Raw genomic sequence first — 56,391 nt, forward strand, 5'->3', positions numbered from 1 at the left:
TCCGATCATCCAGAGGTCCTTTCAGAATCGATTTCCGCACACCACACAAGAGTCCCTTTGTACTCATGTGCGATTCCCCTGCCCTCAAGGGGGGAGATTAGGCGCTCAGCTTGCCAGACGGCTCGCCATCTCGTGTTGGGCATAGGCGCGGCCGAAGCGGTTGGCGAGGAAGGCGTCGAGCGCGATGTCTTCCTGCTTGACGAAGCCGGTCGCCGGCAGGCTGCCGTCAGCCAGCATGTCGAGCACGGCGCAGATGCCGGACGCGGTGGTGATCTGGATGGCGCTGCGCACCACCTGGCCAACCCGCTGGGAGTAGATCTTGTTGGCGTAGGTCTCTTGCAGCAGGCGGCCGTTCTTGCGACCGGAGACGGTGACGAAGACGATGACCACGTCCTGCAGCGTCGCCGGCAGGGCGCTTTCGAAAATGTCCTTCAGCACATCGCGGCGGTGGCGCAGGCCAAGGTCGTTGAGCAGCGCCTTCATGATCGCGGCATGGCCGGGGTAGCGGATGGTGCGGTAGTTCAGCGTGCGCACCTTGCCCTTCAGCGTCTCGGCCAGCGTGCCCAGCCCACCGGAGGTGTTGAAGGCCTCGTAGGTGACGCCGTCGAGAGAGAATTCCTCGCGCTCCTCCAGCGGCGGCACTTCGACCAGCTCGCCCTCGACGATCGCCTCGCAAGGCTCGCAATATTCGTTGATGACGCCGTCGGTGCTCCAGGTCAGATTGTAGTTCAGCGCGTTGGACGGGTATTGCGGCAGGGCGCCGACGCGCATGCGCACGCTTTCCAGCGTGTCGAAGCGGCTGGCGAGATCGTTGGCGACGATCGAGATGAAGCCCGGCGCCAGGCCGCATTGCGGGATGAAGGCGCTCTTGCCCGAGCGCGCCAGTTCCTTGACCCGGCGGGTCGAGACGACGTCCTCTGTAAGATCGAGATAGTGCACGCCGGCACTGGCCGCCGCCTCGGCGATGCGCGTGGTCAGATGGAAGGGGGCGGCGCTCAGCACCGCGAACTTGCCGGCGAGGGCCGCTTCCAGCGTGCCGGATGCCTCGATATCAAGCTCCAGCGTCGCAATCGTGGCCGGCAGTTCGGCGGCAGCGAGCTGCGCCGCCGAGCGGTCGACGAGCGTGACCTGATAATCCCCGGTGGCGGCGAGCATCTCGGCAATGGTCGAGCCTATCTTGCCGGCGCCGACAACAACTACTTTCTTCATAACCGATCCCTCACATCTCTTTTGTCTAATGTCCTTGTCCCAAAACCGCTGCGCACTTTTGGGCGACATGGATGAGGATCGCAGCTTGCCCGTCGAAAGGAAGCGTGGAATTGTTCGAAGCGAAACCATGATTGCGCGATCTGCCGACAGGAATCGTCGAAATGCTCAGTGACGCCGAACAGGCCCTGCTTTCGCTGTTGCGCGAGAACGCGCGCGCCTCGACCGTCGAGCTCGCGCGGCGGCTTGGCGTGTCACGCACGACCGTGCAGAGCCGGCTCGAACGGCTGGAGCAGCGCGGCATCATCACAGGCTATGGTGTGCGGCTGGCGCCGGACTATGAGCAGGGGCTGGTGCGAGCGCATGTGCTGCTCACCGTGACGCCCAAACTCGCCGACAAGGTGGTGCGCGGCCTGCGCGCGCTGGCACCGGTCAGGACGCTGCATTCGGTCAGCGGCAATTTCGACATGATCGTCATCGTCGACGCGCCGTCGATCCGCGATCTCGATCTGCTGCTCGACCAGATCGGCGCCATGGACGGGGTCGAGCGAACCTTGTCTTCGATCATCCTGTCGACGCGGATTGATCGGTGAAGCTGCTGATCTCCCCCCTTGCGGGGGAGATGGCCGGCAGGCCAGAGGGGGTCGGTTCGACCGGATGCGACCTCCTCTCGACAGATGGGGGTTAGCGCTTCACGTGAGGCGACCCCCTCAGTCGCCTACGGCGACATCTCCCCCCTTGAGGTCCCTCAAGGGGGGAGATCGGCCTCTAATCCGTCGCCACGGGAAAACTCACCGCCACCTCAAGCCCGGGCCGGCAATCGCCCAGCGTGATGGATGCGCCATGCAGATCGGCGATGGCCCTGACAAGGCTCAAACCCAGTCCGCTGCCCGGCGTCGAGCGGCTGTGGTCCATCCGGTAGAGCCGCTGGAAGACCTTGTCGCGCTCGTCGGCGGGAATGCCGGGACCGCTGTCGGCGACGCTGGCGACAACGCGGTCGCCCCGGCGCGTCACCGACAGTTTGATGGACGTGCCTGATGGACAATGGCGCAGCGCATTCTCGACCAGATTGGCGAACATCTGCGTCAACAGCTCGCGATCGCCGTGGATCCGGTCCGTCGTTTCCTGCCGTTGCGCCAACGACAGCGATTTTCCGTCGTCCTCGGCCACGTCGGCATAGATCTCGGCGATGGTTTGCAGCACCTCGCCCAGATCGACATCGCTGAACCGCGCCCGGCGCGCGCCGGCCTCGATCTGGGCGATGCGCAGCAGCGCGTCGAAGGTCTCGTTGATCTGCAGGCTCTCGGCATGCGCCTCGGCCAGCTCACCGGCGATTTTTTGACCTGACAGGTTCTTTTCGGACGCGCTGTCGAGGATCATCTGCAGCCGGTTGAGCGGCGTCTTCAGATCGTGCGCGATGTTGGCGCTGACCTGTTTCATGCCTTCTACCAGCGCCGACAGTCGATCGAGCGCGGCGTTGACCTGGGTTGAGACGATGTCGATATCGTCGCCCTTGCCGGTCAGCGGAATGCGGGTGTCCAGCCGTCCGTGCGAGACGTCCACCATCGTGGCGGCGATGCCGTCGAGACGGCGCTGGACACGTGAGGCAAGCAGGGCGCCGCCGGCGACCGCCAGCCCGGTGATGATGAGCGTCCCCCAGCCGAAGCTCATCAGCACGATCGTCTCCAACTCCTCCGTCTCGGAAACGCTGAAGGCGACGGTCAAGATGTTGCCGCCGACCGGGCCGGAATAGGCGCGGTACTCGGCGCCGGGCGGCACGCCGGGCATCTCGGCATCGAACATCGAGAAGCCGTCGGGAAGCCCCGCTGCGGTGAAATTGCCGGCCAGGCGGTTGCCGGCCGCGTCGGTCAGCGAAAATAGCTGCTCCTTCTTGAGGCTGCGCATGGAGTGGCTGCCGACGGTCTCCACCAGCGCCTTGAGATCATTGTCGCCATAGGTCGCGGCGACGACCGCGTAAGTCTCCTTGATGGTGTCGTCGAGCCGCTCGGCAAGATCGGCGCTCATCATCTGGTAGACGATGGCGCCCGATAGCACGAAGGCCAGCACGAACAGGAAGGCGAAGGTCAAGGCAAGCCGGAACGGCGTGCTGCGCAGCAGGCGGGACCATGTTCCGGTCATGACGGCGCGTGCAGGCTGTAGCCGGTGTTGCGGACCGTATGGATGAGCTGGGTTCCGAACGGTTTGTCGACCTTGGCCCGTAGCCGGCTGATATGGGTTTCAACGACGCTGGTCCTGGGATCGAAATGAAAATCCCAGACACGCTCCAGAAGCATGGTGCGGGTGATGACGCGGCCCTCGCCGCGCATCAACACTTCCAGCAGGCTGAACTCCCTCGGCTGCAGGTCGATCGGCTGGCCCCGCCTGATAACGCGGCGCATGATCAGGTCCATCTCCAGATCGGCAACCCGCAGAACGGTCTTCTGCTCCTGCGCCGCCGGCCGGCGGCCAAGCGCATTGATGCGGGCGAGAAGCTCGGAAAAGGCGAAGGGCTTGACCAAATAATCGTCACCGCCCGCCTCGAGCCCTTCGACGCGGTCGTCGACGCCGCCGACGGAGGTGAGAAAGATCGCCGGCGTCCCCACGCCGGCTGCGCGAACCGACTTGATCATCGACAGGCCGTCGAGACCGGGGATCATGCGATCGGCGATAATCACGTCATAGTTGCCGCTGGTCGCCGCGAAAAGCCCTTCATGGCCGTTGCGAAGCAGGTCGCAGACATGGCCGGCCTCGGTCAGCCCCCTGACGATGTAGTCAGCCGTCCTGTGGTCGTCCTCGACGAGAAGCAGTCGCATGAAAGGTCCGGTCCGTTGCCGAGATTGGCAAGCTACCACCGGCATGGGGCCGTTCCTAGGATGTCACGAGCGCGCAGGGGTTCGGAGCGCTGCCAAGGCATACGGTCGGTCAACGCAAGCACATCCGCGCCCTGAGTCAGTCCGATTCCAGCAGGATTTTGTCGGCTTCGTCGCCCATCAGGGTCATGTGGAGGACGACGGCAATGATGCCGCCGAGGAAGAGCAGGCTGGTGAAGGTGGTGCCGAAGCCCAGGCCGCCATGCCCGGTCGACCGCGACAGCAGGTCGCCGAAGGAGGCGCCAAGCGGCCGCGTCAGGATGTAGGCGAGCCAGAAGGCCAGGATGCTGTCCAGATCGAGCAGCCAGTAGGCGAGCGTGATGAGCGCGATGACGCCGCCGAACAGCAGCCCCGTGGTGAGGTAGCCCATGTCGAAGCTTTCGGCGACGAGATCGCCGGCGGCGGTGCCGAGCGAGAAGGTCAAGAGGATCGCCAGCCAGTAGAAGATCTCGCGCCTGGTGGTGAAGATGGTGTGGATCGACAGCGTCCTTTCGCTGGCGTACCAGACCGCGAATGTCGCGGCGAGCGCCACCGAGAAGGCAATTGTCGTCGTCTCAAGGCGTACGCCGAAAGTGTCGACGAGGTTGTCCGTCACCAGCGTGCCGACGACGCTGACCAGTACCACCGCCAGCCAGTATGCCCATGGGACGTAGCGTTTCTGCGCGAACTGGGCGACAAGCGCGGCTACCAGGACGCCGCTCATGACCAGCAATGTGACGGTCAACCCAAGCCCGAGGTTGACGGCGAGATAGTCGGCTGCGGTCTCGCCTGTGGTGACCGCCATCAGTTTGACAAGCCAGAAGTCGAGCGTGACGTCGGGAACCCTGTTCTGGGTCGGCGCGGCGGGTTGTTGTCTGTTGGGCGAGAGCATGGCGGATATCCCGAAATCTTCGATCGCGGCTCAGCAGAGCCGAGCCGGCATGCCGCACCGTAGGCAGCAGAGTTCACCTCAGCCTGTCCTGCGGCATACAAATTCGTAAGAATGGGCATGGGCTGCGCAAAAGACCTTTACGAATGCCTCGCGATGCGCTGATGAAATGCGAGGGCCTTGCATCCGCCATCAGTGTGGTGATCAGTGCTCCGAAACTTGGCCAATGCCCGCTTTGGGAGCCCAAGGAAAACAAGAATGACCTACGCTTCCCTCAAGCCGGTTTCACGGGCCTTCGACCAGCGCAAGCGGTTGATCTTCGTGCGGGTCGCGGCGGTGCTGGCGGTGCTGCTCCTGTTTCTCACCAAACCTGGGTTGACGGAGGGCTCGGACGGGCACGAAGCGCTCGAGCTTCTCGGCTTGTGCCTGGTGCTCGTCTGCGTCGTCGGACGGCTCTGGAGCATCCTCTATGTCGGCGGCAAAAAGAACCAGGAACTGGTCTCGACGGGACCGTTCTCGACAATGCAGAACCCGCTCTACTTCTTCTCGACGATCGGCGCGATCGGCATCGGATTGGTGTACGGCTCGATGTTTGCGGCGCTGGCGTTGGGCCTTGCGAGTTTTTTCATCTTTCGCGCCACGGCGCGCAAGGAAGCCGAATTTCTGCTGGGCAAATTCGGCCCGGTCTATCTTGCCTATATCAAGATCACGCCCCGGTTCTGGCCAAATCCCTTTCTGTACCACGACCATGACGAGCTGCAGTTCTCGACGCGGGCGCTCAAGCGGACATTTTTGGACGGCCTCTATTTCCTCGCCATCTTCCCGGCCGTCGAACTGGTCGAGCATTTCAGGGCGACCGGCCTGTTGTTCCCAGCCTTCGTCACGCTCTACTGATCAGCGCCGCCGCACCGCTGCCCGCCGCGCGCTGTGCGCCAGAATAGCCAGGCAGCCGATCGGCAGCAGGATGCCGCCGAGCCGTGGCGGCAGCGCCAGCAGCTTCACCGCTGCCGTGACCGCCGCTATCAGGATCAGCGCCAGCAGCGCCAGGCTGCCGTCGTCCATGAACATGCCGATAAGCTCCTTGAGAGCGATGCGTACGACGCTCATCGAAGGTGTTCTCCGGTTGGAGCGCGATGGGTGTCGCGCAACCAGTGGACGATGGCAAAGGATGCGAGCGCCATGACCGCGAAGATCGCCAGCAATGTGAGATCGGCACCGGGCCAGTCGGCGCCAATACCTTCACCGGTCCAGAAAATGCCAAAGCTGGTCAGCATCACGCCGACGACGAACTTCAGCGCGTTTTCAGGAACGCGTGCCAATGGACGATGGACGGCGAGGCCGATGATCATCACCAGGACGAACGCTGCCAGCGCCCCAAGGCCGGCGTTGAGTGTTTGTCCATGTGCGCCGCCAACCGCGATGACGATGAACACCACCTCGACACCTTCCAGCAGCACCGCCTTGAATGCCGCCAGCCCGGCCAGGTAGTCCGCGCGGCGGTCGCCGGCCTGTTGGCGAAGTGCTGCGGTTTCCTTCGAGAACGCCGCCTCCTCGTCATGCAGCGGGACGATCCCGACGCTGCGCAGAATGGCCTTGCGCAGCCACCGCATGCCGAACAGGATGAGCAGGACGCCGACCGTGAATTGCAGCGCGGTGATGGGAACAAGCGCCAGCAACGGCCCGAAAGCCAGCACGAGCGCCGCCAGGAGTGCCAGCGCCAATGCAGCGCCGGTCAATGCCGGCCGCCAGCCTCGGGTCAAGCCGACCGCGAGCACGATTGTGAAGGCTTCGACCACCTCAACGAACGAGCCGAGAAAGGCCGCGCTTACGGTGGAAACCAACGGTGCGAAATCAGTCATGGCTGCTGTCCCCGCAGGAATGCAGGCTTTTCTACCATAGACATTGCCGCGGCGCCCAACAGCATTCTTACAAATCCGTATGCAGCAGGGCGGCCGAGGCCTGACCCACGGCAGGCATAGTTAACCGGCTAATGGTGGCGACCTCGCCGTCGCGGTCGCGGCTCGCCAGCTATTTGTTTTTGCTCAGTTCCCCATGGAAACCGCTAAAAACTTTCCCGGAATTGCCTAGCCGCCGAGCGGATGCGGCATGTAGCCGACAAAACCCGCGATCTTCCAGCTGCCGCCGACCTTGGTGCAGAAATACAGCGTCTGCCACTTCAGCCTGTCGACGCTGCCGTCGGCCTTGGCGATCGAGCCGTCGAATTTCTTGTGCAGCACGGCGCGGTCGCCGTCGACATCGATGTCGCGCATGTTGGTGACGCGAAACAGCGCCTCGCGCAGCGGCTCGGCGAATTTTGTCGCCGCGGTCTCCTTGGCCTGGCGCAGCCACTCGTCGCGATAGACTTCCAGCCGCGGAAACTGCAGCCGCCAGGCGTCGGCATTGCTGAGGAAATGCGCGTGCATGCCGAAGAAGCTTTCGGTCACGAAATCGTTCTCGACCATCGCCCAGTCCTGGCCGATGAAGGCGTCGATGTCGCGCCGCACCAGCATTTCCCACAGCGCGTGGCGATCGGCATCGCCTGCCGGAAACGGGTTCTTGTCGTAGGTCATTGCTGTTGTCTCCGGTCTGCCAAACGCGTCTTCCGCTGCGGCCTACAAGGCTGCCCGTTTGGGCGCACGATGCAAGCGCTTCTGTAATAAAGCAACATGAATCCCCTGGAATGTTGCTTTCCAACAAAGTTCTATGAGGATCGCCCCGATCGGGGTAAATGTCGACGCAAGCGGGTGCATCCCGTCCCTGTACCAGAGGAGGTTATCCCTTGCCCAAGCAGACTTTCGGAACATCCCATGTGCCGTTGTCGCCAGCCGTGCGGGCCGGCGATCTCGTCTACATCTCCGGCCAAGTGCCCATCGGCAGCGATGGCATCGTGGTCAAGGGCGGCATTTCGGAACAAACCGAACAGGTGCTCGCCAATGTGAAGGCGGCACTGGCGCTCGCCGGCTGCACCCTGGACGATGTGGTCAAGACCACGGTCTGGCTGGAAGATGCGCGCGATTTCGGCGCCTTCAACGCGGTCTATGCCAGGCACTTTCCGAAGAACCCGCCGGCCCGCACCACGGTCGAATCGCGGCTGATGATCGATATCAAGATCGAACTCGAGGCGGTCGCCTACCGGCCTCTGTAAGCGAACGGCGAACCGGGGTGGCCCCAATGCAATTCGACCTCCTGCTTAAGGGTGGGCGGCTGATCAATCCGGCGGCCGGCATCGACGCGCCGCGCGATGTCGCCATTGCCAATGGCCGGGTCGCCGCGATCGACGCCGATATCCCGGTGACCAGCGCCGCGCAGGTCGTCGATGCCACCGGCTGCATCGTCACATCAGGCCTCGTCGACCTGCACAGCCACGTTTATTGGGGTGGCACTTCGCTCGGCGTCGATGCCGATCGGCTGGCCGCCAAGAGCGGCACCACCACCTTCATCGATGCGGGCAGCGCGGGAGCCGGCAATTTCCTTGGCTTCCGCCGCCACGTCATGGAGCGCTCGAAGGTCCGCATCCTGGCCTATGTCAACATTTCCTTTGCCGGCATTTTTGGCTTCTCGCAGACGGTGTCGGTCGGCGAGTGCAGCGATCTCAGGCTGTGCGATCCGCGCGAGGTGGTCGCGGCAGTGCGCGAACATCGCGACGTCGTGGTCGGCGTAAAGGTCCGCTCCGGCAAGCATGCCGGCGGCACCAGCGGCATCGTGCCGGTCGACCTCGCGCTGGAGGCCGCCGACCAGGCCGACCTGCCGCTGATGGCGCATATCGACGAGCCGCCTCCAGGCCGCTCGGAAGTGCTGCCGCGCCTGCGCAAGGGTGATATCCTCACTCATTGCTTCCGGCCTTTCCCCAATGCGCCGGTGTTCGTCTCCGGCGCTGTGCGACCGGACATGCGGCTGGCGCGCGAGCGCGGCGTCATCTTCGATCTTGGCCATGGCATGGGCTCGTTCGATTTCGCGGTCGCGCGGGCGATGATCGAGGAAGGGTTGGCGCCCGACGTGATCAGCAGCGACGTGCATCTCTACTGCGTCGACGGGCCGGCCTTCGACATCCTGGTCTGCATGTCGAAGCTGCTGGCGCTCGGCATGCCGCTGGTCGAGGTTTTGCGCGCCGCGACGCAAACGCCAGCGCGGGCGATCGCGCGGCCCGATCTCGGCACTCTGGCGGTCGGCACCGTCGGCGATGTCGCCGTGCTGCGGCAGCGCCCGGGCCGCTTCACCTTCGTCGACGCGGTCGGCGCCTCGCTGGTCGCCGACCAGCGGCTGGTCTGCGAAGGCATCGCCATCGGCGGCACGTGGTGGCCAAACGAGGCGGTGAACGACGTCAGCGAGACCGAGCGTTTCGAGCCGCATGGGTCGCATACGCATATCGAGGTGGCGGCCCAGCATTTCCGGCACCGGCATGATTAGCTGATCTCCCCCCTTGAGGGGGAGATGGCCGGCAGGCCAGAGGGGGTCGGTTCGACTGGATGCGACCTGCTTGTGGCAATGGAGGTTGGAGCTTTACGTGAAGCGACCCCCTCTGTCGCCTTCGGCGACATCTCCCCCTCGAGGGGGGAGATCAGCAGCGTCAGCTCACCGCTCCATAAACCGGCGTCTCAATCCCCTCCATCCGTGCTTTGATCTGCAGCGCTACATACTTCGAATAGAAGCGCGACAGCGCGAGGTTGCCGCCGTGGAACCACAGCGCTTCCTGCGCGGTCGGTTTCCACATGTTGCGCAGCTCGCCCTGCCATGGTCCGGGATCGCCCTTGACGCCCGAGCCAAGACCCCAGCAGGGGCCGACCTTGTCGGCGACCTCGCGCGAGACGATTTGCGCCACCGTCTCGTTCATCGACTGATAGCCGGTGCAGGCGATGATCGCGTCGGCGGCGAGTTCGGTGCCGTCCTCGAACAGGATGCCGTCCTGCGTCAGCGATCTGATGGCGACGCCGCTGCGGATGCCGATCTTGCCGTCGATGATCAGGTCGGACGCGCCGACATCGATGTAGTAGCCGGAGCCGGTGCGGTAGGCCTTCATCAGAAGGCCGGTCTCGTCGTCGCCGAAATCGATGGCGAAGCCGGCGGCTCGCAGGCGGGCGTAGAAGGCCGCGTCGCGCGCCTTGATCACCTCGTAGAGAGCCCGCTGGCCCTTGGGTACGAGCGCGAACGGCATCGAGGCGACGATCATGTCGGCTTTCTCGGTGGTGATGCCGCGCGCCAATGCCTTCTCCGAGAAGATCTCGAAACCGACCTCCATCAGCGTGTCCGACTTGACCACGGTGGTCGGCGAGCGCTGGATCATGGTGACGTCGGCGCCGCTTTCCCAGAGATCGACACAGACATCATGACCGGAGCTTGCCGCACCGATGACCGCGACGCGTCTGCCGTGGAACTTCTCGCCGCTGTCATATTGGCTGGAATGCAGCAGCTCGCCTTTGAATCGATCGGCGCCCGGCAGGTCGATCCGGCGCGGTGGACCATAGGCGCCGGTGGCGAAGACGATGTGCTTCGGCTTCAGCGTGATGTGCCGGCCGGCGCGATCGACCATCACGGTCCAGACTTTCTCCGCCTCGTCATAGCTGGCGCTGAGGCAGTTCGTGGCGGGCCAATAGTTGAGCTCCATCACGCGCGTGTACATTTCCAACCAGTCGCCCATCTTGTCCTTGGGCGTGAAAACCGGCCAGTTTTCCGGGAAGGGAATGTAGGGCAGATGGTCGTACCAGACCGGGTCATGCAGCACGAGCGTACGGTAGCGGTTGCGCCAGGAATCGCCGGGCCTTGAATTTTTCTCGATGACGATGGTGGGCACGCCGAGCTGGCGCAGCCGCGCGCCCAGCATGATGCCGCCCTGGCCGCCGCCGATGACCAGGCAATAGGGTTGCTCTTCGGCGCCAAGCTTGCGTGTCTCGCGCGCCCGCGCCTCCGACCAGGTCTCACGCTCGGGATCGGCCTTGTGGCGGACGCCGAGCGGACGCTTTGCCCCCTTGCGCTCCTCGAACCCTTTGAGCTCGGTCATCGCGGTAAACAATGTCCGGCAGCGGCCATCGCGCAGCCGCATGATGCCCTCTCCTGACGCCACAGCTGTCTCGAAGCTGAGCCAGGCCTCGATGGTACCCTCGTCCGAAGTCGCCTCGCCGGTCAGCTGCCATGCCGTCGGCCTGGTCGTCGCCAGCGTTGCCTCGAGCATGCCGGCGATCGCGTCGCGGCCTTCCATGGTCGTGATGTTCCAGGTGAAGGTCAGGAGATCGCGCCAGTAGCAGTCGTCGACGAACAGGTTGCTCGCTGCCGCCCCATCGCCCGCTTCGAGCGCGTGCGCAAAAGAAGCGAGCCATGCCGCTGCCTGTTTCGATGGTGCCATGTCCAGCATTACTTCCCACTTTCGTTTTGGCGTTGGCCTCGCCCGTTCTTTCCTTCTCCACTTGTGGGAGAAGGCAGAAGCGCAGCCTCAATCCCCGAGCGGCTCCATCTCCTTGCCGGAATCCTTGATCAGCCAAGTGATGTCGAGGATGCGCATGGCAGGATCGCGCCCTCCATATCGTGGCCCGGATCAGGTCCTTCCTGGCTGCCAGCTTCGGTCATGATCCTTTCCCGGGTTGCGAGGCAGACTTCTTAGCATGTTTGCAGGCCATGGCTCCACGTGGGCCATTCTGGATGATGACCACTGGCGCAGTATGACACCCGGAAGTAAGCCGACCACAGAGCGCCCCAAGGGCCTTCGCTATCCAATCACCTCCAGCCGCCTCGGCAGGCGGTTCATGGCGACAGGTCCATCCGGCGTGATCAGGAACTGGTCCTCGAGATTGAAGCTGGCGAGGCCATCGATGTAGAGCGGGATCTCGAAAGCCAGTACCATGCCGGCTTCGATCGCGACATCGCTGTCGGCCGCAATGAACGGCCATTGTTCGGAAAAGACCGATTGTCCGACGCCATGGCCGAAATGACCGCGGCGATAGGAGCGCAGCCCTTGCCGTGACAGGCTCTCGGTGGCGACGCGATGCACGTGGGCGAGCGTGGTCCCCGGAACAAGGGATGCCAGCCCGTCCTCGAAGGCCTGTTCGGCGATCGCATGCAGCTCGGCCCGCTCAGCGGATGGCGGCCCGAAGGTGAAGTTTCGCGACATGTCGGAGGCGTAGCCGCCGACGGTGCAGACCATGTCGCACTTCAGCGGGTCGCCGGGCACGGCTTTCGCATCGGCAGCCTTGGCCTTCGCGCCCAGCGTCACATATTCGGCCGTCGCCACGAGATGGGACAGGCCCGCCGCGGCGCCGGCGACGCCTTCCCGGTAGAGGGCAATGAGATCGGCCTGGCGCATACCGGCCATCGCATCCACCTGCAGCCGCTCCAACCCGGCCTCCGACAGGGTGATGCCTTGCTGCAAAAGGTCGATCTCGCGTTGCGACTTGATGGCCCGCAGCCTGTCGAGCGCGGCCGAGCCATCAACCATGATGCAGGCCGGCAGCAACGACTGCATGGCCAAGAAATCTGCGGCGGCGATGAAATCGAGATCGACGCCGATCGTTGCGCGGTCGAGACCGAAGCCGGTAAGGATTTCCTTCAACGCGCGGACGGAATTGGTCAGGTCGAAAGTCGCCGGCCGCGAGAAATCAGGCGCCCGGCCGGACGATGTCAGGCCAGCCTCGATGCGTTGCACCAGCGCCAGGCCGGACGTCGAGGCGTCAAGCGCAGCGGTTTCGATCCAGACCGGGTGGCTGCGAATGACAGCATCGGGCAATGCCGCCTGCAGCTGCGCCGCATTGAAGTCCGCGACCACCACGCCGATCGGCAGGTCCTGGCCAGCGGGGATGACGACGAAGCCGGCACCGGCACGCCGGAACAGTCCCGCCGGACCGATCGAGGCGCCGGTCGCATAGTGGAAGGCCTCGGGCGCGCACAGCACCAGCGCCTCGATGCCGGCGCGATCCATCAGTTGAGCCGCGCGCTGGCGGTCGACAAAGCCTGTCATGGGTTTCTCCGAATGTCCGAAGCGGCAACGGAGCATTCCGGACAGCGACGATCAAGTGGCAGATGGGGCAGGCGTTGTGCCGCGGGACACAACCCGGCGGTTTCGACCACTGCCCTTTCCGGGCGCGGGTCTGAAGCGATCGCCCCTGCGATGACGCAGGGAGCAACGGACGGAAACCGCTATCTGATCGATTCCAGCTTGGCGACGGCTGCGTTGGGCTTCGGCTGGGCCGGCCTGGTGGGCGGGCTAAGCCGCGGCGCGCCTGTCGTGCCGCCCTTCCCTGATTTCCTCGGCGAGCTTGTCGCAGAACGCGTCGAGATCGCCCGGGTTGCGGCTGGTGACAAGTCCCTGGTCGGTGACCACCGCGCTGTCTTCCCAGACACCACCGGCATTGATCACGTCGGTCTTGATCGATTTGTAGGACGTGACCCGGCGGCCCTTCACAATGCCGGTCTCGACGAGCAGCCAGGGCGCATGGCAGATCGCGCCGACGACCTTGTTGGCCGACCAGAACGATTTGATGAAATTGAGGACTTTCGGCTCGATCCGCAGCAGATCGGGGTTGATAACGCCGCCGGGCAGCACGATCGCGTCGTAGTCATCCGCGCGCGTCTCGTCCAAAATCTTGTCGACGGGCACCTCGCGGCCCCAATCTTTGTGGTCCCAGCCCTTGATCTTGCCGCTTGCGAGCGACACGACATCGACCTCGGCGCCCGCTTCGCGCAATTTCTTGAGCGGCACCTCAAGTTCGGCTTGTTCAAAGCCATTTGTCGCAAGGATAGCGACGCGCTTGCCGGAAATGTCCTGCATGGTTTTCTCCATCATTGGGTTGATGGAAGAGCTAACGAGGTCCAGCGGGAAGCGTTCCTTGCTGTAACTTTATGTGACTTCTGGAGGATGATTGAAGGGATTTCGGTCAGGTACCCCCACCGGCCCGGTCAATGTTGTCGACCCAAAAGCCGGTTGAAACCAGGTTCGGCCGCGCAGCCCCGCCGGGTCGCGGCGAGCGCTACATATGGCCAACGAGCTGTCGGCGATATTTCTTATACTGCCACTCGATGCGCTTGTACCAAAGCGGCCGTTGACTGTCGGGATTTATGGACGTCAAGAAGGCCCCATTGTGCGTGCCCTGCTCAACAAAGGGTCTCTCGAACCAAAGCACCTCCACCCCGAGCGCCGCGTCCGCACCGTCGATCTCGTGGCCGATCGGCGCGGACATCTTGCGTGCATCAAACCAGGCGCACCTCTCGGCTGCCACGGAGCGGGTGATGATATAGGAATCGGTGGATCTGCCGTGAGGGGCTGGATAGAGATGTTGTCCGCGCTTCAACTTGAACTCCGAAATGTAGTACGTACCGGCATTGCCGATATAGATGACGGCCTTGCGGTTTGGATCGCCGAGCTCCGCCAGAGCTGCGTTAAACTTTGTATTGAAATTGGCCGCCAGGAAAACGTCGTCCTCAAAGACCAGACAATAGGGCTTGTCGGTCTGCAGAAACTCACGCCAGATCCCGATGTGTTTCAAGGAGCAGGACAGTTCCGCCAGTTTGAGAGCGCCTGGCACGGTAAGCCTTTCGACCTCTTCGTCAGTAATATCTGAAACATCCCAGTGAAGATACCAGGTGGCCGGGATACCATGACGGGCGACCTGCCTTGCAATGTGCTGTTCGCGGTCCTCATAGCCCTGCTTGACGTGGCAAACACGCACATAGACCTGGTCGGCGGGAAACGTAGGCATTTGCCGTGTATAGCCATCGGCTTTTTGCGAGTCTACGCCTTGAACGGTCACGGGACACAGCTTCTTATTCGCCATGCCGAAGCTCTTTGATTTAGAGGCGGATTCAAATTTCAGATCGAATCGACCTGAAACCATCCGGTTCTAGCCGCTTGTCCAAGGCATCTCGATCACCCCGTACGATACGGCGATCCCGAGGGCAATTAGCGCAATGCCCAAAGCAGCTTCGAAGCGTCGGCCACGCTGCATCAGCTTCTCGACGAAGACGATCAGTGTCAAAAGCAGCATCCAGGCGAGGCTCATGACGCCGGCTGCGACCAGTATGGCGAACAGCGCCCAGCAGCAACCGAAGCAATACAGCCCGTGGCGCAGCCCCATCTCAAGCGCGCCAACCCGCCCGTCGCGCCAGTGCTGGGCAACGAAAGCGAGCGGCGAGCGGCAATGGCTGAGGCAAATGTGCTTGAGGGTCGTGAACTGGTAGAGGCCGGCGACGCCAAGCGTGGCACCCAGCGCGAGCGGCGCCCATTTCGACCGCTGGGGCGGATCGAGGCTTGTCGCGAACTCGCTGCCGAACTGGACCAGGACATACACGAGAAGGCCCGCTGCCGCCCAGACGAGAAGGTAGCCCGCGACGAAAATCCAGGTCGGAATGGCCACCTGCCATCCGCGCCTGGCTTGCGCCGCCGCGAACATAAAGATCATGGGCGCCGCGGCCGGCAGCATCATAGCCGCCATCATCACGGTCCATACTGCGAGAAAGGCGGCGACGCCGGCGAGTGACCAGCCGTCGGCCGCAATTCCGGCCATCGCCATGCCGGCCATGCCTTCCATACCCTCTATCCCGCCGCGCACCGCAATGCCCATGGGCATGTCCATGCTGAAGGTCTGGTAGAGGGTGAGCGCCCATGCCGCCGCCGTCAGTACGACGAGCGACGCGAGAAGGCCGAGCGGAATGCCACGCAAATTCCCGAGCCGCCACGTTTTCCTGGGGAACGCGCCGGGCATCGGCACGCCCTAGTTCGGGCCGGACCAGTCGAACGGAATGTGCTTGCTCGAGCGGGCCGTGCCCGTCCAGTCCAGCCCGAAGCCTTTGGTGCTTACCTCGACAGAACGCCCCCAGGTGGCAACCTGGCCTGGGCCGACCTCCGAGCCCGGCGGGTTGATTGTCTGCACCCGCTTGCCGGGCGGTGTCGTAGGACCGGAAAGCGCTTCCGCGCGACCGACGACGAGGCCAGGAATTTCGACTCGCCAGCTGGCGAGGTCGCCTGCCACCTCGAAAGTGATTGGCACAAACTCCATGCCACGCATCTCGCCGACATTGGCGGCAAAGCCCGCCGGCCAGCCGCCGGCGTGGCCGCCGAAGATTACCTGCAGGGCTTCGCGCTGCGACTCATTCGCCTTCTCGTCGAGGTACATGCCCATCACGGCTTTTGCCTCGCCGGCCCATAGATTGCCTTCGAACTCGCCGAGCGCCACCAGCGTCAGGCCGTCGAGCTTCACGTCGCCATACTGACCCTCGCGCACATGCCAGGCGAGCACGCCCTGGCAGTGATTGCCGGTTGGTCGCTGGGCGAACTCGCACGGGCAAGGGATGTCGCAGCTGCAGATGTCGAACCAATCGCCCGCGAGGCGCCATTGAGGCACTGCGTCCATGGCTCTTTCCTCCCGAAATTGAGCGGCAATCATACGTCGAACGTTGGGCGCACGCCAGCAGTTCGTGCGTCGCTCCGTGATTTGCCGCTCAATCCGGAAGCCCGGCTCTTGCGATTGTCTGGCGGTCCTTGCGTCCACGATCGAGACACGCCAGGCGTAAAGACGCCGTTCCAGATCGACACCGGCGCGGCGGAATTCAGCCACTCAGCAGAAGCGGAGCGCGGGCATCCCAGCCGGCGCGGCCCTCGATTCGATGCCTGGAAGTGGGGAAATCCACGGTTCATCCAGCGGCGCGAAATGTATAGAGGCTCTAAGGAGTCCTCATGCTTGCCTTCGGATAGGCTGGTCGCCGGCGATCGGGATCGCAATTGCAAGCCGAATGGGACACGCCCACGCCTGCTCCCCCGGACCCAGACAGCAAAAAGGCCCGGTTACCCGGGCCCTTGATGCTTTTCAAATCTAAAGAAGATTTGGAGCGGGTGAAGCGATTCGAACGCTCGACCCCAACCTTGGCAAGGTTGTGCTCTACCCCTGAGCTACACCCGCTCACACGGCGTCTTGGCCGCAAGCCGGGCCTATATGGCTGAAGAGCGCGGCGATTGCAACAGGGAAATCGCAGGCTTTTTTGTGACACGGCGGGCGACGTCGGCAAAGCCGCCGGCACTGCGCGGCGGGCGTGCGCGTGGCGGGCGGCGGGGGCGCCGCCGCGAGGGGCGGTGCCGCTCACCGTGATGTCGCATGACGGTCTTGTGTCAGCCGCCCCATTGGCCGTAAACGGCATGGGCTGACCAACGGGACGTAGACAAACCGATGCCGAAGACCGAAGCCGACCTGATGGCCTTTCTTGCCGAACTCGGGATCATCACGTCGACGAAACGCCATCCGCCTCTCTACACGGTCGCCGATTCGCAGGCGCTGCGCGGCGAAATCGTCGGCGGGCACACGAAAAATCTGTTCTTGAAGGACAAGAAGGACAATTTCTTCCTGGTCACCGTCGGCGAGGATGCGGTTGTCGACCTGAAGCAGATCCACCAGGTGATCGGCGCCGCCAGCCGCGTCTCCTTCGGCAGGCCGGAGATGCTTATGGATCTGCTTGGCGTCACGCCGGGCGCCGTCACGGTGTTTGGCATCGTCAACGATACCGCAAACAGGGTCAAGCTCGTGCTCGACAAGGATTTGATGGAGCATGCGGTCATCAACGCGCATCCGCTGACCAATGAGGCGACGACGTCGATCGCCGCAGGGGACCTCATCAGATTCGTCGAGGCAACCGGGCACGATGCTGCTATCTTGAAAGTCTCCGCGTGATCGCCACATGGATGGCTTGAAACCGATGGTCTGAAGGATATGGCGCCGGCTGCCAGCCGGCCCGCTACGGAAGGGTTAAAGAGATGAGCGACAACAATCCGTTTGGCGGCCCCTTCGGCGGCAATGGCGGCCAGTACACCACATCGGTGCAGTATGGCGGAACCGCGCCGGCGCCGGCGAAGGTCGCGCTTGGCGACGCGCCCACTGCCCCTGCCAATGTCATCAAGGACACGACGACCGCCGCCTTTGCCGCCGACGTCATCCAGGAATCGCGCCGCCAGCCGGTGCTGGTCGATTTCTGGGCACCCTGGTGCGGGCCCTGCAAGCAACTTACGCCGCAGCTGGAAAAGGCTGTCAAGGCCGCCGGTGGCAAGGTCAAGCTGGTCAAGATGAACATCGACGATCATCCGTCGATCGCCGGCCAGCTCGGCATCCAGTCGATTCCTGCGGTCATCGCCTTCAAGGACGGCCAGCCGGTCGACGGCTTCATGGGCGCCATCCCCGAGAGCCAGATCGCCGAATTCATCACCAAGGTCGGCGGCAAGGGCGATGGCGCGCCGCCGGTGGCCGAGGCGCTGGCCGCGGCTGCGGAAGCGCGCGACGCCGGCGACATGCAGACCGCGGCCGACATCTATGATGCCATCCTGGCGCAGGCGCCGGAGACCGTCGAGGCGATCGGCGGCCTGGGCGAGCTGCTGTTCGAGGCTGGCGACGTGCAAGGCGCCGAGGCACTTTTGGCAACAGCGCCGGAAGCCAAGAAGGATGCGCCGCCGCTGGCCGCCCTGCGTGCCAAGATGGCGGTTGCCGCGCAAGCGGCGGCGCTTGGCAATCCGGCCGAGTTCGAGCGCCGCCTGGCGGAGAATCCCGCGGATCATCAGGCGCGTTTCGATCTGGCCATGATTCAGAACGCCAACGGCGACCGCACCGCGGCGGCCGACAATCTGCTGGCCATCATCAAGGCCGACCGGACCTGGAACGAGGACGGCGCCAGGACGCAATTGCTGCAACTGTTCGAGGCCTGGGGCATGACCGACGAGGCGACGCTGGCGGCGCGGCGCAAATTGTCGGCGCTGCTGTTTTCCTGATCTTGGTGTTGTTTTGCCGCACGGGCTTGGCGTCGGCGATCACCGCGCCAGATTAATGCATGCGCTTCGTGAAGAAGCGATCGGAGGAATGAGGTGCAAGCGGGAAACGCGCATTACCGGCTCGCCAAGCATTTGCCGTCGACGATCCCGATCTTTCCGCTCGAGGGTGCGCTTTTGCTGCCGGGAGGCCGCATGCCGCTTAATATTTTCGAGCCGCGCTACCTGCAGATGGTGGACGAGGCCATCAGCGGCTCGCGGCTCATCGGCGTCATCCAGCCCAGTCTCGATGGTGCGCTGCGTGCCGACGGTGAGCCGGAGCTCTGCAATGTCGGCTGCGCCGGGCGCATCATTGCCTTTTCCGAGACCGGTGACGGCCGCTATCTGGTTTCGCTGCAGGGCGTGTGCCGGTTCCGCATTGCAAGCGAATTGACGGTCAAGACGCCGTTTCGCCAGGCCAAGCTGGCGCCCTTCCTGGCCGATCTCGATGAGGATCAGGCGGCCGACGAGATCGACCGGCCATCGCTGCTCAAGGCATTTCGCGCCTATCTGCAGGCCAACGACCTGGAAGCCGATTGGGAAAGCGTCAGCCGGGCCGAAAACGCCATGCTGGTCAACGCGCTGTCGATGATGGCGCCCTACGGGCCGGCGGAGAAACAGGCGCTGCTCGAAGCAGCCGACCTGAAGACCCGGGCCGAGACGCTGATCGCCATCACCGAAATGGCGCTGGCGCGCGAGAATGAGGACTTTGGCTCGAGCCTGCAGTAGGATGTGCCGATATTCAGGTGAGGCCGGCCTGCAAACGGAGGCTTCCTGCACTTCCGGTGCTCACGTACCCAAAGTACGCTCCGCTCCGGTTCTCGGTATCAGCCGTTTTCGGCTTGCCTGACCTGACTCAACACATCTTAGGCCCGCAACTGGCTGGAAAGAGAATCTTATGGCGGCGGTTGGACGTGACGGGAAGAAGGTCAATGTCGACCCCAAGCTGCTGGAGCTGCTGGCCTGCCCGCTGACCAAGGGGCCGCTGACCTGGGATCCGGAGCGTGGTGAGCTGGTCTCGCGGGTCGCCAAGCTCGCTTATCCGGTGCGTGACGGCATTCCGATCATGCTGCCCTCGGAGGCGCGGACGCTCTCCGTGGAGGATGTGCTCGCCCCGCCGCCGCCGCGCCTGGGTGGGCCGGGCTGAATTCTACCTTCTTGTACCCGCCAATTTGCCGAAGGCTGGCGGGAGAGCGCCCCCTCTGTCCTGCCGGACATCTCCCCCACAAGGAGGGAGATTGGCTGTCGTCCCCGCTTTCGCCAATCTCCAACGTTGAAAGAGAGTCCGGACGGCGAAGCTGCCGATCTCCCCCCTCGTGGGGGAGATGCCCGGCAGGGCAGAGGGGGGCGCGAAGGATCGCCAACGCTTCTTCTGATGACGAAAGCGCGCGGTCGCAGCCCTACTGAAAATTCCGCCCCTTAGGCATGACCTTTTCGGCCTCTTCCGACAGCATCGCGATGTCCTGCCGCATCGGCGCGTTTTGTATCGCGGGTCGACCGTTGCGATCCGGATCCTTCCAGGCGGGGCGTGCCGGTCCAACTTCGCTGACTTTCTCCAGAAGCACGGTTAGCCAAGGCGTCAGGTCCTCGACCTTTTCTGCGACGATGTGGACCACACCCGATTCCGACTGCAATTTCCCGGTGACCCGAATGAACCGCGCGCCCATCACAATCGGCCGGTAGCGGTCGAAGGTTCTTTGCCAGAAAATGATGTTGGCGACGGCCTTGTCGTCTTCGAGCGTCAGGAAGATCGCATTGCCCTTGCCGGGGCGCTGCCGCACCAGCACGAGGCCGGCAACGGAGACACGCCGGCCGTCGCGTACGGAAGGCAGGTTCGCATTGGGCGTGACGCCGGCGCGGTCGAGGCGTTCGCGCAGGAAGGCGACCGGATGCGCCTTCAGCGACAGGCCGAGCGAGCGGTAGTCGTGGATGACATGCTCGCCGAGCGGCATTCTCGGCAGCGTCGTCTCGGGCTCCAGGTCGCGCAGGCGGAGTGCCGGCTGATCGAACAGCGGCAGCCTTTCGGCGGCGCTCTTGCCGTCGAGCGCCCGCACCGCCCACAAGGCTTCACGACGATCGAGGCCAAGCGAACGGAAGGCGTCGGCCTGCGCCAGCTTCTCGATCTCGCCGACATCCAAGCCGGAGCGCAGCCAGACGTCCCTGACGGACACGTAACTGTCGCCGCGCCGGTCGACGAACAGCTCCATGCGCTCCTTGGAAAGGCCTTTGATCTGGCGGAATCCGAGCCGCAGCGCATGATCCGTCTCGATGACGCCGCGCATCTCGGCATGGCGCGCGAGAATGCGGGCCGGATCGAAAGGCGCTTTCTCCAGCGTGCAGTCCCAGACCGAGAAATTGACGTCGACGTCGCGGATGTCGACGCCATGGTCGCGGGCGTCGCGCACCAGCTGGGCCGGCTGGTAAAATCCCATCGGCTGCGAATTCAGGATCGCGGCGCAGAACACGTCGGGATAGAAGGTCTTGAACCAGCAGGAGGCATAGACCAGCAGCGCGAAGGAGGCGGCGTGGCTTTCGGGAAAGCCGTATTCGCCAAAGCCCTCGATCTGCTTGAAGCAGCGCTCGGCGAAGTCCTTGGTGTATCCCTTGTCAACCATGCCGTCGATCATGCGCCGGCGATAATTGCCGATCGTGCCGGTGCGTTTGAAGGTGGCCATGGCGCGGCGCAGTTCATCGGCCTCGCCCGGCCGGAAACCGCCGGCGACTATGGCGATTTTCATCGCCTGTTCCTGGAACAGCGGTACGCCCAGCGTCTTGCCGAGAATCTCCTTCAATTCCGCCTTCTGATACTCGGCCTTCTCCTTGCCCTGTCGGCGGCGCAAATAGGGGTGGACCATGTCGCCCTGGATCGGCCCGGGCCGCACGATCGCCACCTCGATGACGAGATCATAGAATTCGCGCGGTCTGAGGCGCGGCAGCATCGACATCTGGGCACGGGATTCAATCTGGAAGACGCCGAGCGTGTCGGCGCGGCAGATCATGTCGTAGACATTCCTGTCCTCGGGCGGCAGCGTGGCCAGCACATAGGGCCGGCCATATTTATCCCGTGCATTGGGATAGTGCTCCTCCAGCAAGGTGAAGGCGCGCTTCAGGCAGGTCAGCATGCCGAGCGCCAGCACGTCCACTTTCAGGATCTTCACCGCGTCGAGATCGTCCTTGTCCCATTCGACCATCTTGCGCTCGTCCATCGCCGTCTTGACGATGGGCACGATCTCGTCGAGCCGGTCCCTGGTGATGACGAAGCCGCCGACATGCTGCGACAAATGGCGGGGAAATCCCATGATCTCGTTGGCGCGTTCCAACACATGCCGCGACACCGGATCGGCGCGATCGAGCCCGCCGGCGCGGGCTTCCTTTTCGCCGAGTTCCGAGGTCGACCAGCCCCAGATCGAGCCGGACAGGGACGCCCTGACATCCTCCGACAGGCCCATCGCCTTGGACACTTCGCGCAGCGCCGAACGGCCGCGGTAGCTGATGACGGCGGCGGCCAATGCCGTGCGCTTGGTGCTATACTTCGTATAGATGTACTGCATGACCTCTTCGCGTCGCTCATGCTCGAAATCGACGTCGATATCCGGCGGCTCGTTCCTCTCCTCGGAGATGAAGCGCTCGAAAAGCGTGTCGATCCTGTCCGGCCCGACTTCTGTGATGCCGATGCAGAAGCAGACGATCGAATTGGCGGCCGAGCCGCGTCCCTGGCAGAGAATGTCCTGGCTGCGGGCAAACTTGACGATGTCGTAGACGGTCAGGAAATAGCGGGCGTAGTTGAGGCGCTCGATCAGAGCGAGTTCTTCCGCGATGCGCTTGGTCACCGAAGCGGGCACACCTGCAGGATAACGCTCGGCAGCCCCCTCCCGCGCCAGCCGTTCCAGCTCGGCCTGCGGCCCGAGACCCGATTCCGTCGGTTCGTCGGGGTAGTTGTACTGGAGATCGCTCAGCGAAAAAGTCAGCTCCTGCGCAAAGCGCAAGGTTTCGGCCAGTGCCTGCGGATGCCTGCGGAACAGGCGCGCCATCTCCATTGGCGGCTTCAGGTGGCGTTCGGCATTGGCGGCCAGTTGCAGCCCGACCTCGGAGACGGGTGTGTTGAGGCGGATCGCGGTCAGCACGTCCTGCAGCGGGCGCCGTTCGGCCGTGTGGTAGAGAACGTCGTTGGTCGCCATCAGCGGGATGCCGGCGCTCTCGGCAAACGCCGCTGCCTGCTCGATCCGGAAACGGTCATTGCCGGCATAGTCGGGCGAAACGCCAAGCCGCAGGTTCCGGCCGAAACGATGCTTGAGATCACGAAGCAAGGCGAGACGGTCTTGCGCCCCCGCCGTCAGATCGGGCAGGACCGCCAGCGACATCAGATCGCCCCATTCGAGCAGGTCGCTGCGCTGGAGAAGGGTGGCGCCCTTTTCGTTTTCATCGCGCAGGTTGGCTTGGGTGAGCATGCGGCAGAGATGACCCCAGCCCTTGCGGTCCCTGGGATAGGCGAGAATATCCGGCGTGCCGTCGCCAAAAACCAGCCGGCAGCCGGGGTGGTAGGAAAGCTTTTCCACTTTGGCCTGCTGCCAGGCGCGCACCACGCCAGCCACCGTGTTGCGGTCGGCAAGCCCGATCGCGGAAAAGCCCAAAAGCTTGGCGGCGACCACCAGTTCCTCCGGCTTGGAAGCGCCGCGCAGGAAGGAGAAATTCGACTGGATGCCGAACTCGGCATAGGGAATGACGGTCAGCGCGTTCATGCGAAGACACCATGCAGGAACCAGCGCGGCGGGACCTGCGAAGCGCCGCCGTAAAGGCCTTGCCGGTAGAGCCAGTAGCGGCGGCCGTCGGCATCCTCGATGCGGAAATAGTCGCGTGTCGATGCCGCTTCGTCGCCTGGCGTCTCGCGCCACCATTCCGCGGCGATGCGCTCCGGCCCCTCGGCCCGCGTCACCCGGTAGAGCGCGCGCCGCCAGCGGAAGTTCAGCGGCGGTCCCTCCGGCATTTCGGTGGCCGGCACATCGATGGGTTCGGGCGAGCGGAACAGCCGGATCGGCCGTTCCGGCGGGAAGATGGTTTTCGGCGCCTGCAGCCTGTCCGGCCTCTTCGGCGGCGTGGTCCGGCGCGGCGCTTCGGTGAAGGGGATCGTGGCGACGGCGCGCTCCGGCAGATGGCTTTCGACGGCAACCGGCTGCAGGACCGCGCCATCGCCGAGCCGGGCGCGGATGCGGTCGGCAAACAGCGCGATATCGGCGCCGTCGTCGATCACCTCGCCGGCAAGGTCGGCCTGCTGCATGTCGAAAGCGGCTGATGTCAGCACCGAAAGCCGCACCAGATCGAAGCCATAGCCGGCATCGATATCCTGTTCGAGCGCCGCCAGCCGCTCGTGGAACAATTTCTGGATCAGCCGGGGCTCGCGCATCGGCCGCGAGGTGCCGATGGCGATGCGGCTGACGGCGCCGTCGACGCGAAAGAGCAGCAGCGCCAGCGCCCTGGCGCCCTCGCCGCGGCGCTCGAGGTCGGTCTTCAAGGTCGTCGCCAGCATGCCCACCAGACGTTCGATGTCCTCGGTCAGGGTGACGGGCTCGGCGAGATGGCGTTCGACCGAAAGCGGCGCGACGGGAAGGCGCGGCGACACCGCCTCGTCGAGACGGCCAAGCGCCTGGTCGAGGCGCAAAAGCAGCAAGGCGCCGAAGCGGCGGGCGAGCGGCGCGCGCGGTGCCGCCATGACGGCGCCCGCCGTGCGCAGGCCAACGCTTTCCAGGCTGGCGCGGGTCGCCGGCTCGATGCGCAGCGCGGCCAGCGGCAGGGGTGCGAGCAGCGCTTCCTCCTCGCCGCCATCGACGATGCGGTCACCGGCAAACCGTGCCGCCGCCCAGGCCGCCCCCGGTGTCGCGGCAAGCCCGGCGCGAACGTCAAACCCCTGATGGAAGAAGCGCGACAGGATGTCGTCCAGCATGGCGCGTTCGCCGCCGAACAGATGGGTGCAGCCGGTGACGTCGAGAAACAGGCCGTCCGCCCCGTCCAGCGCCACCAGCGGGGTGTAGCGGTCGCACCAGTCGGCAAGGCCTTCGAGCAGGCGGCGGTCGGCCTCCGGATCGGCCTCGACGATGTCGATCGACGGATGCATGGCGCGCGCATCGGCAATGCCCATGTCGCGCTTCAGGTGCAGCGCCTCAGCCCGCTCGTCGAGGGCCGAGATGCGTTGCGCGTTGCGGTCGCGATGGCTGATCACGAGCGGTGGGCGAGATGGCGGCAGGTGATCCGACGGCCGGGAACGCCAGGACCGCCCCAGACGCTGACGCAGGATCCGTTCCACTGCCAGATAGGGAAACCAGAGGGACAGGATTCTTTGCCCGGCCTCTCTCTTCGCCCCTTCTATCGTCGCCCGCTCTTTCGTCGCCCGCTTTTTCGTCGAATGCGCGTTCATCGGGGTTCCACTCCAGTGTGAATTGTCCAGGCAGGGCCGTGCGGCTCTTGCCGATGGTGAGGGTGAAGGCCGGGTGGCCGATCGAGCCGGCGAGCGGCCCGGCAATGGTGTCACGCGGCGTTGCCGGCGCCGCCGCGACGATGAGGCGGATGGGGGCCGCCGTCGGTTCGGGCTCTGCCGCCTGCCGCAGCAGGAACACCGGCCGGCCGGCACCTTGCGCCCGCGCATGCAGCCGGCGCGTCGCGGTCAGGTCCAGCCGCTGCGGATTGCCGCGAATTTCGAGGATGACGGCGGCGAGCGCCGTCATCCGGGCCGCCTCCTCGGCGACCCACAGCGCATCGACGAGTTTTGGCGCCTCGGAAAACAGCAATTGTTCCGGCTCGATGCCGAACGAGGCGTGAAGCCCCCTGGCATAGGGAAAGCCCGCCTCGCGGAAAATTTCCGATGTGCCGATCCACAGCACCGGCAGCCCTTGCGCCTGCTTGAGGATCAGGCTGGTGAGCGACAGGGCGAAGCCGGCGACGGCCCCGGCATCGCGGGTTTGCGTGCCATGGATTTCGCTCAGGGCTGCCTTCGGCAGGCCGCCACTCAGGGCAGCATCGAGACGCTCGACACCGGTGGGCAGGTACGCATCGGGCAAAGCCGCGGCAATGCCGCGCCGGACGATTGTGAGGTCGGTATTGGATGCGACATCCGTGTTGACGTCAGCATCAAGGGTCGCTGCGGCCGGCGCCTGCAGGCGCTCGGGCAGCGTTCCCTCGATTTTCGCGATCTGGCGGCGCAGGGCAAAAACAGTTTCCCGCGCCACGGCGGTCATCGCCATGACGGTCAGCTTCCACTCACAATTGTTCCTGTTATGTTCCCTATAGATTCCAGAGGGTGCCGGAAGAGTCAAGCGGAGTCATGGGGAATTTATTCCTCTCCACCTGATGGTGCAGGCGCATCAGCCCGTTCATTTGCCGATTCCGGTGCGAAAGCCTATATGCCCGGATCAAAGGACAAAGCATGGCCCGCATCTACAAGACCCGCACCTGGCACGACGAACTCTCGCCCTCCATGGACGAAATGGAGTTCCTCGCGCTGGAGGCCTATGCCCATCTGCCGGAGGATTTTCGCAAGCTGACCGGCGAGATCGTCATCCAGATCGCCGAGTTCCCGACCGACGAGATCATGGACGATCTGTCGCTGGAAACGCCCTTCGACCTGCTCGGCCTGTTCGAAGGACGCGGCATCGCCGAGCGCTGGAATCCGCAGACCGGCGAAGGCCCGAACCGCATCACGCTCTACCGCCGCGCCATCCTCGACTACTGGTCCGAGAACGAAGAGACGCTGGGCGACATCGTCACCCACGTGCTGATTCACGAGATCGGCCATCATTTTGGACTGTCCGATGACGACATGGAGAAGATCGAAGAGGCGGCCGAGTAACTGGTTCCTAGCCGCGTGAAATGTCCACTCCACTCAAGTCGATCCAGAACTCAGCGGCGGCAAAGGCTTCTAAGATTTCGCTTCAGAGAGGTTGGTCATCCGGCTGATGAAAAGATGCAGCGCCTTCCGCAGGGCGAGCGATGGCGGCTCGGACGGATGCCACTGCGAAAAATGACCATCAACCACCATTCGTGCCAAGCCATAGACAAATGCACGAGCGGCAAGAACCAGATGATCGAAGTCTGCGTTCGCAGCCAGCTTACCCTGTTGTTGTGCTTGGGTCAGCAGGTCGATCATCTTCCGGCGAATGGCCTCATTCTGTCCGCGAAGACTGTCCGACCCGTCGAAATCAATCAGCGTTCGGGAACTGATGACCTGGAAATGCGTGGGATTGGCGATCGCCCATTCCAGATAGCCTTGTCCGATTGCTTCGAAGGCCACGATGGGATCTGCGCTGTCGACTTCTGAAAGTGCATCGGCCACGGCCTCTGTCAGCCGGCTCATGGCCAGTTCGGCTACCGCGGTCAGCAGCGCTGTTTTCGATTGAAAATGCCGGAAGGGCGCGCCGGGGGAAACGCCGGCCCGCTTTGCGGCTTCGCGCACGCTCACATTGTCGGGGCCGCCTTCCTCGACAAGTTGAATTGCAGCATCGATCAGCGCGTCCCGCAAATTGCCATGGTGGTAGCTGGTGCGGCGAGGCGTCTTGGCTTTTGCCATCTCTTTTCCTTCGTTCCGTAGAGCTACTTCACGCGTCGTAGCACGATCCGCGATTAATGTAATCGGCGTTTACAACGCAGGCAAGAGCATGTAATCAGTGATTACAAATGGGATCGGAACAGGCCTGCGGTCTTCGCGGCTGCCGTTTTCCCTGAGGAGACGAACATGCTCGCCAGAACCGCCGAACCTCGCCGTCCGCAATCGCTCATTGCGCTTCAGAGGCCAGCCGAAGAACCCGAGCACGAGGAGAATTCCGCGACTGTCCAGTCGAGGGCGGCTGCGCCCAGCGCCAAGCTTTATCGGCTTGCCTCCGTCGCCGGGGTGGGAAGCGCGCTTATTCTTCTGGTCAACGCGGCCAAACGCAGCGCGCTCATCGCGACCACCGATCTGACGCAACTTCTCGCGCCAGTCGCCGAGATATTGGCGCTTGGTCTTGTCGTAGGCCTGTTTCTTGCGTTTGGCCGGCGCGCGGGCCTGTTCGGTACCATCGCGTTCGTTATCAACTTCGTTGCATTGGCAAGTTTGGTAGGTGTGGAAGTGGTGATCAATCTCGTATTTTCGAAACTTTCTCTGGCGACCATCATCGAGCTGCGCGCCGGTCCTCTCGGACTGGCTCTGGTCGTCAGTTCAGTTCTTTTTCTGCTCGGGACGCTCGCGTTTGTAACCTCTCTTGTCGTTGCAAGAGGCGTGCCGCGCATTCCACTCGCCCTCTATATCATTGGCGCGGTGCCTATCGCGCTCCGGGCGTTGGTGCCGGAGTTGGCGCTTGACCTGGGCTTGATGACGCTTGCGGCAGCGATCGCCTGGCTGGCCGGGTGGCTGTGGATGCGAGCGCCGATTACCAGTCGCTGAGCTTGGTGTCCGGCCCGTATTCCTGCCCGTCGATATCCTTGACCACTGCCTGGCCGCAGCACATCGTCTTGGCTTTCTTGTCGTAGGCATAGGTCGGCGAGCCGAACAGGTGCCAGCCCTTGTTCAGGGCGGCCGTCACCTTGTGGCAGAAGCTGGCATCGTCCGGGCCAGTCAGAAAGCGGTAGAGCTTCATTTTTCAGTCCTGTCGTGAGTACCACGGCCCGCAAGCCCGATATCATGCGCCGGTGGCGGCCGCCTTTGCCAGCAGTTTTTCGGCCTGCGCCAGGTGCAGCCGCTCGACCATCTTGCCGTTCAGCGCAATCACGCTTTTGCCGGCATTCTCGGCAAGGGCGAAGGTATCTTTGATCAGGCGCGCCTCCGCCACCGCTTCCTTGGACGGCGCGAAGGCGCGGTTCGCGGCTTCGATCTGGGCCGGATGGATGATGCTCTTGCCGTCGAATCCCATGGCCGCCGACTCCGTGCACTCACGGGCAAAAGCGTCGAGATCGCGAAAATCGTTGGAAACGCCGTCGATCATGTCGATGCCGCCGGCCCGCGCGGCCAGCACCATATGCATCAGCCATGGCACGAGGTAGCGCCGGTCCGGCGTCGCCAGCACGCCGGTGTCCTTGACCAGATCGTTCGTTCCGGCAACGAAACAAGCCAGCCGAGCGGCGGGATCGCGGCCAAGTTCGGCAATGGTGCCGATGTTGAGCATGGCCTTGGGCGTTTCGATCATGGCCCATAGTTTCACGCTGTCGGGGGCGAAGTTGTCATCGAGCACATCGCCGGCCTCGAGCAGGTCGCGCGGCGTATCGACCTTGGGCAGCAGAATGCCGTCGGGCTCGCAGCTTGCGGCGGCCAGCAGGTCGTCGGCGCCCCACTCGCTGGCCACCGCATTGATGCGCACGATCATCTCGCAACGCCTGTCGGCATGGCCGGCGAAAATCGCGGCCAATTTCCCGCGAGCGGCGATCTTGTCGGCTGGAGCGACTGCGTCCTCCAGGTCGATGATGATGGCGTCGCAGGACAGCTGCGCGATCTTGGCCAGCGCCCTGTCGTTGGAGGCCGGGATATAAAGCACCGAGCGGCGCGGGCGGTAGGTTTCCATGGGGGTCCGAGCTCCAGCGGCATCGCCGGTAGGTCTGCTTTCAGGAAGCCGCGAGCCGGTCTGGCCGAGATTGTGGCGCAAAGCTGTGCCTAAGGCGAGTGGAAAGGGCAGTCTGGAATATTGGGAGGGAAATCTCCAGAGACCGAAACCCAAGGCGGACACGACCTGGTTGTTGCCAGCTCTCGGTGATATCGATAACATATCGAAGTCGATCCGATTCTGAGAGGTGGTGATGAACGCGGCCGGACGCCAGACAAACCCCGTGACTGAGTGTCTGGCGCTTACCTCTGTCAGGCCGGCGTGGCCGGCCGGTAGAGAGCGCTGATGGCCAAGGCAGCCTCATCGAAACCGAGCGAGAGCTACGCTCCGACGATGGTCGACGTGGCGCTGCGGGCGGGTGTGTCGACCATGACGGTTTCGCGGGCCCTGAAGGAAGGCGGTCGCGTTTCCAAGGCGACGCGGGAAAAGATCATGGTCGCGGTCAACGACCTCGGCTATGTGCTTGACCAGTCGGCCGGCAGCCTTTCCTCGCGCAAGACTGGATTTGTTGCCGCGATGGTTCCGTCACTCAACAACTCCAACTTCGCCGACACGGCGCGCGGCATTACGGATGAACTGGAGAGCACGGGGCTCCAGCTTCTGCTCGGCTACACCGACTATACGGTCGAGAAGGAGGAAAAGCTGATCGAAGCGATGCTCCGCCGACGGCCGGAAGGCATCATCCTGACCGGCGGCGCTCACACGGATCGCGCCCGCCGCCTTTTGAAAAGCGCCGGCATTCCAGTAGTCGAAACCTGGGAGTTGCCGGTAAAGCCGATCGATCAAGTGGTTGGTTTCTCCAACGAGGAGGCGATGGGGCTTCTCGTCAAGACGCTCGCCAGGAAGGGTTACCGAAAATTCGGTTACATCGGTGGCACGACCTCGCGCGACACGCGCGGCAGCCAGCGGCGCGAAGGCTTTGTCAGAGCCATTGAGGAGCTCGGCCTGCCGACCGGGCGCCTCGTTTCCTTTGGCGTGCCGCCGATATCCATCGAGCAGGGCGGCCAGGCCGTCGTCAGCATGCTGGAGCGTTGGCCGGACACGCAAGCCGTACTCTGCGTTTCGGACCTTTCGGCCTTCGGCGCACTGATGGAATGCAAGCGCCGGGGCATGCGGATCCCGCAGGACATCGCCATTGCCGGCTTCGGCGACTACGAGGTAGCCGCCTTTTGCCATCCCGGCATCACCACCGTGAATGTCGACTGCTACGGGATCGGGCAACAGGCCGCTCGCAGATTGATCCAGGTGATCCGAGGCGACGAGAAACGACACGGCCAAGAAATCGTGCTCACCGGCTATCGCGTCGTCGAGCGCGAAAGCACCTGAGTTCCTGCATGGATTCAAACGCAGCGAAGGGCAGCCCAATAGCGATGTTTCGCGAGACCATCACCCTCACGCATGACGGTGCTTTGAAAGCCGTTGCAGCCGGAGCAGCGCGCGCCGTCACGATGGGCGTGCCGCAATGTCTCGTGGTTGTCGATGCGAGCGGCGAAGTCCTCGCCAGCCTGCGCATGGATGGCGCGCGGTTCCTCAGCATGCGTACGGCGCAGGCGAAGGCGCGCACCGCAGCGTCAATAAACGCCGCTACTGGCGGCATGGCGTTCGAAGCGGCGCTCTCAGCCGGTATCGCTTCGCAGGGCGGCGTGACCAATTTGCCTGGGGGCTTGCCGATCCGCTTCGGCGGACGCCTTGCGGGCGGCATCGGCGTCGGTTCGGGAACCGGCGAGCAGGATTTCGATGTGGCACACGCTGCGCTGGCGGCGGTTGGCGCCGACGTGATTTAAGGCGATGTGCCTCCAGCGCAACCGAAGGATCTTCAGAACGCGATCTGAACCTTCATGGATTTGTTTCGGTCACCGGCGATGTCGAAAGCCGCGACCGCCTCGTCGAGAGGATAGATGCCCGTCAGTAGCGGTTTGACGTCCACCCGGCGGCGATTGATCAGGTCGACGGCGAGCGCAAACTCCTCGTGGAAACGGAAAGTGCCCCGCATCTCGATCTCTTTCGCGACGATGAGGTTCTGCGGGATCGACAGATCGCCGCCGAGCCCGAGCTGCACGAGCACGCCGCGCGGCTTCAGGACATCAAGCCCAGCACGCACCGCGCGTTCATTGCCGGAGGCCTCGAACATCATGTCGAAACTACCCTTGTCGACATTGTAGGCGGCGAGCTTTTCGCTGTTTGTCGCGACGTTGATGGTGCGATCGGCGCCGATCTCCAGGGCCTTCGCCAGCACGCCCTCCATGACATCAGTGGCGACGATTTCGCGCGCACCGTGGGCTCGTGCGGCGAGGATGCAAAGCGCGCCGATCGGCCCGCAGCCGGTGACCAGAACCCGCTTGCCGAGCATCGAGCCGGCGCGGTTCATGGCATGCAGGGTAACCGCGAAGGGCTCCGCAAACGCGGCTTCGTTGACGGAGATGTGGTCGGCTATTCTGTGGCACTGCCACGCCTCGGCGACCAGGCGCTGGCGGAAGGCGCCCTGGATGTGCGGCATCGGCATGGCGCTGCCATAGAAGCGCATGTCGAGGCATTGGTTCTGCATGCCTTGCAGGCAGTAGCGACAGGCATTGCAGGGTCGGCTAGGCGAGATCGCGACGCGGTCGCCGATGGCCAGCGCGGAAACGCCACCGCCGATGGCCCTCACCGTGCCGGCGACCTCGTGGCCGAGGATCATCGGTTCGCGCAGGCGGATCGCGCCAAAACCGCCGTGATTGTAGTAATGCAGGTCCGAGCCGCAGATGCCGCCAGCTTCGATCGCAATCTCGACCTGGCCGGCGCCAGGGGAGCCCGGATCGGTCTCCTCGATCCGCAGGTCTTTTGCGGCGTGGATGACGATCGACTTCATGATGTGATCCTTTCTCAGACGACCGGTGTCAGCAAGGTCTGTCCGCCGAAATGGGCCGCGAGATTATCGCGAACGAGCTGACCCATGGCCTTGCGGGTCTCCACCGTGCCGCTGGCGTGGTGCGGTTGCAGCACGACGTTGGTAAGCTTCAGGAAGCGCTCGTCGATGGTTGGCTCGTTCCAGAACACGTCGAGCCCGGCACCCTTTATGGCACTGGATTCCAGGGCCGCGAGCAACGCGGTCTCGTCGATCGTGCTGCCGCGCGAAATGTTTATGACGATACCGTCTGCTCCGAGCGCTGCCAGGATCGACGCATTAATCATGTGTTTCGTGCTTTCGCCGCCGGCGAGCGTTACGATTAGAAATTCGCTATCGCTCGCCAGTTCGAGCAGATCGCCGACGAACGTATAGGGAAGATCGTCGCGCTTGCGGTTGTCGAAATAAGAAATCGTGCAGTCGAATGCAGCGGCGCGCTTCGCCACCGCCGCACCGACGCGGCCCATGCCGACAATGCCCAGCCTTTTTCCACAGACACGCGTGACCAGCCCCATATTGCCCTTGCGCCAGCTTCCATCGCGTACGTAGGCGTCGGCCTGCGGGATTTTTCGCGCCACGGCGAGCAGCAGCCCGATGCCGATATCGGCTACGTCCTCGGTTAGAACATCAGGTGTATTGGTGACACGAATGCCGTTCGCCCGGGCATAGGCAAGGTCGATGGCGTCGGTGCCCACGCCGTAGCAGGAAACGATTTCAAGCTGCGGCAGCTTCGCCATCAGCGCAGCACTTGCGCCAAGCTCGCCACGCGTAGCTATGGCGCGGATCGCGCCGGCGTGGCTTGAGAGCAGCGCGTCCTTGTCCTCGGACTGCCAAAGCTTGTGGACGCGATATTTCGCTTCAAGATCTCCCATGTCCCAATCCGGATAGGGACCTGTCATCAAAATGTCGGTCACGGCGTCATCTCCTGTGCATTTTTCCAATTGACTATGTTATCGATAACATTCATGTCAATAGGGACTGGCGGCAGGTAGGTTGGAAATCGCGGCCGCTTCAGGAAACATTGCTCAGGAGGAGCGTTTGGGCAGTTCGTTGTTTGATTTGACCGGCATGCGGGCGCTGGTCACAGGCTCGGGACAGGGGATCGGCCTGGCGCTGGCCGAGGGGTTGGCGCAGCACGGCGCCGAAATCGTGCTCAACGGGCGCAGCGCCGAAAAAATAAAAACGGCCGCGGATGCACTGACAGCGAAGGGACACAAGGTCCATAGCGCCGTCTTCGACGTCACCGATCATGCAGCGGTGGCGAACGGCGTCGCGGAGATCGAGGCGACGATCGGCGCCATCGATATCCTTATCAACAATGCCGGCATGCAGTTCCGAATGCCGCTCGAGGATTTCCCCGCTGACAAATGGGAGGAACTCTTGCGCACCAACATCTCCAGCGTGTTCTTCGTGGGACAAGCGGTGGCGCGGAACATGATCCCGCGGCGGCGCGGCAAGATCATCAACATCGCGTCGGTGCAAAGCGAACTGGCACGGACGAACATCGCGCCCTATACGGCCACGAAAGGCGCGGTGCGCAACCTGACGCGCGGCATGTGTGCCGATTGGGCGAAGCATGGCTTGCAGATCAATTCCATCGCGCCGGGTTACTTCAAGACGCCGCTCAACCAGGCGCTTGTCGACAATCCCGAATTTTCGGCGTGGCTGACTAACCGCACACCGGCTGGTCGCTGGGGCGACGTCGGCGAACTTGTCGGCGCGGCGGTGTTTCTGGCTGGACCGGCCTCATCCTTTGTCAATGGACACACGCTCTATGTCGACGGTGGCATCACGACCTGCCTTTGAACCCGCGCTCATCGTCGTGATGGGTGTCAGCGGCTGCGGCAAGACCAAAGTTGGCGTCGAGATCGCCGCACGGCTTGGCCTTGCCTTCGTTGAAGGCGATACGCTGCATCCGCGCAGCAATGTCGAAAAGATGTCGGCGGGCATACCGCTTGCAGACGGCGATCGCTGGCCTTGGCTGGATCTGGTCGGCGCAGCCTTGCGCCAGGCTCGTGAGGAGGGTCGCGGGCTAGTCGTCAGCTGTTCCGCGTTGAAGAAATCCTATCGCGACAGGCTTCGCGATGCGGCGGGCGAGTCGCTGTTTTTCGTATTCCTGGAGGGGTCGCGCTCGCTGCTGCAAGCCAGGCTCGCCGAGCGCCGCGGCCACTTCTTTCCACCGGCGCTGCTCGACAGCCAGTTCGCCACACTGGAGCATCCAGGCGACGAACCGCTGGTGGTCACAGTGGACATCGACGCGCCTGTCGACACGATTGCCGATAGAGTGTTGCAGGGCCTGGGTGCACTTGGGGTCGACCCTGCCAGGATGAAGGAAAGAGGCACGTTGAAATGACGCAACCAACAAAAGTCGCCGTTGTCGGCGCCGGCATCATGGGGTCAGCGATCGCCACCCGCCTGATCGAGACTGGGCTAGCCGTGACGGTGTTCGATCTGGACAAGGTCAAGGTTGCAGCGCTGACTGCAAAGGGTGCGGCTGCCGCCGCGTCGGTCGCCGAGGCAACGCGAGCGAACGACTTCGTCATTCTCAGTCTCAACCATGCCGATATCGTGCGTTCGGTGGTGTTCGGCGATGCCGGTGTCGCGACTGCGGCATCGCCCGACAAGCTGCTGATCGACATGTCGTCGATCGACCCGGCCGACACCGCTGAGATGGCTAGGAAGCTCTCTGCCGAGACCGGCATGAAATGGCTCGATTGTCCGCTTTCGGGCGGCGTTCCCGGCGCGCTGGCCGGCAGGCTGACCGTCATGGCGGGTGGCGAGACTGAAGACTTCGAACAGGCGCGCACGGTGATGCGGCACCTCTGCACCAACTACACTCTCATGGGCCCGAGTGGGGCAGGGCAGACGACCAAGCTGATCAACCAGCTGTTCTGCGCCGTACTGTTCCAGGCTGTCGCCGAAGCCGTGAAGCTTGCCGAAGCCGGCGGCGTAGACCCGAAGGCAATTCCCGCGGCACTCAAGGGCGGGCGGGCTGATTCCAGCATCATGCAGGAGTTCATGGCAAAATTCGCTGCCCGCGATTTTTCGCCGACCGGCCGCATCGACAATATGCTGAAGGATCTGGATTCGCTGCAGGCCTTCGCGCTGAAAACCAAGACGCCGATGCCGATGACCGGGCAGGTGGTCGAGATCCACCGCCTGCTCTGCGCGGCTGGACTGGGGCCAAGGGATTCGGCTGAGATGATGCGCCTGCTCGACGGCAAGACCAGCTAAGCGGCGAGCCCAGATTTGTCGCTTGACGCTCAGAAATGTTATCGATAACATCATTTGGCGATCTCGGGAGGAACGCTTTTGACTGAGGAAAAACTGATCGAGTTCAAGTCGATCACCAAGGAGTTCGGCGGCACCCGCGCGCTCTCTGACGTGTCGCTCGATCTGCACAAGGGCGAGATCCTGGCACTGCTTGGCGAGAATGGCGCCGGCAAGTCGACGCTGATCAAGACGCTCGCCGGTATCTACCGGCCGGATGGCGGCCAAATCCTGTTTCGCGGCGAGCCCTACCACCATCGCCCGCCGCGGCCGAACCAGCGCCAGTCCGTCGCCTTCATTCACCAGGATCTCGGTCTTATCGAATGGATGACGGTTGGAGAAAATGTCGGCCTCGCCCAAGGCTTTTCGCTTCGCTCTGGCCTGATCGACTGGCGATCGACCGAGGCGAGGGCACATGAGGCGCTGAAGCTCGTCGGCTGCGATTTCGACCCGACGACGCGGGTCCAGGATCTGACGCGCACCGAAAAATCGCTGGTCGCCATCGCTCGCGCCTTGGCTACCGAGGCCGATGTGCTGGTGCTCGACGAGCCGACCGCCAGCCTTCCCGCCGACGAGGTCGAGCGGCTGTTCGACGCCATCCGTCCGCTCAAGCAGCGCGGCGTCGGCATGATCTATGTCTCGCATCGCCTGGATGAAATTTTCCGCATCGCCGATCGCGTCGCCGTGCTGCGCGACGGCAGGCTGGTGGACGAGAAGAAGGTCGCCGACACAAAACCGGACGAACTGGTCGAGCTGATCGTCGGCCGTCCGGTCAGCCAGGTTTTCAGCAAGGCTCAAACGCAGGCCGGCGAGACGATCTGCGCCGTGCGCGACCTAGTCTGCGCCGGTGCCGGCCCGGTGTCTTTCGACGTGCGCAAGGGTGAGTTGCTCGGCCTGGTCGGCCTGCGCGGCGCCGGGCAGGAACTGGTTGGCCGGGCGCTGTTTGGCTGCCAGGCCTTTTCCGGCACGGTGACGATCCGCGGGGCTGTGCCGGACCTGTCCAGCCCGATCGCGGCGATGTCGTCCGGCATCGGCCTGATCGCGCGCGACAGGACCGAAGAGTCAATCGCTGGATCCTTGTCGATCCGCGAGAACAGTTTCCTCAATCCCGGCGCCGGCAAGCGCGGCCTGTTTTCCTTCCTCGCGCCTCATAAAGAGGCTGCGCTGGCGCAGGCGATTGGCGGGTCGGTCGGGCTGCGCCCCAACGACCCGAATCTGCCGATCGAGGCACTGTCAGGCGGCAACCAGCAGAAGGTGATTGTCGGCCGTTGGCTGCACACCGACCGAAAACTGCTGATCGCCGAAGACCCGACCGCCGGCGTCGATGTCGGCGCCAAGGCCGAGATCTACCGGCTGATCGGACGCGCGCTTGAAGCCGGCCTCGCCGTCGTCGTGGTGTCGACCGATTTCGAGGAGATCGCCCACATCTGCCATCGCGCTTTGGTGTTTTCGCGTGGGCAGATCGTTCGCGAACTCACTGGCAAAGACCTCACCACATCCGCCGTGATCACCGCGGCATCGGCTTCCGAAGCCGCCTGATCTTTCTGGGAGCGAACTCATGCAATCGATCGAATCCAGCGCACTCGAACCGACCCGCGGCGAGATGGCTGATATGTCCATGGGGCAGAAGGTCGTCCGGCTGCTGCCGGTCTACGGGCTGGTCATCCTGACGGTGTTGCTGATCCTGTTGTTTTCGATCCTGCTGCCGAACACGTTCCCGACGCTGCTTAACCTGCGCTCGATCGTCTCCGACAAGGCGATCATCGCGCTGTTGTCGCTGGCGGCGATGATCCCGATGGCATCGGGCCGAATTGACCTCACCGTCGGCTACGGAATTGTGCTGTGGCACATCCTGGCCATCAGCTTGCAGACTATGCTCGGCATTCCGTGGCCGCTGGCAGTGATGATCGTGCTGCTTCTCGGCGCCGCGACCGGCTTCCTCAACGGCCTGCTGGTCGAAGTCGCCCGCATCGACTCCTTCATCGCCACGCTCGGCACCGGCACCGTTCTCTATTCCTTGGCGCTTTGGCACACTGGCGGACGGCAGGTTGTCGGCGTGTTGCCCAACGGTTTCTACGCGCTCAACGGCACGATGGTGTTCGGGCTGCCGATCACCGGCCTCTACGTGCTTGGCATCGCCGTGGCACTGTGGATCATCCTCGAATATCTGCCGATCGGCCGCTATGTCTATGCCATCGGCGCCAATCCGAAGGCCGCGGCGCTGAACGGCATTCCGGTGCGTCGCTTCGTCATTGGTGCCTTCATCTCGTCGGGGTTCCTGACGGCGCTGACTGGCGTGCTGCTCGCCTCCAAGCTGCGCATTGGCCAAGCCAGCGTCGGGCTGGAATATCTGCTGCCGGCTCTCGTCGGCGCCTTTCTCGGCTCGACAACCATCAAGCCCGGGCGTGTCAATGTTTGGGGTACGATGACCGGCGTCGTCATCCTGGCCGTCGGCATTTCCGGCATCCAGCAGTTCGGCGGCTCGTTCTTCGTCGAGCCATTGTTCAACGGCGTCACGCTGCTCGTCGCCATAGGCATTGCCGGCTACGCCCAGCGCAAGCGCGGCGCCGCTCACAGGGCCAGGACCAAGACCGTAGTGCAGGCCTCGAAGTGACCAGCCGAACCCATCCGGGAATAATGGCATGAGCGACTGCGAGATTCTGGACGATCGCTTCCGAAAACTGACGATCGGGCATGCCAAGCTCGAACGGCTGTGGACCGGCAGCCGCTGGGCCGAGGGGCCGGTCTATGTTCCCGCGGCAAAGCATTTGCTGTGGTCGGACATCCCCAACGACCGGTTGTTGCGCTACGACGAAAGCGACGGCTCGGTCAGTGTCTTCGAAACCCCTTGCAACTACCAGAACGGCCATACACTCGACCGCGAAGGCCGCGTCGTTGCTTGCGAGCATGGCGGGCGCCGTATCTCCCGGCTCGAGCATGACGGGCGTTGGCAGACGCTTGTCGAAACCGTTGCAGGCAAGCGGTTCAATTCGCCCAATGACGTGGTGGTCAAATCCGATGGGACGATCTGGTTCACAGATCCGGTCTACGGCATCGAAAGCCACTACGAGGGCAAGATCGCCAGGGCGGAGATCGGCGGATCCCATGTCTACCGGTTCGACGAGCTTTCGGGTGAGGTGACGGCCGTTATCACCGATATGGTGCAGCCGAACGGCCTGGCTTTCTCGCCCGACGAGACGATCCTCTATGTCTCGGACAGCGGCGCCAGCCACGCGCCCGGCCTGCCGCGCGCAATCAAGGCCTATGACCTTGCCGCCGATGGCCGGTCGGCGCGTGCAGGCGATACCTTCGCCGAATGCGGGGCAGGCCTCTTCGATGGTTTTCGCGTCGATCGCGACGGCAACATCTGGGCCTCCAGCGCCGACTCGGTGCGCGTCCATGCACCGGACGGAACCCTGATCGGCCGTATCCTGGTTCCCGAGCTCGTTTCCAATGTCTGTTTCGGCGGTCCCAAGCGCAACCGTCTCTACATCACCGCGCAGACATCCCTCTACGCCATCTACGTCAACGCACATCCGGCCGGCGTTGGTCCGGTGGCGGGCGACATCAGCCGGTGACATGTCGCCAACTCCAATCGAAAGCCGAGTTTTGAAAGACCTATGCAATTTCTTGAAACCAAGGGAGGTACCAACATGCAACGCAGAACATTCCTGAAATCATCCGTCGCCTTGATGGCCATGACAATCGCTGCTCCTGTCCTTTTCGCCGGCCAGGCTCGGGCGGACGCGATGGCCGACGCCATGGCGGTCGTCCAGAAATATGCGCAGAAGGTCACTGCTTGGGATGGCCCGACCACCGGTCCGAAGGCGCAGCAAGGCAAGACGATCGTCGTGCTCGCCGGCGATCTCAAGAACGGCGGCATCTTGGGCGTCACCAACGGCGTCGAGGAAGCGGCCAAGGCGATCGGCTGGAAGGTCAAGGTGATTGACGGCGCCGGCTCGATCGGCGGCCGCACCGCTGCCTTCGGCCAGGCCATGGCGTTGAAGCCGAATGGCATCGTCATCAACGGTTTTGACGCGGTCGAGCAGGCGCCGGCGCTGGAACAGGCCAAGGCCGCAGGTATCCCGTTGGTCTCCTGGCATGCCGGACCGGTGATCGGGCCCGACGAGAAAAGCGGCGTGTTCGCCAACGTGTCGACGGATGCCATGCAAGTCTCCACGACCGCGGCCGACTGGGCCTACGCCGATGCCAAGGGCAAGCCCGGCGTCGTTATCTTCACCGATTCGACCTACGCCATCGCCATCGCCAAAGCCGACAAGATGAAGGCGGAGATCGAGCGGCTGGGCGGCAAGGTGCTCGAATATGTCGACACGCCGATCGCCGAGACCTCCCAGCGCATGCCGCAGCTGACCACTTCGCTGCTGCAGAAATACGGCGATGCCTGGACGCATTCACTGGCGATCAACGACCTTTATTTCGACTTCATGGGACCCTCGCTAGCCGCCGCCGGCAAAGCCGGCACCGACGCGCCGATCAATGTCGCCGCCGGCGACGGTTCGGAATCGGCCTATCAGCGCATCCGCGCCGGCCAATTCCAGAAGGTGACGGTCGCCGAACCGCTCAACTTGCAGGGCTGGCAATTGGTCGACGAACTCAATCGCGCCATCGCTGGCGAAAAATGGTCGGGTTATTTATCGCCGCTGCACGTCGTGACCGCCGACAATGTCGAGTTCGACGGCGGCCCGACCAATGCGTTCGACCCCGGCAATGGCTACCGGGACGAGTACAAGAAGATCTGGGGCAAGTAGGAGCCAGGCGATGCGGGCGCAACGCGATGCGCCCGCATCGCATTCGTACCACAAATCCACGAATTGCACCGCGCCTGCCCTTGCCGGTCGGCGGCCATCCCAAGCGCAGAAACCAGGAAACCTCCGCCATGATCATCCGCTACGCCCTCTTCGAAGGGGAAATCCACGCCGGGCGCGAGAGCGAGTTCCGGCGCTTCGTCAGGGAAAGGCTAGTGCCGTTGTGGACGCAATTTCCTGGGGCGGAAGAGGTGCGCGTCCTGGACGGCACCGCGCGGGACGACGGCGCTCCCGTCTATGCCATGGCGCTCGCCATTCGCTATCCCGACATGGACACCTGCAGCCGGGCGCTTCAATCCGATGTCAGATTTCAGAGCCGCGACGTGACCGGAGAGCTGCTCAAGATGTTCACCGGCCGCGTGCATCACCATGTTTTCGAGGCCAACGAGTATTCAACCGCTCGATAGACTAGACTGTATTGGATAGCCGCGTTCCCGTGCAAATGGATTTCAGATTGCGAACAAATAAGGAAACGTCTCCGAAGTAATTCGGATACATTTCACCAAGCTTGTCGACCTTATCTACCTCGACCAAGACAGCCTTTGCACCATTGCTCCTTAGCTCGATTTTCAGCTCCATCTCTTCCAATGTCCTCGCACCTAACATAAGCGTCCAGAATGGTTGGATGGTCACGTTATGATCTTTGCCATATTGGAGCAAATAGTATCGAGATTTTTCCGTTGGCTGTACGAAGTTTTCTGAATAATGGGTAAGATTCTTGATGCCTTCTAGTATGCTGGTCGCACCTATACGCTTATTGATATCCCGCAATTCCCGCACCCGGTCATTGTGATCTGGAACGCCGATATGGACGGGGCACTGCTCAACATGCGCGAATTCCGCCGACATAAGCTCGAAAAGGCGTAGCCAGTCCTGATCGCCCTTTCCGTGCTTCAGATCCTGGCCCCGGAATAGCCCGACAGCCTCAACTGCAGTCGCCCATGAGTGCTGAAGTCTGGTCCGAACTTGCAATTCGATGCGTCGTCCTTCGAAAGCCTCAGTGTCGGCATCTCTGGGTCGGTACTTGAAAACAATGTGGTGACTTCGATAGCCGTCCGGCTTCGGTTCATCGATATAGTTGAATTCCCGAGAGTGGATATCATGCGGGAACTTGTCTCGCATCGATGCGAGAAGCGAGCGAACACCTTTGATGTCGGCCATGATCGCTCGGCAACCGCCGATGTCGTTCATGGTGTCCAAATTGGTGGTGGACTCGCGAAGCTTCCGACGAATGGATGCGATACGTTTCGGGCGGGATGCCATGTCGCCCTTCAGTCGCAGGGCCCTCATGTGGTGACCGACAGAGAACCGAACGCTCCGCATCGGCAGAAAGTGCGAGTCGCGCCAGCTATTGGCGATTGAGAAGATTTCGAGTGTGTCCACGTACTGGCCGACAGTGATGTCTTGTCCGAACTGAATAAGTTTTGCCAGCCGGTCGCCTGCCTTGCGGACGGCTTTCATGCCGTAGGCAAGGCGCGGGTACTCAGTCATTGGACCCATGAAGTCAAGGTAGTCCGCCTCATTCTGGACTGGCGGGACTACCGCAAGGGAATCAGATCTCATGGATCACAACATACGTATCTTAAGCCTGGCAGGCTATGACGTTGCGGGCCGTCAATGTTTTTCGCGGCTGCGAAACAACCTGATGTCCATGATGCCGGCGGCCAGCGTTTCGTCCTCCAAGAACCTTTCAGCTTCGGCGCAAGGGCGAGCGATGGCGACGGTGAAGCTGGCATCGAAGAGAGTACCCTCAAGATCGTGAACCGCCCCACGTTGATTGGAGGCTCCAATTCCTGAGACAATTGGCCCCAAACCCACCGTGCCCCACATATAGTTCACGGAATATTGGTTGCCTGGGCCGTACTTGGCGGTGCGCCGCTCGATGAGGTCCCACATGTTGGCGATGTTTGGCAACTTCGCCCTGTCCAGCTTCTGGAAGGCGCCCCGACCTGGCGGGACAGGAAACTGGCGCTTGGCACGACGACGTCGTAGCCGGTTCCGCCAGTGAGAAGCTTGGTCTCAGAGTTGAATGGGCAAATTCGGTCGTTGAATGCGCCACACCACGACGTGCAGTGCGATCAGCGGCAAATCAGGCCGGGAGCCGCCACATTCGGACACGACCTGTACCACGCAATTCCGTTTCCTCGAGCGGGTCGCAAGCAAATTTTGGTCCGAGCAGTTGGCGGGTTGCATCGGAAATACGGATTTCATCGGGCTCCGCGGACGTTTGAATGCGTGAGGCGAGGTTAACCGTCTCGCCCCACAGGTCGTAGGCGAACCGCCTTTTGCCTATGACGCCAGCGACGATCGGTCCTGAGTGAATTCCAATTCTCAGTCTTATCGGTTCTCCCGCGAAGCGTTCGCGCTTGACCGCCCTCCGCAGTTCAAGTGCATAGTGCGCAAGGGCTTGTGCATGATCGGATCGCGCGGTGGGCAAGCCAGCGACAACCAACACACAATCGCCGATTGTCTTGATCTTTTCGCAGCCGTGTCGTTCCGAGAGCCGATCCGCCGCCTTGAAGAAGTAATTTAAGATAGCGAGCGTCGTTACCGCTCCGACGCTCCGCGCTCTTTCCGTGAAACCGACGATGTCGGCAAAAAGCACACTCACCTCCGCGTGGTTGTCTGCAATTTTCTTGTGCGCTTTCAACCGCTCCGCGATCGACGCCGGAAGAATGTTGAGGAGCAGGGATTCGGCGCGCTGGTATTCACGCGACAATCCCTCCTGGCTCTTCCTCAGCGCCTCGTTCGTCGATTGTAATTGCTCGTTGAGTTGACGCTCCCTTTCTTGCAGGAGCGTCATTTCATAAGCCTTCTGTTGAAGCCGCTGCTTGTTGTCGCGTTCGGCAGTGGCGTCAAGAAAGAGCAGCCACACGCAGTCGTCGTCGGCAAAAAGATGGAGGTCCGCGACACGCCCGCTGGGCAGTTCGATCATAGCCATATGATATGGAAGTTCCGGGAAAGGCAGCAAACCTTCCATGAATTGAAGCTGATCGGTAACAGGCCTGCCGATGCGAACGGATAAGAGCCCGTAATGTTCAACGTTACCGCCCTTCGCGGCTATGCAAAGCTGGGCGTCAATTTTGACATATGCGATAGAGTGCTCGTTATAGAAGAAATTGTAAATCCAATCTCCGACTTCTCGTGGCAATCTACGCATGGTCTATTTGGTGACCATCGAAGCAAGTTGAAGGAACGCATCATCGACGTGCTCACCCGAAAGCGCACTTGTTACATAGATTTGCCATCCACGTTGCCTCAGTCCGCTAATCTCACTATCCGGTATTACCCACCGATCGGCCAGATCGGATTTGTTGAACAGCAATACAAACGGCATAGCACCGAATTCGGCCTCGACCCGCTCGCGCAGCGTGAGCGCGGCGGCAAGAGTAGCGGCGCGGGTTCCGTCGACGACAAGCACGAGCCCTGTCGCACCTCGCACATGGCTGACGCGGAATGAGCCGATATCGTCTTCGCCGGCCAAATCCCACAAAATCAGATCCACTGTTTTGTCCGGGAGTGCGACACTCTTCTTGTCGATTTTCACTCCTACCGTGGTCAAGTAGGTTTCTGAAAAGATGCTTTGCACAAACCTGCGAACCAGGCTGGTCTTTCCGACAGAGAACCCGCCCAACATACAGATCTTTTTTTGCAACATCTTGGGCTCCGCCCTAATCCAGGTTTACCGTAACCGAAACCCGGCGATTGGTGGAGCTACCAGTTTGACTATTTTCAGGCACCGCGGGTTCAAAGGTGCCCGCGCCCCGAACCAGCAGCAGTTCCGGAGCGACGCCGCGCTTGTTGAGAAGCGCACGAACTGTCTCGGCGCGGGCGGCGCTGATCGACGCGTTGGCCGTCTCACGGCCCGTGGCGTCCGAATGGCCGGTCAACATGAACCGCGCTGTTACGCCTGACTTGCGGGCATCTTGGGCGAATTCCTTTATTTGACCCGCCAATCTGTCGAGAACCGGCACCTGCTCTGGTCCCGGCACAACTTTGCCGGAAGAGAAGAAAATATCGGTCGTCTGGATGGCTTCTCTCAAATGATTGAGTTCTGCAAGGTCCAGTTCATGCAGCTGCGAGACATCCAGAACCACTCCGTCCGCCGAAAGTTGTTCGGCGGCGGCCTGCGCCCGGTTGATCCAGGCGGCAGGAGCCTCACCCACGACAACGATGCGACCCTGGATGATCGAAAGCTGGACCGATTTCGGCGGGGTCAGCGACGCCGTCAGCCGCTTCACCACGAACTTCGGATCGAGGCTCTGATAGAATTGCCACTGTGAATGAACGCGGTCAGGATCAACCTGCGTTCCGGACAGCAGAGCTTGCGGGTCGGCGGCAAGCGGGTCTCTCAGGCCGGAAATGTAGAAATGTCCGCCCCTCGCCGTTTGTTGGGCGACGATGATCCCCGGTTGGGCCTCAAGTCGCGACACATAATACTGCCAGTGCTCAGCCGCGCGTGCTTCGGGGCTCACATCACGAACCTTGGAGATGTCGAATTCCGGTCCGCCTGCCGAAAGCTGGCGGGCGGCTGCGCGCGCCCGATCTATCCAGGTGTCGGGAGCCTCGCCCTCGGCAACGATGCGATCATTGACGATCGAAAGTCGTACTGTATCCGGCGGATACAGCGACGCTGTCAGCCGCTTCAACACGAACTCCGGCTCAAGGCTCTGATAGAATTGCCACTGTGAATGAACGCGGGCGGGATCGACCTGCGTTCCAGACAACAGCGACTGCGGGTCGGCGCCAAGCGGGTCTCTCAGGCCGGCAATATAGAATTGGCCGTCGCGAATCTTTTGTTCTGCAACGATGATGCCCGGCTGGGTCCCCAGTCGCGACACATAGGCCTGCCAGTGCTCCGCCGCGCGTGCTTCGGGGCTCACATCACGAACCTTAGAGATGTCGAATTCCGGTCCGCCTGCCGAAAGCTGGCGGGCGGCTGCGCGCGCCCGATCTATCCAGGTGTCGGGAGCCTCACCCTCGGCAACGATGCGATCATTGACGATCGAAAGTCGTACTGTATCGGGCGGGGTCAGCGACGCCGTCAGTCGCTTCAACACGAACTCCGGCTCAAGGCTCTGATACAATTGCCACTGTGAATGAACGCGGGCGGGATCGACCTGCGTTCCAGACAACAGCGACTGCGGGTCGGCGCCAAGCGGGTCTCTCAGGCCGGCAATATAGAATTGGCCGCCGCGCATCTTTTGTTCTGCAACGATGATGCCAGGCTGGGTCTCCAGTCGCGACACATAGGCCTGCCAGCGCTGCCCGGATTGCCAGGAAAGAAAGAACCAACCGCCTGCCGGAATCAAAATCAGCAGGGCTGCAGCCACCACCAGCCACGGAAATCCCTGGTTTGATTCCTCCTGCTTCAGTTCAACGCAGGTCTGCAACTGCGCTTCTATGCCGGCCAACTGCGTACTGTCGCCGTCAAACTGCTCTAAAGCCTGCGAGCATTCATCATGGATGCGAAGCAATACATCGCGAACGATTTCATGCAATTCCTCTGGCGGATTTCCTCGGATCACCGAAACCAGGGTCGCAAACGGTCCAACTTCCGACCAGAGACGAAGGTCGCCAAAACGAATTGTGTCCAGGCCGCTCTGCTCTTTCTCGTTAAATGAATCTTTCACAAAATCTTGAATTGCACTGAGCATCGAAGAAATAAGTTGAGGATCTTCGCTAGTTGCATTATCGGCAGTTACATGCGCTATCAAAAGCCCGGAATTGCGGTTAATGAGAAAGACATGCTCCACACGATAGATAAGAGAATGCTTCAGAACAACTTCTGAGAAGCTAGCTCCAGTTCTCCACGATTCAAATCTCCACTTGAGCCCATGCCAGGTAAAGATATGTCTCAAAGTTTCATTCAACGACTGAAAGGTCTGGTCGATCTTTTCCCCGATCGACTTGCGAATTGCCGGCAGAAACACTGGGTATAAAATATCCGTCAGCGTGCGCGGGCTCTTCTGGATTGACCGTTGCACAGCCCTTTCAACAGCTGGCGCAAGGGCCTCGCCGAGTTGCGCATGAGGCGCTCGTGCGGCCGCACTGGAAAGAACGTCGCCCACGGCTGCCGCGAGCTGCTCCGGTTCGTCCAGCAGATGGGTAACTCGTGAAAGCTCTGAAATTTCGCGGCTGACCAGCAACTGGCGCAGCGTTTCCATGCGAGGATCGGCGGTTGGAACTCCGTCGAAACGCGCGCGGTAGTCCGGATCAACATTCCGGGCAATTTCGATCAAAAGGCGAGCCAGAGCCTCGCGATCAATCTCTGTATCGTTCGAGGCTGTTCTTTGCGGAAGGGTGATCGGGTCGACGGTTGACGTCAAGGTCCCATCAACTCACTTTCCAGCTACGGTCCGAGTTGCTCTTGCTGCCGACCGGGTCCTGGTTCAGACATTTTGCAACCTCGACAAACAGGCCAGCCAGAAGATTTCGGTCGGTCTTGACGTTGCTGAGGTCGGCAAACATTTTCTCTATCAGCAACTGAACGCCTTCATTCTTCTGCTTGATTTCCTCACGCAGCAAATGATCGTTTCGATTTATCCGGTCCGCAACGTCGCGCTCAAGCTCGCTCAATTGGTCCGACAACGCGCGCACCTGCTTTTCAAGTGCCTGGTTTTGCTCGCGAAGATTCCGGTCAATCTCCTTGTCGGCATCGGCTCGTGAATCTTTTTCGTTCCGCAATTGCCCCGCAAGCGAATCGATCTGCTTCTTTGCATTTGACTCGTACATTTCGAGATTGCGCTTGGCTTCCGATTCGACATCCTTGAAGCGCTGCAAGACCCGTTCTTCAAGCTTGGAAAAGCGGCGGTCATAGTCCTGCATCTGGTTGCCGAACAGCAGATCGCGTATCTTGTCGACACCTACAGCGTCGCCCGAGGCCCCGCCCTCGCGAGCCTGGCCCACCACGAAGTTCAGCCCGTTTCCCTCTGCATTACCGATCAGGTTTCCGTCCACTTTATTTGCCGAAGAAGCGGCATTCGAAGATTCCTTAGCCATCCAGACGCCCCATTGACCAGAACAAAACTTGAAAACGCGAAATCATGTCAGACAAATACCAGGTCTGCAAGCCGGAATCCCTTGGCGCAATCCGATTCGTGCGTCCCTTGTTCGTCTTTTGGGCAATGCACAACCTACGATTGAGTTCGCTCTTGGTACCTATTTTTGACTACGGAAATAGCCGGCAAATCCAATTGACCACTCGGCAATCTACGCCGAAATGAGTAGTGATACGTTATATGAAATGAGGTCGATATGAATTGCGACTAACCTATAGCTTCATTGAAATTCTATGAGCGCTTGCCTTAAGGCCCGTCTTCAAGGCTTTTTCGCGTGGCTCTAATTCGCCCCGATCTTGACAGAGCTGTGCTGCAGTTCGGCACCCATCGCGCGACCGACGGTCTGTCGAGCTCTGAGCTTGTCGCCGAACTCCTGCGCTCTCTTGTAGTTATTGAAAAGTGGACCCAACCACGACGTTCGCGGCAACCCTTCTCTGTCACCGACCGACGGCTTGGCAGGCTAAGGAGTGCGGCTATCGAACCGGCTTCGGCAGCAGACATGGGTCGGCGGACCGTGCGGGAGCATGGCGTTCCTGCCACAGGCACCACAACGATGCTGCGTGCAGACCTCGGTGTCGAGGGCGATGCAAATGTCTATCGCATCATGCGGGGATAGACGCGATTGCGTGCGCATCGCCGCAACTTACTGCTGCAAGGGTCTCTATTGGGCGACTTGGGACACTGCTGACATCAATTCCTGCGGGTTTGGCGCTCCAAACATGTATCGCCCACCCTCTGGAACCTCCGTGAAGCTCCACCGGACGATCCCCTGCCGGTCCAGCAGGAACTGACCTATCAATTGTCCGTGTCCCGTTGCCATCATCTGCTCGTCGGCTTCGGTCACTTCGTAATTGTCCTTCTTGCCGAGGAATTCGCTGGCCGCAAAAGGATCCATGGGACCGGGCAACTCGCCTGGTAAGTCGACCCGCATATCCTTCGCCATTGCCATCGAGACCTTGTACGGCCAGTTCGTCTCGTTTTCGGTGAATTCGAGATTGGGCAGTCCAAAAGCACGATGTGAAGCGCGTTCAGGATCGGAGGCCGCAAGCAGATTTGGCATCGGGTGGTAGCGGAAATAGAGACGCGCCCGTTCGATCGGCGTGTTGACCACCGTCAGGCTCTGCACGCCCTTTTCACGCAGTTCCGGATCAAGCCGCGCCTGGGCGGCGATATGGCGTCGGCAAAACGCACAATGCAGACCTCGAAACAGGCCAACCAGGACCGGTTTATGTCCGCGAAAGTCGTCAAGCGCGATCTTGCCTTCCTGGGAAATGGCGTCGAGTACCACGTTTGGCGCCCGGTCGCCCGGTTGAAGCGGTACCAAGTCACTGCGCGCGGACATTTCAACCTCCAACCCCGGCTAATCGAGAAAAGGCAGCACCACAAGCGTCTCCGGGTCGAGCCCGTGCTGGGCGCATACACCCTGCGCCAAGGAAAAGTAGCGTTCGGCCTCGGCCAGATTGTCGAGGTCGAGATTAAGCGTTGCAAGACCATCATAGCACGGAAACAGCAGTTGGGGTTCGGCCGTTTCGCGGGCTACCTCCAGTGCTTCGTTGAACAAGCCAACCGCCAGTTCCGGACGGCCGTTGCACTGGTGGATCTGCCCAAGCACGATCAACGGCACCGGCAGGTGCTCGCGCTGGTCGAGTGCCCGGTCGATCTCGATGGCCTTCTCGGCAGCAGGCACGCCCTCCGTTGGACAGCGATCCGTGAAGGTACAACAAGCGACCGCCAAATTGGCGAGGAGGCGCGCCTGAAAGCCCAGATCACCAATATGGCGCGCCACTTCAAGACCGCGCCGACAGACCTCCATCGCCCGTGCCGGATCGATGGTCGTGTAAAGCACACCGAGATTGGTGTAGCCGCGGCAGGCCGCGCCCAGCAGACCGGCGGCTTCGGCCAATTCAATGCTACGCTCAACCTGACGCACGGCTTCACGGTTTCGCCCAAGACGAGCCAACGCCACAGCCTTGGTATTGAGTGCCTCGGCGGTCACAAGAGTGGCACCACGCCCCACCTCGGAGACATGTTCCGTCGTCAGGGTGCCTACGCAATCCAGCGCTGCGTCTGCCCATTTTGCCGCGAGAGCATGATCTCCGCTACGGAATGCCTGTCGGCCACGTTCTTGCCAGAGATGCGCCTGCTCGACCGGGGCATCCGCTCCATCGAGGAGCGCTGCCGCTTCAGCATAGCGGGATTCTGCGTGGTCCCGCTTGCCGACGTCCCAGAGCAGCCGGCCGATCTTACGCAAAACTCGCGCTGAAGCGACACGATCGCCTGACTCGCGGTATGCCTGCAACACCGTGTCGTAGTGGCTGTGCGCGATCTCGCGGTGGCCTGCCGGGCCGCTCAGATCGGCAATGCACTCTTGAATTGCCAGTTTGAGCGGTGTTTGCCCGACCGCGCCCAACGCAGTCAGGGCTCGCTCGTAGAGACGAAGGGCGTCATCGTTGGCGTATATCATTCGAGCGCGATCGCCCGCTGCCTGCAGGTAATGCGCACCCTTCTCCCGTTCGGCGCTCTGTGCGAAATGATGACCGAGCACTGTCAAATCCTCGAGTCGTTCCGGCTTGTCGCCGCACATTTGCTCCAAGGCAGCGCCGACCCGCCCGTGAATGTCGGTGCGGCGTTGCAGGAGCAGATTCTGGTAGATCACGTCCTGCAGCAACGTTTGCGTAAAGCGGTAGCTTTGCGACGAGACCGAGCCTGATCCGGCAACTTCCTCGATGATTTCCGCATCGCATAGTATTTCGCAGGCGGCTTCTAGCCGGCCGGGGTCGGCTGTCACGGTTTTCAGAAGTGTGGCATCGAAGCGCGGGCCGATTACCGCGGCTTCCTGGGCCAATCGGCGCACCTCTTGGGGCAGCCGGTCGACGCGAGCAAGCAACATTGCCTGGATAGTGGCGGGAATGCCGGTTGCGACTTCGCCTGCCACAGTCCGCCATCGCTGGCCCTCGCGCATCAGTACACCGCGATCGATAAGGCCGCGAACGATCTCCTCTAGAAAAAGGGGGTTGCCGCCCGCGCGCTCGAGGATTTGCTCGAGAAGCCCGCCTGCAGAGTTTACCCAGCTCTCGCCGAAAAGCGCCGCCAGCAGGCTGCGGCCGTCATTCCTGTTAAGCGGCGAAAGTCTCAGCGCTGTATGACTGACCCGACTTGAGTCGAGCTGGCCGCTGTCCGGCGCCGGACGATGGGTGACCAGCAACATCAACCGCGTGCGTTCCAACCTGTCCATCACGAAACGTAGCGCCTCAAGCGACACAGCGTCGGCCCAGTGCAGGTCTTCGACGACAATCAACAGCGGTGACAGCGCAAGCCGCCGTTCGATGATCGTGCGGACTGCGTAGAGAATTTGCCGCCGCAACTGCTCGGGCTCGACATGCTGCAACGTGGCTTCGGGGTCGCCAAGGCCAAGCACATGGTAGAGCAGAGGCATCAATCGCTTTGCCTCGTCGCCCTGCAGGCCGAGATCGGTAAGCAAGGCTGCGAGCTTCTCCCGCATTTCGTCCCCATTGTCGTTTTGCATCATCCCGGCAGCGCTGCGCACCACCGCGCCCAAGGCGCCAAATGATTGTTCGCCCAGTGGTGAGCAGGTGGCCTGCCGCACAGCGACGTTGCGAAAACGATCCTCATCGCCGACGCGGGCGACGAACTCCTTCACCAGCCGCGATTTCCCGATACCGGCTTCTCCGACGAGGCGGACAAGTTGGGCCGAGCCGCCACACGCCTGGTCAAGGCTCGCCAGCATTCTATTGAGCTCCGCACCACGACCTATCATCGGCGCGCTGAGGCCGAGTGCCTCGAGCCCACGCGCTGCACGCGGCGCCGCTAGCGGGGCATCGAGTCGATGGACGAGCACACTGCCAGCCTTGCCGCGAAGCACGACATCACCCAGCGGCTCGTAAGAGAAGGCATGCCGCGTCAGCCTGTGAGTGAGCTCGCCTACCAGCACCTCACCCGGCGCGGCGAGCGATTGCAGGCGTTGCGCCGTATTCACCGTGTCGCCGGTAACCGAATAGGATTTGGCGGTGCCGATGCCCAATCCGCCAGTAACAACCGGACCCGTGTTAATGCCGATGTGGAGTAACAGAGGCGAGCCGAAGTGGGAGGTGCCTTCGCCCAACCGCGCCGTGCGGGCGATCATGTCAAGAGCGGCGCGAAGCGCACGCTCCGGATCGTCCTCATGCGCGACCGGCGCACCGAACAAAGCGAGCAGTGCATCGCCGATGAATTTGTCGACGAAACCACCAAAGTTTCGGACGGCCGCGGTCAATTCCTTGAACAGTTCGTTCTGCAGCGCTTGCATGACCTCGGGGTCGAGTTGCTCACTGAGTGTCGTGAAGCCGCAAAGGTCGGCGAACAGGACCGTTACCGTCCGGCGATCGGCGTCAGAGACGGGATGCAGCCCTTCTTCGCGTTCGATGTTCGCAAGAAGCGACGGAGTCCGAGAAGGCGGCACAATGGTCTGGCTTGGTGTCGGAGCAGGCCGTTCGACGGCTTTTGCGGACGCACCGACGCTTGCCCCACATTTCGGACAGAACTCGAAATCAGGTGCGCAGGGATAGCCGCAACTGGCGCAAAGCACGGGCTGGCGCCTGCCACACCTCGGACAGAAAGCGTAACCGCTCTCAACCTCGAAACCGCAGCCTGAGCAGTCCATAGAACAAGACCTCGCTAGGGGCCGTGACGGTGTGATCTAGCTACGCACTTCACGGCCAGGGTATTCACAAGGATGAACCGATCGCCGTCGACCAGCAAGCGGCAGTGCAAAATGGGCATCGAGCGATCGGTGCGGGTCCTGGGGCAGAGCGCTGCCGATCCGGACGGCGCCGTGGCCATCGTTTGCGAAAGTTTCCTCTTGCCACCTGCTAGCGTTGAGATGAGGAGACGCGTGATCAAGGCCACTCATCCTGACTTTCAATATCGACCGCCATAACGGCAAGATCGCTGCCGTACCGGCATATAGAGTTTGACGCAAAGGCCACGTCACTGCCGGCAGCTGTCAGAGTATAGTCGGGATCGGCGAGGCTCGTTACACTTTTTTCGGCTTAAACAGTTGAAGATAGAAGGCGATCCCTACCATGGGCGATGCGCGCAAAGCCGCCGGTAGGTGTCACAGTCTTCCTACTCCGTTGTGCTGGCTTTTTTCCTGCGCCGATTGGTGTGCGACTGCGCGACAGCCATTTGCAACTCGGGTGTGACCTCCAATGGCGCATTCTCTGCCTCATGTGGGGTCTGCAGCCCCTGGATGTGGACGGTCGGGAATGGGAGCTCGATGCCCTGTTCCTTGAAGACTTGGCGCAGGCGCACATAGAATTTGCGTTTCATACCGAAGGCGCCTCCCGGTCTGGTCATGGCCTTGACCCTCAACACGATGCCGTATTCGCCGAACTCCTGCACACCCTGCATCTTGATTGGGTCGAGCACCCAGTTTTTGAACTCCGGATCTTCCGCCAGTTCGAGGCCGATGCGCTTGATCAGCTTGCGAGCGAAGTCGATATCGGTGTCATAGCCAACGGTGATGTTGAATTTGTCGATAACCCAGTCACGGCTCTGGTTCTGGACTGCCCCGAGTTCACCGAAAGGTATCGTGAACAGCGGGCCACGATGGTGGCGCAGCTTCACCGAGCGCAGCGAAAAACTTTCCACCGTCCCCTTGTAATTGCCCGAGGAAATATATTCGCCGACACGAAACGCATCATCGAGCAGAAAAAACACGCCTGAAATGACGTCCTTGACGACGGTTTGTGCGCCAAAGCCCACCGCGACGCCGACGACGCCAGCGCCAGCGATCAGCGGGCCGATCTGGATACCCATGGAGGCGAGCATCATCAGCACCGCCATCACAACGATCAATGCGAGCAGCATGTTCTGGAGGATCGGCAAGAGCGTGTTCAGCCGCGCCTGCTGCGGATCGAGGATCGGGACGTCCTCGTCGCTGATCACAGGGTGCGGTATTTCGATGCCCAGCTTCCGTTCGATCAAAGCCTTGATGATCGACCAGCCGAAATCGGCTGCGAGGGCAATGACCACGACATTGATCAAGCCTCGCAAAATGAACATCGTCGTCGTATCGCTGTCGCGCATCGATTGCATGTTCAGACCCCAGACACCCGCGAGAAAGTAAGCCGCCGCCAGGATCAAAATCATCCGGATTCCGCGATCGATGACAGCGATCGTCACCGCCGGGATCGTAGGCCGGCCGACATCTTCCGAACCCGGCCGCAGGACGAAATTAACCCCGCGCTGTGTCAGCACGATTGCGAACGGCAGGAAGAATGCGGCGAAGGTAAACCAGAAGTATATATAGAGCCCGGCTACACGCTGCAGGAACAGGACGACGAAATAAGCAGTCAACAACCATGTCACTTCCGTGTGACCGCTGTGGCGCACACCGTCTCGCTGCGTTCTTGGCCGACGCCAGATGGCAAGCAGCAACAGCAGCAGCAGCACGAAATCGGCGCCCAGTGACAGGACCATCATTCCGTCCTGATCGATGCCGAGACCCGGCAAGAGGATAAACGCGGCGCCGAAAAAGGCGAAGACGCCGACGATCCGGGGCAGCCAATAGGACCAATGGTCCGCCACTACGTTGGTGATCGGCAAACCCCGAACCTCGACGGCGTTCTCGACGTTCATGAAGGAAGGGACGAGCATGGCCATGACGTACATGCGCACACCCCATGTGAGGACCGCCGCCATCAGGAATGTCAATACAATCTCGCGGATAAGCATCGGCCAGTCGAACAACATAAACGCGCCGGCGCTGCCCAGTGCGAAAGAGACAATCAGCATGCTGGAATAAAGCGCGCGACCACCAATCTTCTTGGCTCGCCCGATTGGCGTATCCTTCGGTTGCACGATAATCCAAAGACGAAATGGACGTGTGACTTTATACGTTGCCCAAGTGAGCGCCAGGCCGGCAGCAATGAACATCGCAATCAGCATAAATACGCTTGCGGACCCCTTGCTGGACATGTCCTGCATCGTCTCTGCGCGTACGCGCGCGAACTGGCCTGGCAGCAGGGGCAAGGTTCGCACGATTCGTTCGATATGGTGCCTGACCCGATCGAGCGTCGAGGATGCCATCGTATTCATCTGGCCCGGTGCGGCCACGGCGCCGGACGATGCGTCGGTCGGCGAAGCCCCTGCCTCGGCAGGCGTGCCCGTCGATCCGGCGTCCTGATTTCGTTGTTCAGCCACCCAGGCCTTCACTGTTGGATCGTCGAGAAGCTCGAACAGCTGTTTGACCCTTTCAGGCGGGACGGTCGCCGGCGCCTGCGCCTGTGCCTGGCCAGCCAACAAGAGGGCGATCCCAAAGACGAGCGGCCTGGCAACCAGGACCAGCATCGCCGTCAGGTACCCGAGACGCTGCGCCGGGCGCGCCAGGTTCGTGGCTCCCGATCGTCCAATCATGAGTGGCACCGTGCTGTTAACCTTCTGGTCAAAATCGACAAGCGACGACATTATGTCCGTTGTTGCCCTACCTTGGAGAAACAGATGTTGAGGTGCAAGACTTCATCGTTGCGAGCTAGACCGACGCCCGGCACCAGGATCCCAAGCCTATACCACGAGGGCATGAGCGCTTGCCATTCAGCCCTGTCTTCAAGCGTTTTTGCCTGCCCTAATTCGCCCCGATCTTGACAGAGCGGTGCTGCCATCCGATGCCGTCATCCGTTTTTGACATTCGCCGACTGTTGCCGAAGAAAACGAAAGCTCGATGATCCAGGACAATGCTACTGCGGCCGGTGTGGTCTCGATTTTCGATGCCGAGCAAACCATCGGCGCAACGCTTGCCAGCATCCGCCGGCAGACCTACCACGTACTGGGCATAGTCGCGGTAGAAGAGGGGTCGACGGACGGATCGGCGTTGAACAGCGTCCCTGACGACCGCTTCCTTTGGCAGGCAATCGCCGGCTATGTCTCCGGACTTTTGTTCTGCCTTCGAACCAGGCGCGGGTAAGACGGCGTGGCGCATAATCCTTTGGTTTCAATCGTGGTTCCTGCGCACAATGCGGAGGTGACGCTGGCGCGCGCACTCGATTGCCTTCTCGATCAGGAAATATTGGATTGGGAGGCAATCATCATCGACGACGCCTCCACGGACAGCACCCCTGCCATCATCGCCGGTTATGTGGAGCACGATGCCCGATTTCGGACGTTGAGGTCTTGCGCGTATAGCGCCGCCGGCGCGCGCAACAGCGGGATTTCGAGAGCGCGCGGCCACTGGCTCATGTTTCTGGATGCTGACGATTGGGTGGATGCCAGCTTCCTTGCAAAAATGCTGGCCGCACTGAAAACCGCGCCCGATGCAGTGGCCGCCTATTGCGGTTCTCGGCGCGTGATGCCCGATGGCGAACTCACTCCTTCGAGCATTTCAACGGAGGTTGCGATCCAGCCCTTCGAAACATTCGCCCGCCGGTGTGCCATTCGCACTCACGCGCTTCTGGTCGATCGGGAGGCAATTGTCGAGTTGGGCGGTTTCGATGTGTCGCTGCGCACCTGCGAGGACTGGGATCTGTGGCAGCGCCTCGCACGTCTAGGCAAAAATTGGGTGATGGTCGACGAGCCGCTCGCTTACTGTCGGATCAGCCCCAACGCGCTCTCCCGCAATTCGACACAGATGATGCTAGATGCGGAAATCGTGATCGCCCGCGGCTTTTCTGCTGATCCCAGGGTCAAACACCCAGCACCGGCACACGCCAATGGAGCGATCTCGGCGAACGGCAGCACCGCTTCCGAAGCACTCGCGTGGTTCGCGTTGTGGAACGCCGCGTCGGATTGCGGCCGCGGCTGGCACTCGATCAACCCGCAGTCCCTGCGCGCGCTCCCGGCAGGACGTAAGTGGGCGCGTGAGATCGCCACGGTGGTCTTCGATGGCCTTATGGTTGGAAGCCTTTCGGTGCCAGCGCAATTGGCTGCCAGTTGGGACAGGTTCGGCGGCTCCCTCACCGAGTTGATCATCGAACTCGGCAAGGTCTGGGACAATCCCGGCGCCGCTCGCCGCGTCCAGTATCACCTCGAGCAAATGCTTCTCGACGTCGACGATCTTGCCGCGCCGCGCAGACTGGCGCGGACACTCGGAATTCGT

Annotated in this window: 51 protein-coding genes, 1 tRNA gene and 1 pseudogene (1 of these 53 only partly in view); 22 read left to right on the plus strand and 31 right to left on the minus strand. The window is 62.1% G+C overall.

What is annotated here, in order from left to right:
• Positions 1-105 precede the first annotated feature (105 nt).
• Positions 106-1,278 carry a saccharopine dehydrogenase family protein gene (locus tag NKJ90_RS26355; RefSeq protein WP_280948982.1) on the minus strand — a complete coding sequence of 391 codons (1,173 nt, stop codon included), beginning with the start codon at positions 1,276-1,278 and terminating at the stop codon, positions 106-108.
• Positions 1,279-1,370: 92 nt separating this feature from the next.
• On the opposite strand from NKJ90_RS26355, the gene NKJ90_RS26360 reads away from it, so the two are divergent.
• Positions 1,371-1,799: an Lrp/AsnC family transcriptional regulator gene (locus tag NKJ90_RS26360; RefSeq protein ID WP_023763082.1), complete on the plus strand. Its 429-nt coding sequence runs from the start codon at positions 1,371-1,373 to the stop codon at positions 1,797-1,799.
• A 175-nt stretch (positions 1,800-1,974) separates the two neighbouring features.
• Here the strand turns inward: NKJ90_RS26360 and NKJ90_RS26365 are convergent, their stop codons facing one another.
• The 3 genes from NKJ90_RS26365 to NKJ90_RS26375 form a co-directional block, all read right to left on the minus strand.
• Entirely contained in the window at positions 1,975-3,345 is a 1,371-nt protein-coding gene (locus NKJ90_RS26365; RefSeq protein ID WP_352487147.1) for a HAMP domain-containing sensor histidine kinase, read from the minus strand.
• Entirely contained in the window at positions 3,342-4,019 is a 678-nt protein-coding gene (locus tag NKJ90_RS26370) for a winged helix-turn-helix domain-containing protein (RefSeq protein ID WP_023763080.1), read from the minus strand. Before NKJ90_RS26370 ends, NKJ90_RS26365 begins: the two co-directional genes overlap by 4 nt.
• 136 nt (positions 4,020-4,155) lie before the next feature.
• Positions 4,156-4,947, minus strand: coding sequence for a COG4705 family protein (locus NKJ90_RS26375; RefSeq protein WP_023763079.1), 792 nt, complete (start codon positions 4,945-4,947; stop codon positions 4,156-4,158).
• Between the two features lie 255 nt (positions 4,948-5,202).
• Between NKJ90_RS26375 and NKJ90_RS26380 the strand changes: the two genes are divergently transcribed.
• Positions 5,203-5,838, plus strand: coding sequence for a methyltransferase family protein (locus tag NKJ90_RS26380; RefSeq protein ID WP_023763078.1), 636 nt, complete (start codon positions 5,203-5,205; stop codon positions 5,836-5,838).
• On the opposite strand, the gene NKJ90_RS26385 is transcribed toward NKJ90_RS26380, so the two are convergent.
• From NKJ90_RS26385 to NKJ90_RS26395, 3 genes are all read right to left on the minus strand, one after another.
• On the minus strand, positions 5,839-6,051 hold the full coding sequence (locus NKJ90_RS26385) for a hypothetical protein (RefSeq protein WP_023763077.1): 213 nt from the start codon (positions 6,049-6,051) through the stop codon (positions 5,839-5,841).
• On the minus strand, positions 6,048-6,803 hold the full coding sequence (locus NKJ90_RS26390) for a COG4280 domain-containing protein (RefSeq protein WP_023763076.1): 756 nt from the start codon (positions 6,801-6,803) through the stop codon (positions 6,048-6,050). Before NKJ90_RS26390 ends, NKJ90_RS26385 begins: the two co-directional genes overlap by 4 nt.
• A 225-nt stretch (positions 6,804-7,028) precedes the next feature.
• Complete coding sequence (locus tag NKJ90_RS26395) at positions 7,029-7,514, minus strand: hypothetical protein (protein WP_023763075.1); 486 nt, start codon at positions 7,512-7,514, stop codon at positions 7,029-7,031.
• A 158-nt stretch (positions 7,515-7,672) separates the two neighbouring features.
• Between NKJ90_RS26395 and NKJ90_RS26400 the strand changes: the two genes are divergently transcribed.
• Positions 7,673-8,089: a RidA family protein gene (locus NKJ90_RS26400; RefSeq protein WP_050589621.1), complete on the plus strand. Its 417-nt coding sequence runs from the start codon at positions 7,673-7,675 to the stop codon at positions 8,087-8,089.
• Positions 8,090-8,115: 26 nt separating this feature from the next.
• Positions 8,116-9,351, plus strand: a complete 1,236-nt coding sequence (locus NKJ90_RS26405; RefSeq protein ID WP_023763073.1) for an amidohydrolase/deacetylase family metallohydrolase — start codon at positions 8,116-8,118, stop codon at positions 9,349-9,351.
• 160 nt (positions 9,352-9,511) lie between these two features.
• On the opposite strand, the gene NKJ90_RS26410 is transcribed toward NKJ90_RS26405, so the two are convergent.
• The 7 genes from NKJ90_RS26410 to NKJ90_RS26440 form a co-directional block, all read right to left on the minus strand.
• Entirely contained in the window at positions 9,512-11,290 is a 1,779-nt protein-coding gene (locus NKJ90_RS26410) for an NAD(P)/FAD-dependent oxidoreductase (RefSeq protein ID WP_023763072.1), read from the minus strand.
• A gap of 351 nt (positions 11,291-11,641) precedes the next feature.
• Positions 11,642-12,886, minus strand: a complete 1,245-nt coding sequence (locus NKJ90_RS26415; RefSeq protein WP_023763071.1) for a M24 family metallopeptidase — start codon at positions 12,884-12,886, stop codon at positions 11,642-11,644.
• 246 nt (positions 12,887-13,132) lie between these two features.
• The gene (locus NKJ90_RS26420) at positions 13,133-13,696 is read right to left on the minus strand and encodes a type 1 glutamine amidotransferase domain-containing protein (protein WP_023763070.1); all 564 of its coding nucleotides are present in this window, start codon (positions 13,694-13,696) and stop codon (positions 13,133-13,135) included.
• Between the two features lie 199 nt (positions 13,697-13,895).
• Entirely contained in the window at positions 13,896-14,699 is an 804-nt protein-coding gene (locus NKJ90_RS26425; RefSeq protein ID WP_245266880.1) for a glycosyltransferase family 25 protein, read from the minus strand.
• A gap of 66 nt (positions 14,700-14,765) precedes the next feature.
• Entirely contained in the window at positions 14,766-15,626 is an 861-nt protein-coding gene (locus NKJ90_RS26430) for a DUF2182 domain-containing protein (RefSeq protein ID WP_023763069.1), read from the minus strand.
• Between the two features lie 9 nt (positions 15,627-15,635).
• The gene (locus NKJ90_RS26435; RefSeq protein WP_023763068.1) at positions 15,636-16,274 is read right to left on the minus strand and encodes a DUF1326 domain-containing protein; all 639 of its coding nucleotides are present in this window, start codon (positions 16,272-16,274) and stop codon (positions 15,636-15,638) included.
• 471 nt (positions 16,275-16,745) lie between these two features.
• Positions 16,746-16,820: transfer RNA gene (locus tag NKJ90_RS26440), tRNA-Gly, on the minus strand.
• Positions 16,821-17,084: 264 nt separating this feature from the next.
• Between NKJ90_RS26440 and NKJ90_RS26445 the strand changes: the two genes are divergently transcribed.
• The 4 genes from NKJ90_RS26445 (at position 17,085) to NKJ90_RS26460 (ending at position 19,850) form a co-directional block, all read left to right on the plus strand.
• Positions 17,085-17,582 carry a prolyl-tRNA synthetase associated domain-containing protein gene (locus NKJ90_RS26445; RefSeq protein ID WP_023763171.1) on the plus strand — a complete coding sequence of 166 codons (498 nt, stop codon included), beginning with the start codon at positions 17,085-17,087 and terminating at the stop codon, positions 17,580-17,582.
• Positions 17,583-17,665: 83 nt separating this feature from the next.
• Complete coding sequence (gene trxA, locus NKJ90_RS26450; protein ID WP_352487150.1) at positions 17,666-18,667, plus strand: thioredoxin; 1,002 nt, start codon at positions 17,666-17,668, stop codon at positions 18,665-18,667.
• Between the two features lie 93 nt (positions 18,668-18,760).
• Positions 18,761-19,432 carry an LON peptidase substrate-binding domain-containing protein gene (locus NKJ90_RS26455; RefSeq protein WP_023763173.1) on the plus strand — a complete coding sequence of 224 codons (672 nt, stop codon included), beginning with the start codon at positions 18,761-18,763 and terminating at the stop codon, positions 19,430-19,432.
• Positions 19,433-19,601: 169 nt separating this feature from the next.
• Positions 19,602-19,850: a Trm112 family protein gene (locus NKJ90_RS26460; protein ID WP_023763174.1), complete on the plus strand. Its 249-nt coding sequence runs from the start codon at positions 19,602-19,604 to the stop codon at positions 19,848-19,850.
• Positions 19,851-20,103: 253 nt separating this feature from the next.
• On the opposite strand, the gene NKJ90_RS26465 is transcribed toward NKJ90_RS26460, so the two are convergent.
• The 3 genes from NKJ90_RS26465 to NKJ90_RS26475 are packed head-to-tail and all read right to left on the minus strand — an operon-like array spanning position 20,104 to position 25,935.
• The gene (locus tag NKJ90_RS26465; RefSeq protein ID WP_023763175.1) at positions 20,104-23,442 is read right to left on the minus strand and encodes an error-prone DNA polymerase; all 3,339 of its coding nucleotides are present in this window, start codon (positions 23,440-23,442) and stop codon (positions 20,104-20,106) included.
• Complete coding sequence (locus tag NKJ90_RS26470; protein WP_352487152.1) at positions 23,439-24,917, minus strand: DUF6504 family protein; 1,479 nt, start codon at positions 24,915-24,917, stop codon at positions 23,439-23,441. Before NKJ90_RS26470 ends, NKJ90_RS26465 begins: the two co-directional genes overlap by 4 nt.
• On the minus strand, positions 24,859-25,935 hold the full coding sequence (locus NKJ90_RS26475; RefSeq protein WP_023763025.1) for an ImuA family protein: 1,077 nt from the start codon (positions 25,933-25,935) through the stop codon (positions 24,859-24,861). The genes NKJ90_RS26470 and NKJ90_RS26475 overlap by 59 nt, the downstream gene beginning before the upstream one ends.
• 182 nt (positions 25,936-26,117) lie before the next feature.
• On the opposite strand from NKJ90_RS26475, the gene NKJ90_RS26480 reads away from it, so the two are divergent.
• Positions 26,118-26,540 carry a metallopeptidase family protein gene (locus NKJ90_RS26480; protein WP_023763026.1) on the plus strand — a complete coding sequence of 141 codons (423 nt, stop codon included), beginning with the start codon at positions 26,118-26,120 and terminating at the stop codon, positions 26,538-26,540.
• A 69-nt stretch (positions 26,541-26,609) separates the two neighbouring features.
• Here NKJ90_RS26480 and NKJ90_RS26485 read toward each other — a convergent pair whose 3' ends face one another.
• Positions 26,610-27,257: a TetR/AcrR family transcriptional regulator gene (locus NKJ90_RS26485; protein WP_023763027.1), complete on the minus strand. Its 648-nt coding sequence runs from the start codon at positions 27,255-27,257 to the stop codon at positions 26,610-26,612.
• A 165-nt stretch (positions 27,258-27,422) separates the two neighbouring features.
• Here NKJ90_RS26485 and NKJ90_RS26490 point away from each other — a divergent pair, with 165 nt between their 5' ends.
• A complete protein-coding gene (locus NKJ90_RS26490; RefSeq protein WP_023763028.1) occupies positions 27,423-28,109 on the plus strand; it encodes a hypothetical protein in 687 nt (228 codons plus the stop codon).
• Here the strand turns inward: NKJ90_RS26490 and NKJ90_RS26495 are convergent.
• Both NKJ90_RS26495 and NKJ90_RS26500 read right to left on the minus strand, forming a co-directional pair.
• A complete protein-coding gene (locus NKJ90_RS26495; protein WP_023763029.1) occupies positions 28,096-28,302 on the minus strand; it encodes a DUF1737 domain-containing protein in 207 nt (68 codons plus the stop codon). The two genes, NKJ90_RS26490 and NKJ90_RS26495, sit on opposite strands and share 14 nt — an antisense overlap.
• A gap of 42 nt (positions 28,303-28,344) precedes the next feature.
• Positions 28,345-29,220, minus strand: a complete 876-nt coding sequence (locus tag NKJ90_RS26500) for an HpcH/HpaI aldolase/citrate lyase family protein (RefSeq protein WP_023763030.1) — start codon at positions 29,218-29,220, stop codon at positions 28,345-28,347.
• Between the two features lie 324 nt (positions 29,221-29,544).
• On the opposite strand from NKJ90_RS26500, the gene NKJ90_RS26505 reads away from it, so the two are divergent.
• The gene (locus tag NKJ90_RS26505) at positions 29,545-30,585 is read left to right on the plus strand and encodes a LacI family DNA-binding transcriptional regulator (protein ID WP_023763031.1); all 1,041 of its coding nucleotides are present in this window, start codon (positions 29,545-29,547) and stop codon (positions 30,583-30,585) included.
• An 8-nt stretch (positions 30,586-30,593) separates the two neighbouring features.
• Positions 30,594-31,043: a GlcG/HbpS family heme-binding protein gene (locus NKJ90_RS26510; RefSeq protein WP_502898137.1), complete on the plus strand. Its 450-nt coding sequence runs from the start codon at positions 30,594-30,596 to the stop codon at positions 31,041-31,043.
• A 32-nt stretch (positions 31,044-31,075) separates the two neighbouring features.
• Here NKJ90_RS26510 and NKJ90_RS26515 read toward each other — a convergent pair whose 3' ends face one another.
• Both NKJ90_RS26515 and NKJ90_RS26520 read right to left on the minus strand, forming a co-directional pair.
• On the minus strand, positions 31,076-32,107 hold the full coding sequence (locus NKJ90_RS26515) for an L-idonate 5-dehydrogenase (protein WP_023763033.1): 1,032 nt from the start codon (positions 32,105-32,107) through the stop codon (positions 31,076-31,078).
• 14 nt (positions 32,108-32,121) lie between these two features.
• The gene (locus tag NKJ90_RS26520) at positions 32,122-33,042 is read right to left on the minus strand and encodes a 2-hydroxyacid dehydrogenase (RefSeq protein ID WP_031261432.1); all 921 of its coding nucleotides are present in this window, start codon (positions 33,040-33,042) and stop codon (positions 32,122-32,124) included.
• 169 nt (positions 33,043-33,211) lie between these two features.
• On the opposite strand from NKJ90_RS26520, the gene NKJ90_RS26525 reads away from it, so the two are divergent.
• The 8 genes from NKJ90_RS26525 to NKJ90_RS26560 all read left to right on the plus strand — a co-directional run bounded on the left by NKJ90_RS26525 (position 33,212) and on the right by NKJ90_RS26560 (position 40,646).
• Positions 33,212-33,949 carry an SDR family oxidoreductase gene (locus tag NKJ90_RS26525; RefSeq protein ID WP_031261434.1) on the plus strand — a complete coding sequence of 246 codons (738 nt, stop codon included), beginning with the start codon at positions 33,212-33,214 and terminating at the stop codon, positions 33,947-33,949.
• The gene (locus NKJ90_RS26530) at positions 33,918-34,496 is read left to right on the plus strand and encodes a gluconokinase (protein WP_023763036.1); all 579 of its coding nucleotides are present in this window, start codon (positions 33,918-33,920) and stop codon (positions 34,494-34,496) included. Before NKJ90_RS26525 ends, NKJ90_RS26530 begins: the two co-directional genes overlap by 32 nt.
• A complete protein-coding gene (locus tag NKJ90_RS26535; protein WP_023763037.1) occupies positions 34,493-35,377 on the plus strand; it encodes an NAD(P)-dependent oxidoreductase in 885 nt (294 codons plus the stop codon). Before NKJ90_RS26530 ends, NKJ90_RS26535 begins: the two co-directional genes overlap by 4 nt.
• Before the next feature lie 78 nt (positions 35,378-35,455).
• A complete protein-coding gene (locus NKJ90_RS26540) occupies positions 35,456-36,952 on the plus strand; it encodes a sugar ABC transporter ATP-binding protein (RefSeq protein ID WP_023763038.1) in 1,497 nt (498 codons plus the stop codon).
• 19 nt (positions 36,953-36,971) lie between these two features.
• Entirely contained in the window at positions 36,972-38,027 is a 1,056-nt protein-coding gene (locus NKJ90_RS26545; RefSeq protein ID WP_023763039.1) for an ABC transporter permease, read from the plus strand.
• 28 nt (positions 38,028-38,055) lie between these two features.
• The gene (locus NKJ90_RS26550) at positions 38,056-38,991 is read left to right on the plus strand and encodes an SMP-30/gluconolactonase/LRE family protein (protein ID WP_023763040.1); all 936 of its coding nucleotides are present in this window, start codon (positions 38,056-38,058) and stop codon (positions 38,989-38,991) included.
• A 75-nt stretch (positions 38,992-39,066) separates the two neighbouring features.
• Positions 39,067-40,182 (plus strand): ABC transporter substrate-binding protein, encoded by a 1,116-nt coding sequence (locus tag NKJ90_RS26555; protein WP_031261435.1) that lies wholly within the window; start codon positions 39,067-39,069, stop codon positions 40,180-40,182.
• 128 nt (positions 40,183-40,310) lie between these two features.
• Entirely contained in the window at positions 40,311-40,646 is a 336-nt protein-coding gene (locus NKJ90_RS26560; RefSeq protein WP_031261437.1) for a hypothetical protein, read from the plus strand.
• 1 nt (position 40,647) lies between these two features.
• Here NKJ90_RS26560 and NKJ90_RS26565 read toward each other — a convergent pair whose 3' ends face one another.
• The 9 genes and pseudogenes from NKJ90_RS26565 to NKJ90_RS26605 form a co-directional block, all read right to left on the minus strand.
• Positions 40,648-41,730, minus strand: coding sequence for a RelA/SpoT domain-containing protein (locus tag NKJ90_RS26565; protein ID WP_084025788.1), 1,083 nt, complete (start codon positions 41,728-41,730; stop codon positions 40,648-40,650).
• 315 nt (positions 41,731-42,045) lie between these two features.
• Positions 42,046-42,260: pseudogene (locus tag NKJ90_RS26570) on the minus strand (spermidine/putrescine ABC transporter substrate-binding protein PotF); the annotation flags it as partial.
• 68 nt (positions 42,261-42,328) lie between these two features.
• The gene (locus NKJ90_RS26575; protein ID WP_023763045.1) at positions 42,329-43,399 is read right to left on the minus strand and encodes an adenylate/guanylate cyclase domain-containing protein; all 1,071 of its coding nucleotides are present in this window, start codon (positions 43,397-43,399) and stop codon (positions 42,329-42,331) included.
• A 3-nt stretch (positions 43,400-43,402) separates the two neighbouring features.
• On the minus strand, positions 43,403-43,897 hold the full coding sequence (locus NKJ90_RS26580) for a Rab family GTPase (protein WP_023763046.1): 495 nt from the start codon (positions 43,895-43,897) through the stop codon (positions 43,403-43,405).
• 13 nt (positions 43,898-43,910) lie between these two features.
• A complete protein-coding gene (locus NKJ90_RS26585; protein ID WP_352487154.1) occupies positions 43,911-46,568 on the minus strand; it encodes an OmpA family protein in 2,658 nt (885 codons plus the stop codon).
• A 7-nt stretch (positions 46,569-46,575) separates the two neighbouring features.
• Positions 46,576-47,241 carry a coiled-coil domain-containing protein gene (locus NKJ90_RS26590; RefSeq protein WP_023762156.1) on the minus strand — a complete coding sequence of 222 codons (666 nt, stop codon included), beginning with the start codon at positions 47,239-47,241 and terminating at the stop codon, positions 46,576-46,578.
• 720 nt (positions 47,242-47,961) lie between these two features.
• Entirely contained in the window at positions 47,962-48,642 is a 681-nt protein-coding gene (locus tag NKJ90_RS26595) for a redoxin domain-containing protein (protein ID WP_023762157.1), read from the minus strand.
• 18 nt (positions 48,643-48,660) lie between these two features.
• Positions 48,661-51,960: an ATP-binding protein gene (locus tag NKJ90_RS26600; RefSeq protein ID WP_031261055.1), complete on the minus strand. Its 3,300-nt coding sequence runs from the start codon at positions 51,958-51,960 to the stop codon at positions 48,661-48,663.
• Positions 51,961-52,424: 464 nt separating this feature from the next.
• A complete protein-coding gene (locus tag NKJ90_RS26605; protein WP_023762159.1) occupies positions 52,425-54,767 on the minus strand; it encodes a mechanosensitive ion channel family protein in 2,343 nt (780 codons plus the stop codon).
• Positions 54,768-55,020: 253 nt separating this feature from the next.
• Here NKJ90_RS26605 and NKJ90_RS26610 point away from each other — a divergent pair, with 253 nt between their 5' ends.
• A complete protein-coding gene (locus tag NKJ90_RS26610; protein ID WP_023762160.1) occupies positions 55,021-55,263 on the plus strand; it encodes a glycosyltransferase family A protein in 243 nt (80 codons plus the stop codon).
• Positions 55,264-55,269: 6 nt separating this feature from the next.
• Positions 55,270-56,391 carry the start of a trifunctional glycosyltransferase/class I SAM-dependent methyltransferase/polysaccharide deacetylase gene (locus NKJ90_RS26615; protein WP_023762161.1) on the plus strand. Its footprint extends 1,839 nt past the window's final position, so the window shows 1,122 of its 2,961 coding nt (coding positions 1-1,122); it begins with the start codon at positions 55,270-55,272; its stop codon lies beyond the right edge, outside the window.

This window comes from Mesorhizobium sp. M0051, from assembly GCF_040323235.1.
GTDB lineage: Bacteria > Pseudomonadota > Alphaproteobacteria > Rhizobiales > Rhizobiaceae > Mesorhizobium.

Bases quoted from the DNA above. Each gene is read 5' to 3' on its own strand.
- NKJ90_RS26355 (WP_280948982.1), bottom strand. From the start codon at position 1,278: ATGTCGCCCAAAAGTGCGCAGCGGTTTTGGGACAAGGACATTAGACAA.
- NKJ90_RS26360 (WP_023763082.1), top strand. From the start codon at position 1,371: ATGCTCAGTGACGCCGAACAGGCCCTGCTTTCGCTGTTGCGCGAGAAC.
- NKJ90_RS26365 (WP_352487147.1), bottom strand. From the start codon at position 3,345: ATGACCGGAACATGGTCCCGCCTGCTGCGCAGCACGCCGTTCCGGCTT.
- NKJ90_RS26370 (WP_023763080.1), bottom strand. From the start codon at position 4,019: ATGCGACTGCTTCTCGTCGAGGACGACCACAGGACGGCTGACTACATC.
- NKJ90_RS26375 (WP_023763079.1), bottom strand. From the start codon at position 4,947: ATGCTCTCGCCCAACAGACAACAACCCGCCGCGCCGACCCAGAACAGG.
- NKJ90_RS26380 (WP_023763078.1), top strand. From the start codon at position 5,203: ATGACCTACGCTTCCCTCAAGCCGGTTTCACGGGCCTTCGACCAGCGC.
- NKJ90_RS26385 (WP_023763077.1), bottom strand. From the start codon at position 6,051: ATGAGCGTCGTACGCATCGCTCTCAAGGAGCTTATCGGCATGTTCATG.
- NKJ90_RS26390 (WP_023763076.1), bottom strand. From the start codon at position 6,803: ATGACTGATTTCGCACCGTTGGTTTCCACCGTAAGCGCGGCCTTTCTC.
- NKJ90_RS26395 (WP_023763075.1), bottom strand. From the start codon at position 7,514: ATGACCTACGACAAGAACCCGTTTCCGGCAGGCGATGCCGATCGCCAC.
- NKJ90_RS26400 (WP_050589621.1), top strand. From the start codon at position 7,673: ATGTCGACGCAAGCGGGTGCATCCCGTCCCTGTACCAGAGGAGGTTAT.
- NKJ90_RS26405 (WP_023763073.1), top strand. From the start codon at position 8,116: ATGCAATTCGACCTCCTGCTTAAGGGTGGGCGGCTGATCAATCCGGCG.
- NKJ90_RS26410 (WP_023763072.1), bottom strand. From the start codon at position 11,290: ATGCTGGACATGGCACCATCGAAACAGGCAGCGGCATGGCTCGCTTCT.
- NKJ90_RS26415 (WP_023763071.1), bottom strand. From the start codon at position 12,886: ATGACAGGCTTTGTCGACCGCCAGCGCGCGGCTCAACTGATGGATCGC.
- NKJ90_RS26420 (WP_023763070.1), bottom strand. From the start codon at position 13,696: ATGCAGGACATTTCCGGCAAGCGCGTCGCTATCCTTGCGACAAATGGC.
- NKJ90_RS26425 (WP_245266880.1), bottom strand. From the start codon at position 14,699: ATGGCGAATAAGAAGCTGTGTCCCGTGACCGTTCAAGGCGTAGACTCG.
- NKJ90_RS26430 (WP_023763069.1), bottom strand. From the start codon at position 15,626: ATGCCCGGCGCGTTCCCCAGGAAAACGTGGCGGCTCGGGAATTTGCGT.
- NKJ90_RS26435 (WP_023763068.1), bottom strand. From the start codon at position 16,274: ATGGACGCAGTGCCTCAATGGCGCCTCGCGGGCGATTGGTTCGACATC.
- NKJ90_RS26445 (WP_023763171.1), top strand. From the start codon at position 17,085: ATGCCGAAGACCGAAGCCGACCTGATGGCCTTTCTTGCCGAACTCGGG.
- trxA (WP_352487150.1), top strand. From the start codon at position 17,666: ATGAGCGACAACAATCCGTTTGGCGGCCCCTTCGGCGGCAATGGCGGC.
- NKJ90_RS26460 (WP_023763174.1), top strand. From the start codon at position 19,602: ATGGCGGCGGTTGGACGTGACGGGAAGAAGGTCAATGTCGACCCCAAG.
- NKJ90_RS26465 (WP_023763175.1), bottom strand. From the start codon at position 23,442: ATGAACGCGCTGACCGTCATTCCCTATGCCGAGTTCGGCATCCAGTCG.
- NKJ90_RS26475 (WP_023763025.1), bottom strand. From the start codon at position 25,935: ATGGCGATGACCGCCGTGGCGCGGGAAACTGTTTTTGCCCTGCGCCGC.
- NKJ90_RS26480 (WP_023763026.1), top strand. From the start codon at position 26,118: ATGGCCCGCATCTACAAGACCCGCACCTGGCACGACGAACTCTCGCCC.
- NKJ90_RS26485 (WP_023763027.1), bottom strand. From the start codon at position 27,257: ATGGCAAAAGCCAAGACGCCTCGCCGCACCAGCTACCACCATGGCAAT.
- NKJ90_RS26490 (WP_023763028.1), top strand. From the start codon at position 27,423: ATGCTCGCCAGAACCGCCGAACCTCGCCGTCCGCAATCGCTCATTGCG.
- NKJ90_RS26495 (WP_023763029.1), bottom strand. From the start codon at position 28,302: ATGAAGCTCTACCGCTTTCTGACTGGCCCGGACGATGCCAGCTTCTGC.
- NKJ90_RS26500 (WP_023763030.1), bottom strand. From the start codon at position 29,220: ATGGAAACCTACCGCCCGCGCCGCTCGGTGCTTTATATCCCGGCCTCC.
- NKJ90_RS26505 (WP_023763031.1), top strand. From the start codon at position 29,545: ATGGCCAAGGCAGCCTCATCGAAACCGAGCGAGAGCTACGCTCCGACG.
- NKJ90_RS26510 (WP_502898137.1), top strand. From the start codon at position 30,594: ATGGATTCAAACGCAGCGAAGGGCAGCCCAATAGCGATGTTTCGCGAG.
- NKJ90_RS26515 (WP_023763033.1), bottom strand. From the start codon at position 32,107: ATGAAGTCGATCGTCATCCACGCCGCAAAAGACCTGCGGATCGAGGAG.
- NKJ90_RS26520 (WP_031261432.1), bottom strand. From the start codon at position 33,042: ATGACAGGTCCCTATCCGGATTGGGACATGGGAGATCTTGAAGCGAAA.
- NKJ90_RS26525 (WP_031261434.1), top strand. From the start codon at position 33,212: ATGCGGGCGCTGGTCACAGGCTCGGGACAGGGGATCGGCCTGGCGCTG.
- NKJ90_RS26530 (WP_023763036.1), top strand. From the start codon at position 33,918: ATGTCGACGGTGGCATCACGACCTGCCTTTGAACCCGCGCTCATCGTC.
- NKJ90_RS26535 (WP_023763037.1), top strand. From the start codon at position 34,493: ATGACGCAACCAACAAAAGTCGCCGTTGTCGGCGCCGGCATCATGGGG.
- NKJ90_RS26545 (WP_023763039.1), top strand. From the start codon at position 36,972: ATGCAATCGATCGAATCCAGCGCACTCGAACCGACCCGCGGCGAGATG.
- NKJ90_RS26550 (WP_023763040.1), top strand. From the start codon at position 38,056: ATGAGCGACTGCGAGATTCTGGACGATCGCTTCCGAAAACTGACGATC.
- NKJ90_RS26555 (WP_031261435.1), top strand. From the start codon at position 39,067: ATGCAACGCAGAACATTCCTGAAATCATCCGTCGCCTTGATGGCCATG.
- NKJ90_RS26560 (WP_031261437.1), top strand. From the start codon at position 40,311: ATGATCATCCGCTACGCCCTCTTCGAAGGGGAAATCCACGCCGGGCGC.
- NKJ90_RS26565 (WP_084025788.1), bottom strand. From the start codon at position 41,730: ATGACTGAGTACCCGCGCCTTGCCTACGGCATGAAAGCCGTCCGCAAG.
- NKJ90_RS26575 (WP_023763045.1), bottom strand. From the start codon at position 43,399: ATGCGTAGATTGCCACGAGAAGTCGGAGATTGGATTTACAATTTCTTC.
- NKJ90_RS26580 (WP_023763046.1), bottom strand. From the start codon at position 43,897: ATGTTGCAAAAAAAGATCTGTATGTTGGGCGGGTTCTCTGTCGGAAAG.
- NKJ90_RS26590 (WP_023762156.1), bottom strand. From the start codon at position 47,241: ATGGCTAAGGAATCTTCGAATGCCGCTTCTTCGGCAAATAAAGTGGAC.
- NKJ90_RS26595 (WP_023762157.1), bottom strand. From the start codon at position 48,642: ATGTCCGCGCGCAGTGACTTGGTACCGCTTCAACCGGGCGACCGGGCG.
- NKJ90_RS26600 (WP_031261055.1), bottom strand. From the start codon at position 51,960: ATGGACTGCTCAGGCTGCGGTTTCGAGGTTGAGAGCGGTTACGCTTTC.
- NKJ90_RS26605 (WP_023762159.1), bottom strand. From the start codon at position 54,767: ATGTCGTCGCTTGTCGATTTTGACCAGAAGGTTAACAGCACGGTGCCA.
- NKJ90_RS26610 (WP_023762160.1), top strand. From the start codon at position 55,021: ATGATCCAGGACAATGCTACTGCGGCCGGTGTGGTCTCGATTTTCGAT.